Source organism: Tenacibaculum xiamenense, from assembly GCF_964513065.1.
GTDB lineage: Bacteria > Bacteroidota > Bacteroidia > Flavobacteriales > Flavobacteriaceae > Polaribacter > Polaribacter xiamenense.
This window is the reverse complement of record NZ_CAZEQU010000039.1, coordinates 115344-173014: the sequence shown is the minus strand read 5'-3', so window position 1 is coordinate 173014 and position 57671 is coordinate 115344. Positions and strand designations below refer to the sequence as shown.

The 57671-nt window shown below is 32.1% G+C and carries 43 protein-coding genes (2 of these 43 cut by a window edge); 28 read left to right on the top strand and 15 right to left on the bottom strand.

What is annotated here, in order from left to right:
- The 3 genes in view from ACKTTV_RS18490 to ACKTTV_RS18480 are tightly spaced (at most 10 nt apart) and all read left to right on the top strand, a layout consistent with a single transcriptional unit that may run on beyond the window.
- Positions 1-967: the 3' portion of a pyridoxal phosphate-dependent aminotransferase gene (locus ACKTTV_RS18490; RefSeq protein WP_408032362.1), read on the top strand. It extends 176 nt beyond the left edge of the window; the window shows 967 of its 1143 coding nt (coding positions 177-1143); its start codon lies off the left edge, out of view; the stop codon is at positions 965-967.
- Positions 968-1825 (top strand): prephenate dehydrogenase, encoded by an 858-nt coding sequence (locus ACKTTV_RS18485; protein ID WP_408032361.1) that lies wholly within the window; start codon positions 968-970, stop codon positions 1823-1825.
- A gap of 10 nt (positions 1826-1835) precedes the next feature.
- Entirely contained in the window at positions 1836-2918 is a 1083-nt protein-coding gene (locus ACKTTV_RS18480) for a chorismate mutase (protein ID WP_408032360.1), read from the top strand.
- Positions 2919-2957: 39 nt separating this feature from the next.
- Here the strand turns inward: ACKTTV_RS18480 and ACKTTV_RS18475 are convergent, their stop codons facing one another.
- Complete coding sequence (locus ACKTTV_RS18475; protein WP_408032359.1) at positions 2958-3413, bottom strand: hypothetical protein; 456 nt, start codon at positions 3411-3413, stop codon at positions 2958-2960.
- 281 nt (positions 3414-3694) lie between these two features.
- On the opposite strand from ACKTTV_RS18475, the gene ACKTTV_RS18470 reads away from it, so the two are divergent.
- From ACKTTV_RS18470 to ACKTTV_RS18445, 6 genes are all read left to right on the top strand, one after another.
- Entirely contained in the window at positions 3695-4450 is a 756-nt protein-coding gene (locus ACKTTV_RS18470) for a DUF5995 family protein (protein ID WP_408032358.1), read from the top strand.
- A gap of 38 nt (positions 4451-4488) precedes the next feature.
- Positions 4489-5430 carry a ribosome small subunit-dependent GTPase A gene (gene rsgA / locus ACKTTV_RS18465; protein ID WP_408032357.1) on the top strand — a complete coding sequence of 314 codons (942 nt, stop codon included), beginning with the start codon at positions 4489-4491 and terminating at the stop codon, positions 5428-5430.
- Positions 5431-5446: 16 nt separating this feature from the next.
- On the top strand, positions 5447-5899 hold the full coding sequence (gene dtd, locus ACKTTV_RS18460) for a D-aminoacyl-tRNA deacylase (protein WP_408032356.1): 453 nt from the start codon (positions 5447-5449) through the stop codon (positions 5897-5899).
- Position 5900: 1 nt separating this feature from the next.
- Positions 5901-6551, top strand: a complete 651-nt coding sequence (locus ACKTTV_RS18455; protein ID WP_408032355.1) for a TatD family hydrolase — start codon at positions 5901-5903, stop codon at positions 6549-6551.
- On the top strand, positions 6548-7264 hold the full coding sequence (locus ACKTTV_RS18450) for a tRNA threonylcarbamoyladenosine dehydratase (protein WP_408032354.1): 717 nt from the start codon (positions 6548-6550) through the stop codon (positions 7262-7264). Before ACKTTV_RS18455 ends, ACKTTV_RS18450 begins: the two co-directional genes overlap by 4 nt.
- Before the next feature lie 76 nt (positions 7265-7340).
- Complete coding sequence (locus tag ACKTTV_RS18445) at positions 7341-7985, top strand: YceI family protein (protein ID WP_408032353.1); 645 nt, start codon at positions 7341-7343, stop codon at positions 7983-7985.
- Between the two features lie 33 nt (positions 7986-8018).
- On the opposite strand, the gene lipB is transcribed toward ACKTTV_RS18445, so the two are convergent.
- Positions 8019-8732 carry a lipoyl(octanoyl) transferase LipB gene (gene lipB / locus ACKTTV_RS18440; RefSeq protein WP_408032352.1) on the bottom strand — a complete coding sequence of 238 codons (714 nt, stop codon included), beginning with the start codon at positions 8730-8732 and terminating at the stop codon, positions 8019-8021.
- Between the two features lie 67 nt (positions 8733-8799).
- On the opposite strand from lipB, the gene ACKTTV_RS18435 reads away from it, so the two are divergent.
- Positions 8800-11784 carry a zinc-dependent metalloprotease gene (locus tag ACKTTV_RS18435; RefSeq protein ID WP_408032351.1) on the top strand — a complete coding sequence of 995 codons (2985 nt, stop codon included), beginning with the start codon at positions 8800-8802 and terminating at the stop codon, positions 11782-11784.
- Between the two features lie 60 nt (positions 11785-11844).
- Here the strand turns inward: ACKTTV_RS18435 and ACKTTV_RS18430 are convergent, their stop codons facing one another.
- The 4 genes from ACKTTV_RS18430 to ACKTTV_RS18415 all read right to left on the bottom strand — a co-directional run bounded on the left by ACKTTV_RS18430 (position 11845) and on the right by ACKTTV_RS18415 (position 16980).
- The gene (locus ACKTTV_RS18430; RefSeq protein WP_408032350.1) at positions 11845-14595 is read right to left on the bottom strand and encodes a carboxypeptidase regulatory-like domain-containing protein; all 2751 of its coding nucleotides are present in this window, start codon (positions 14593-14595) and stop codon (positions 11845-11847) included.
- Between the two features lie 106 nt (positions 14596-14701).
- Complete coding sequence (locus tag ACKTTV_RS18425) at positions 14702-15583, bottom strand: GLPGLI family protein (protein ID WP_408032349.1); 882 nt, start codon at positions 15581-15583, stop codon at positions 14702-14704.
- Between the two features lie 184 nt (positions 15584-15767).
- On the bottom strand, positions 15768-16604 hold the full coding sequence (locus tag ACKTTV_RS18420; RefSeq protein ID WP_408032348.1) for a GLPGLI family protein: 837 nt from the start codon (positions 16602-16604) through the stop codon (positions 15768-15770).
- Positions 16594-16980: a hypothetical protein gene (locus ACKTTV_RS18415; RefSeq protein WP_408032347.1), complete on the bottom strand. Its 387-nt coding sequence runs from the start codon at positions 16978-16980 to the stop codon at positions 16594-16596. Before ACKTTV_RS18415 ends, ACKTTV_RS18420 begins: the two co-directional genes overlap by 11 nt.
- A 124-nt stretch (positions 16981-17104) precedes the next feature.
- Here ACKTTV_RS18415 and ACKTTV_RS18410 point away from each other — a divergent pair, with 124 nt between their 5' ends.
- The 3 genes from ACKTTV_RS18410 to ACKTTV_RS18400 are packed head-to-tail and all read left to right on the top strand — an operon-like array spanning position 17105 to position 20054.
- Entirely contained in the window at positions 17105-18712 is a 1608-nt protein-coding gene (locus ACKTTV_RS18410; protein WP_408032346.1) for a sensor histidine kinase, read from the top strand.
- Positions 18705-19385 (top strand): response regulator transcription factor, encoded by a 681-nt coding sequence (locus ACKTTV_RS18405; RefSeq protein ID WP_408032345.1) that lies wholly within the window; start codon positions 18705-18707, stop codon positions 19383-19385. The genes ACKTTV_RS18410 and ACKTTV_RS18405 overlap by 8 nt, the downstream gene beginning before the upstream one ends.
- Before the next feature lie 54 nt (positions 19386-19439).
- On the top strand, positions 19440-20054 hold the full coding sequence (locus tag ACKTTV_RS18400; protein WP_408032344.1) for a deoxynucleoside kinase: 615 nt from the start codon (positions 19440-19442) through the stop codon (positions 20052-20054).
- Positions 20055-20086: 32 nt separating this feature from the next.
- Here the strand turns inward: ACKTTV_RS18400 and ACKTTV_RS18395 are convergent, their stop codons facing one another.
- Positions 20087-20815, bottom strand: coding sequence for a TrmH family RNA methyltransferase (locus ACKTTV_RS18395; RefSeq protein ID WP_408032343.1), 729 nt, complete (start codon positions 20813-20815; stop codon positions 20087-20089).
- A gap of 71 nt (positions 20816-20886) precedes the next feature.
- Here ACKTTV_RS18395 and tamL point away from each other — a divergent pair, with 71 nt between their 5' ends.
- From tamL to accD, 3 genes are all read left to right on the top strand, one after another.
- A complete protein-coding gene (tamL, locus tag ACKTTV_RS18390; protein WP_408032342.1) occupies positions 20887-23370 on the top strand; it encodes a translocation and assembly module lipoprotein TamL in 2484 nt (827 codons plus the stop codon).
- Between the two features lie 90 nt (positions 23371-23460).
- A complete protein-coding gene (gene fbaA / locus ACKTTV_RS18385; RefSeq protein WP_408032341.1) occupies positions 23461-24522 on the top strand; it encodes a class II fructose-bisphosphate aldolase in 1062 nt (353 codons plus the stop codon).
- A gap of 98 nt (positions 24523-24620) precedes the next feature.
- A complete protein-coding gene (accD, locus tag ACKTTV_RS18380; protein ID WP_408032340.1) occupies positions 24621-25478 on the top strand; it encodes an acetyl-CoA carboxylase, carboxyltransferase subunit beta in 858 nt (285 codons plus the stop codon).
- Positions 25479-25822: 344 nt separating this feature from the next.
- Here accD and galE read toward each other — a convergent pair whose 3' ends face one another.
- From galE to ACKTTV_RS18345, 7 genes are read right to left on the bottom strand one after another with little or no spacing between them, the layout of a single operon-like run.
- Positions 25823-26851 carry a UDP-glucose 4-epimerase GalE gene (gene galE / locus ACKTTV_RS18375; RefSeq protein WP_408032339.1) on the bottom strand — a complete coding sequence of 343 codons (1029 nt, stop codon included), beginning with the start codon at positions 26849-26851 and terminating at the stop codon, positions 25823-25825.
- A 31-nt stretch (positions 26852-26882) separates the two neighbouring features.
- Positions 26883-27896 (bottom strand): UDP-glucose--hexose-1-phosphate uridylyltransferase, encoded by a 1014-nt coding sequence (locus tag ACKTTV_RS18370; protein WP_408032338.1) that lies wholly within the window; start codon positions 27894-27896, stop codon positions 26883-26885.
- Between the two features lie 2 nt (positions 27897-27898).
- Positions 27899-29050, bottom strand: a complete 1152-nt coding sequence (gene galK, locus ACKTTV_RS18365; protein WP_408032337.1) for a galactokinase — start codon at positions 29048-29050, stop codon at positions 27899-27901.
- A gap of 14 nt (positions 29051-29064) precedes the next feature.
- Positions 29065-30714: a sodium/sugar symporter gene (locus tag ACKTTV_RS18360; RefSeq protein WP_408032336.1), complete on the bottom strand. Its 1650-nt coding sequence runs from the start codon at positions 30712-30714 to the stop codon at positions 29065-29067.
- Complete coding sequence (locus ACKTTV_RS18355; RefSeq protein WP_408032335.1) at positions 30711-31787, bottom strand: aldose epimerase family protein; 1077 nt, start codon at positions 31785-31787, stop codon at positions 30711-30713. The genes ACKTTV_RS18360 and ACKTTV_RS18355 overlap by 4 nt, the downstream gene beginning before the upstream one ends.
- Before the next feature lie 13 nt (positions 31788-31800).
- The gene (locus tag ACKTTV_RS18350) at positions 31801-33333 is read right to left on the bottom strand and encodes a sulfatase family protein (protein ID WP_408032334.1); all 1533 of its coding nucleotides are present in this window, start codon (positions 33331-33333) and stop codon (positions 31801-31803) included.
- A gap of 34 nt (positions 33334-33367) precedes the next feature.
- Entirely contained in the window at positions 33368-37312 is a 3945-nt protein-coding gene (locus ACKTTV_RS18345; RefSeq protein WP_408032333.1) for a hybrid sensor histidine kinase/response regulator transcription factor, read from the bottom strand.
- A 373-nt stretch (positions 37313-37685) separates the two neighbouring features.
- Between ACKTTV_RS18345 and ACKTTV_RS18340 the strand changes: the two genes are divergently transcribed.
- From ACKTTV_RS18340 to ACKTTV_RS18310, 7 genes are all read left to right on the top strand, one after another.
- Positions 37686-39581: an alpha-1,3-galactosidase-related protein gene (locus ACKTTV_RS18340; RefSeq protein ID WP_408032332.1), complete on the top strand. Its 1896-nt coding sequence runs from the start codon at positions 37686-37688 to the stop codon at positions 39579-39581.
- A 94-nt stretch (positions 39582-39675) separates the two neighbouring features.
- Positions 39676-42711: a SusC/RagA family TonB-linked outer membrane protein gene (locus tag ACKTTV_RS18335; protein WP_408032331.1), complete on the top strand. Its 3036-nt coding sequence runs from the start codon at positions 39676-39678 to the stop codon at positions 42709-42711.
- Position 42712: 1 nt separating this feature from the next.
- On the top strand, positions 42713-44344 hold the full coding sequence (locus tag ACKTTV_RS18330; RefSeq protein ID WP_408032330.1) for a RagB/SusD family nutrient uptake outer membrane protein: 1632 nt from the start codon (positions 42713-42715) through the stop codon (positions 44342-44344).
- 22 nt (positions 44345-44366) lie between these two features.
- The gene (locus tag ACKTTV_RS18325; protein WP_408032329.1) at positions 44367-46169 is read left to right on the top strand and encodes a right-handed parallel beta-helix repeat-containing protein; all 1803 of its coding nucleotides are present in this window, start codon (positions 44367-44369) and stop codon (positions 46167-46169) included.
- Between the two features lie 30 nt (positions 46170-46199).
- Entirely contained in the window at positions 46200-47618 is a 1419-nt protein-coding gene (locus ACKTTV_RS18320) for a sulfatase (RefSeq protein WP_408032328.1), read from the top strand.
- Positions 47619-47639: 21 nt separating this feature from the next.
- Complete coding sequence (locus ACKTTV_RS18315) at positions 47640-49202, top strand: sulfatase family protein (RefSeq protein WP_408032327.1); 1563 nt, start codon at positions 47640-47642, stop codon at positions 49200-49202.
- A gap of 221 nt (positions 49203-49423) precedes the next feature.
- The gene (locus ACKTTV_RS18310) at positions 49424-50422 is read left to right on the top strand and encodes a formylglycine-generating enzyme family protein (RefSeq protein WP_408032326.1); all 999 of its coding nucleotides are present in this window, start codon (positions 49424-49426) and stop codon (positions 50420-50422) included.
- A 206-nt stretch (positions 50423-50628) separates the two neighbouring features.
- On the opposite strand, the gene ACKTTV_RS18305 is transcribed toward ACKTTV_RS18310, so the two are convergent.
- Positions 50629-52761: a T9SS type A sorting domain-containing protein gene (locus ACKTTV_RS18305; protein ID WP_408032325.1), complete on the bottom strand. Its 2133-nt coding sequence runs from the start codon at positions 52759-52761 to the stop codon at positions 50629-50631.
- A gap of 379 nt (positions 52762-53140) precedes the next feature.
- Here ACKTTV_RS18305 and ACKTTV_RS18300 point away from each other — a divergent pair, with 379 nt between their 5' ends.
- The 5 genes from ACKTTV_RS18300 to ACKTTV_RS18280 all read left to right on the top strand — a co-directional run.
- Complete coding sequence (locus tag ACKTTV_RS18300; RefSeq protein WP_408032324.1) at positions 53141-54082, top strand: multicopper oxidase domain-containing protein; 942 nt, start codon at positions 53141-53143, stop codon at positions 54080-54082.
- 17 nt (positions 54083-54099) lie between these two features.
- Positions 54100-54531, top strand: coding sequence for a hypothetical protein (locus ACKTTV_RS18295; protein WP_408032323.1), 432 nt, complete (start codon positions 54100-54102; stop codon positions 54529-54531).
- Positions 54532-54617: 86 nt separating this feature from the next.
- A complete protein-coding gene (locus ACKTTV_RS18290) occupies positions 54618-56084 on the top strand; it encodes a tyrosinase family protein (RefSeq protein ID WP_408032322.1) in 1467 nt (488 codons plus the stop codon).
- Positions 56085-56292: 208 nt separating this feature from the next.
- Positions 56293-56562 (top strand): 30S ribosomal protein S15, encoded by a 270-nt coding sequence (rpsO, locus tag ACKTTV_RS18285; protein ID WP_408032321.1) that lies wholly within the window; start codon positions 56293-56295, stop codon positions 56560-56562.
- Positions 56563-56735: 173 nt separating this feature from the next.
- A protein-coding gene (locus ACKTTV_RS18280; RefSeq protein WP_408032320.1) for a polyribonucleotide nucleotidyltransferase crosses the window boundary here: on the top strand, positions 56736-57671 show its 5' end (the start). Its footprint extends 1245 nt past the window's final position; only the first 936 of its 2181 coding nucleotides appear in the window; it begins with the start codon at positions 56736-56738; its stop codon lies off the right edge, out of view.

The window sequence follows — 57671 nt, the reverse complement described above, 5'->3', positions numbered from 1 at the left end:
AACTGGGGCACATAAATATCAGAGTTATCAAGGACTTCCAGAGTTTAGAAATGCCATTGCCAACTTCTATAAAAATAAATATAACGTGGCTGTAAATCCAGATAGTGAAATACTTCCTCTAATGGGAAGTAAAGAAGGTATCATGCATATTTCCTTAGCTTTTTTAAATGAAGGTGATAAAGTACTAATTCCTAATCCAGGATACCCAACATATAGTTCCGTTACTAACTTAATAGGTGCTAGCCCAGTATTTTACAATTTAGATGCTGGCAATGAATGGCAACCGAACTTTGAAGAATTAGAAAAGCTTGATTTATCCAATGTAAAACTAATGTGGATTAATTACCCTCATATGCCCACAGGTGCTAGAGGTCTGGAAGAAACCTATAAGAAGTTGATCGCTTTTGGTAAAAAACATCATATTATTATTGTAAACGACAATCCGTATAGTTTCATTCTAAATGAAAAGCCTCGAAGTATTTTACAAGTAGAAGGAGCAAAAGATATTGCTTTAGAACTAAACTCTTTGAGTAAATCATTTAATATGGCAGGATGGCGTGTTGGAAAACTAATTGGTAATTCTACGTTTTTGAAGGAAGTACTTAAAGTTAAAACTCAAATGGATTCTGGTATGTTTTATGGAATTCAAAAAGGAGCTATTAAAGCTTTAGAACTTGAAAACTCATGGTTTTCGGATCAGGATAAAATATATAGGAAAAGGCAACAACTCATATTTGAACTTGCCGATATTCTTGAATGCAACTACGATAAGAATGCTACTGGAATGTTCGTCTGGGCAAAACTACCTAATGGAAAATCTTCAGAGGGTATGGTTGATGATTTACTATACAATAAAAACATTTTTGTGGCACCAGGAAGTATTTTTGGTAGTCAAGGAGAAGGTTATATACGTTTTTCTTTATGCATTCCAGAAACACAAATAAAAGAAGCAATAACACGATTTTAGATGAAAGTATATGTTATAGGATTGGGGTTAATCGGTGGTAGCTTAGCACTCGATATTCAGGAAGAGTTTAAAGACAGTACTATCTATGGTATTGACATTAATGAAAATCATATTAAAGAAGCTCTAGAGTTAGGAATCATTCACAAAGAAGGAGCTTTAGATTCTTTAAATGAAGCAGATGTCATTATTATTTCGGTACCCGTAGATGTATCATTAGACCTAACTAAGAAAGTTTTGGATACTATTTCAGAGAACACCTTAGTTATTGATGTTGGCTCTACCAAAGTTGATATTTGCAAAAGTATTGAAGATCACCCAAACCGAAGAAATTTTTTAGCTGCCCACCCAATTGCAGGAACCGAATTTTCAGGACCAAAAGCAGCATTAAAAAATCTATATAGAGGTAAAACTAACATCATTTGCGAAGTAGAGAAAACAGCTTTCAAACTTCAAGAGAGAGCTCTTTCAATCTTTTCAAAAATTGGGATGCGCATTCGCTATATGGATCCGAAATCTCATGATAAGCATATTGCCTATGTATCGCATTTATCACATATAAGCTCTTTTATGCTAGGTAAAACAGTTATTGAAAAAGAGAAAAATGAACGAGATATATTCGATATGGCTGGTAGTGGTTTTGCCTCAACCGTTCGTTTAGCTAAAAGTTCACCGGCTATGTGGACACCAATATTTAAACAAAATAAGACCAATGTTATAGAAACACTCGAAGAATACATATTAAACTTACAGCAATTCAAAGAATTAATGCAGCAAGATAATTTCGAGGAGATTTATAAAGAAATGGAAAACACTAATCATATAAAACAAATTTTAAACGGTATTTTATTAGATGCCTAAGTAACAGCAAATGGAAAATTCTAAACAACTGAGAACGTGGTTAGATGATATGAAATTATCTCACCCATTAGTAATTGCCGGGCCTTGTAGCGCGGAAACTGAAGATCAAGTATTAAATATAGCTCATCAACTTAAAGACTCCGATGTGAATTATTTCAGAGCTGGTATCTGGAAACCTAGAACACGTCCAGGTAATTTCGAAGGAGTTGGAGCACTAGGGTTAAACTGGTTACAACGTGTTAAGGAAGAAACAGGGATGAAAACTTGTACCGAAGTAGCAAACACAAACCATGTAAAGTTAGCTCTTGAAAATGATGTAGATTTATTATGGATTGGAGCAAGATCAACCGTAAGTCCTTTTATCATGCAAGAAATTGCTGAGGCTCTTGAAGGAACGGATAAGATTGTCTTGGTAAAAAATCCTGTGAATCCAGATTTAGCTTTATGGCTTGGAGGAATTGAAAGATTATACTCAAAAGGAATCAAAAAACTAGGAGCAATACACAGAGGTTTCTCTACATACGAAAAGTCGAAATATCGTAATATTCCAGAATGGCAAATCGCAATTGAATTCCAAAACAGATTCCCTGATTTACCATTAATTTGTGATCCTTCACATATCACTGGTAACCGAGAAATGGTTTTTGATGTTTCTCAAACAGCTCTAGATTTAAACTTCGATGGGTTAATGGTTGAAACACATAATGATCCTGACAATGCATGGAGTGATGCTGCACAACAAGTTACACCTGATTCACTTAAACAAATGATGGTAGATTTAAGAGTTAGAAAAGAAACTGCTTCTGATAAAAACTATAGAGAAGGGTTAGAGAACTTAAGAGCTCAAATCAATGTAGTCGATAATCAGTTGATCGATATTCTTGGAAAAAGAATGAAAATAGCTGATAAGATTGGAGAGCTGAAAAAAGAGAAGAACGTTGCTGTTTTACAATCTAAACGATGGAACGAAATTCTAGGAAACATGATTCTTGAAGGAGAAAACAGAGGATTAAGTGAAGAGTTTGTTTTAAAAATGTTTAAAGCGATTCACCAAGAAAGTATTAATCATCAAGAAAAGATAATTAAAGGATAAAAAAAAGGCGCCCAATTGGGCGCCTTTTTCAACAATTAACTATTGTTTAAGTCTCTTAAAGATATATCTCGTAATAAAAATACCATTTTTATCACCTTTACCTCCGTAACTCTCAACTCCGCTATTTACAAAAGCTAAGTCCCATCCTTCTTCAACCATAGTGTTGATTTTAGATGTAATTACTGCGTCATTCGCTACAATGTTTTGAAATCTGATACCACCAATATTGAAAAAGTTCAATAATTTAGTTTCTTCAAAATTCTTAACACGAATCTTAGATCTGTCCGATTTGTTTCTTTTATCACCTTCTTCTGAACGTACAGAAGTAAAATCTTTGTAATTTCTTTCGTCGTTTGAAGAGATTAATCTTGATCTTCCTAAACCACTTGGAATAATTGACTCTACACTTGTGATAACTTTGTACTCATACTTTTGAGCAACTGCCGATAACGACACGAACACAAATAAAATTAGTGTTACTACTAGTTTCTTCATAAATTTTTAGATTTTTTTTTCAAGTCCGCAAAGCTATCTCTTTTTTTCAATTTCCTTCCTTTTTTTAACATAATTTGAACTAAATAAAATAAATATATTTAGTAGACACTTTTAGTACGTATTAGCAACTTTTCAACACTGAAATTTATTAAAAAGTCATATTATCATTATTTTCTTATCGTTTCTTCAGTATTCAAACCTGATATTCTATTTTTCCTCCCTCTTATTTTGTTGAAATAACTTTTATTTTAGTAATTTAACTTTACCAAACTTAATAAAACATGCCACCAATTAACACAATTGACGATGTAATTAACACGCTTCAACAAATTGTCGATGATTCCATAAAAAACGAAAGCACTCTAGGTTATTTCGCTGCACTTTATTTAAATGTTACAATCAAAGTAAAAGAAGGTATTGAAAATAACTACTTTGAAGACGGTAAAAGAATGGAAAAACTTGATGTTATTTTTGCTAAGAGATATATTCAAGCCTATTTTAATTTCAAAGAAAATAAACCTACAACTTTAGCTTGGCAAAAAGCTTTTGGGATCACTAATAAATTCTGGTATATCGTACTCCAACATCTACTAATAGGAATGAATGCCCATATAAATTTGGATTTAGGAATCGCTTCTGCTGAAGTAATGAAGGGTAAAGACATTGAAAACCTTAAAAACGATTTCAATAAAATTAACTCTATCCTATCCTCTCTTGTTCATGAAGTTGAAGAAGACCTCTCTGAAATCTGGCCTTTTTTAAAAACTATTTTAAAGTTTACCAGTAAAATTGATAGCTTTTTAATAAACTTTAGTATGAAGCTAGCAAGAGATGGAGCGTGGAAGTTTGCTACGAAATTAGCAAGCACTCCTCAAAATGATATTGACAAAGTGATTGATGAACGAGATATTGATGTAGCAGAAAAAGCCTCAATTATTACTAGACCTGGAATAATTATCCAACTTATTTTTATGTTTATTCGTATTGGTGAAAGAGGTTCAATAGCTGATAAAATAAGAGATTTAAGTGAAAAATAACTTTCACAACATTCAATTTTTATTCTCATCTTTGCTAAATGATTGGAACCGTTTATAAATCAACAGGAAGTTGGTATTGGGTAAAGTCGGAAGAAGTACTTTATAAATGTAGAATTAAAGGAAAATTCAGAATCAAGGGTATAAAAAGTACAAATCCAATAGCCGTTGGAGATATTGTAGAGTTTGAACTTGAAACCAAAACTGATGACGAAACTGGTGTTATTACAAAAATTAAAGATCGAAAAAACTTTATTGTTCGTAAGTCGGTTAATCTTTCAAAACAAACTCATGTAATTGCTGCCAATATTGATCAGGTATTCTTGTTAATTACAATCAATAACCCTCCTACTCTAACAACATTTATCGATCGTTTTTTAGTAACTGCTGAAGCTTATTCTATTGAAGTTATTTTGGTTTTCAACAAAATTGATTCCTACGAAATAGAAGAGAAAGCCGAAATACTATATTTAAAAGACATTTATGAACCTATTGGCTATAAGTGTATTGAAGTTTCTGCTGTTGAAAATAATAATGTCGATGTAGTAAAAGAGTTAATGCTAAACAAAGTGAGTATGTTTGCAGGTCATTCGGGTGTTGGTAAAACCACCTTGGTTAATGCCATAGAACCTACATTAGATTTAAAAACAAAGGAAATTTCTGAACAACACAAACAAGGGCAACATACAACTACCTTTGCTGAAATGTTTGATCTTAGTTTTGATGCTAAAATCATCGATACTCCTGGAATAAAAGGTTTTGGTGTTGTTGATATGGAAAAAGATGAATTAGGTGATTATTTCCCTGAATTCTTTGCATTAAAACAACACTGCAAATTTAATAACTGCATCCATATAAACGAGCCTCATTGCGCTGTTAAAGACGCTCTTGAAGATGAAGAAATTTCTTGGTCTCGTTATAAAAGTTATTTGCAAATTTTAGAAGGAGAAGAGGAAAATTACAGAACGGATATCTGGAAATAATTAAGAAGTATTTTAAATGAAAGTAGTAATCCAAAGAGTTACTAAAGCTAGTGTTACAATAGATGGCAATAAAGTAGCAAATATTAATAACGGTTTGTTAATTTTATTAGGTATTGTTAATGAAGATACTCAAGAAGATATTAATTGGTTATCTAGAAAAATTGTAGGGCTTCGCATTTTCAATGATGAAGCGGGAGTTATGAATACTTCAATTCTTAATACGAAAGGAGATGTTATTGTTGTCAGTCAATTTACATTACACGCTTCCACTAAAAAAGGAAATCGTCCAAGTTATATCAAAGCAGCAAAACCCGATGTTGCAATTCCTTTATACAAAAACTTCATTCAGCAAATTGAACATGATTTGGGTAAAAAAGTACAAACAGGAGAATTTGGTGCTGATATGAAAGTAGAACTTTTGAATGATGGGCCAGTAACCATTATTATAGATTCTAAAAATAAAGAATAATATGATGTTTTTTGACGTTCACACCCATCATTTCGAACCTCAAAAGAACATTGTTTCAATCATTAATCAATATCCAAAAGATAATTCTATTGATTCTTTTTTTTCTGTAGGAATACATCCTTGGTATATTCCTAAGTCAGAATCAGAGTTAAAATTTGAATTTGATCTATTAAGAGAGAAACTTAAACTAAAAAACTGTTTAGCAATAGGAGAATGTGGATTGGATAAATTATCTGAAACTAACTATGAAATCCAAAAAAAGGTTTTCAAAAAACACGTTGAGCTCTCGGAACATGCCAAAAAACCTTTAATTATTCATTGCGTGAAAGCTTACAATGACATTATTGTTTTAAAAAAACAATTAAAACCTCAACAAGCATGGATTTTACATGGTTTTAATAAAAGCCTTCAAACTGCTCAAGATTTGGTGAAAAACAATATTTATATTTCTCTTGGAAATGCTTTAATAAAAAACAGAAAACTTCAAACAGTTGCCAATGAAATTGACTTTTCAAAAATTTTATTAGAAACAGATAATTCAGAAGAGTCTATTAGCAACATTTATAATACATTTGCCTCCATTAAAAATGAGAGTATTGAACTCGTTATAAAACAAATTAATAAAAACTTCAATAAAATATTTATAGTATGAGTTGGTTAGAACGTACTGAATTATTAGTGCAAGAAGAAGGTTTGAATAAAATTAAAAAAGCCAATATTTTAGTTGTTGGATTGGGAGGGGTTGGTTCATTTGCCGCTGAATTTATTGCCAGAGCAGGTGTAAATAAAATGACTATTGTTGATGGAGATGTTTTTGATGAAACCAATAAAAATCGTCAGTTACCTGCTTTAAACAGTACTATAGGAAAATCTAAAGCTCAGGTAATGGCTTCTAGAATAAAAGATATAAACCCTGATATTGAATTAACTGTTGTAGAGGAATTTGTATCTCCAGAGAGAGCATATGAAATTGTAAACCCTAAATTCGACTACGTTCTTGATTGTATCGACAGTATTACTCCAAAAGTAAATCTCATTGTAGCTGCAAGAAGAAAAAAGGTAAAAATAGTAAGTTCAATGGGAGCCGGAGGAAAATTAGATGCTTCAAAGGTTAGAGTCAAAGATATCAGTAAAACAAAAAACTGCAAAATGGCTAAAAACCTAAAGAAACGATTAAAAGAGCGAAAAGTTGATAAAGGGGTTCGTGCCGTATATTCTGAAGAAGTCCAAATACCAGAAAGTTTAAAACTTACCGATGGTACCAATTTTAAGAAATCATATTACGGAACAATTAGTTACATGCCAGCAGCATTTGGTTTACAAGCGGCTTCATATGTTATAAATCAGTTAATAAATAAAAAATAATTTCCACGGAAAATATTTTTTATCTACATTTGTTCTAAATTAGAACAAAAAATTCAATCATTTAAAACTAATATTTATGAAAAAATCAATTTTAGCAATTGCTTTTGTAGCATTAACTGCTGTTTCATGTAAAAACGATAAGAATAAAGTAGAGGCTAAAGAAGAAGTTAAAGACGTAAAAAAGGTTGAAAACGTAATTAACTCATATAAAGCTAATGTTGCTGAATCTACAGTAACTTGGAAAGGTTCAAAACCAACAGGTTCTCACGATGGAGTTGTTTCTTTACAGAATGGTGTTTTCGATATTGAAAATGGGACATTAAAAGCTGGAGAATTCACTATTGATATGAACACAATTTCTTGTACCGATTTAGAAGCTGGAAATGGTAAAGAAAAGTTAGAAGGACACTTAAAAAATGCTGATTTCTTTGATGTTGCAAAGTTCCCTACTGCTAAGTTTGAAATCTCTAGTTCTGAAACAAAAGGTGGAAAATTACACGTTACTGGAAACTTAACAATTAAGGAAGTAACTAAGAGTATTACAATTCCAGTTACCGTTACTGAACAAGATGGTCTTGCTACTTTAAAAAGTGATACATTTAGCGTAGATCGTACTGACTTCGGAGTAACTTATAGCTCTAAAAAGTTCGACGCTGCTTTAAAAGATAAATTTATCAATGACTTAATGGAAATGTCTTTCGAGATTAAAGCGAAAAAATAATTCTATTTAGAATATCATAAAAAAAGAGGTTGATTAATCAACCTCTTTTTTTATATATTTTTCTACCTCAAACAACTCTTTAAAATGCTTTAATATTTTTTCCTTCACCTCTTCTTCATCAACATTTCTACCTAGTTCAACATGCATCGAAGTTACCGCTTTCCCTCGTATTCCGCATGGAATAATATTATCAAAATACCCCAAATCGGCATTAACATTTAGGGCAAAACCATGCATTGTTACCCATCTACTAGCTCTAATTCCCATAGCACAAATTTTACGAGCGAATGGAGTACCAACATCTAACCAAACTCCAGTTTCTCCAGCGCTCCTTTCTCCTTTTATACCATACTCTGCCAAGGTTAAAATAATTGTTTCTTCTAGAAGTCTTAAATACTTATGAATATCTGTAAAAAAGTTTTCTAAATCCAAAATTGGATATCCTACAATTTGTCCTGGACCATGATAAGTAATGTCACCTCCTCTATTAATTTTATAAAAAGTAGCTCCTTTTTCCTTTAACTGATCTTCATTTAATAATAGGTTACTAAGATCACCAGATTTACCCAAAGTGTACACATGAGGGTGCTCAACAAATAAAAAATAGTTCGGAGTATTAATTTCTTTACCTGTGTTCCTTCTTTCTTTCTTCAAAGCCACTATAGAATCTAACAAACTGGTTTGCAGACCCCAAACTTCTTTAAAATCTTTTTTTAATAAATCTTTTATATAAATATTTTTATTCATAAATTTAACATTAAACCCCCTTTCTGATTGAAAATCTACTTTTAAATCAGATTTTAAACATTTTTAAATGAGGAAAAAATACGTAACACTGTTATTTGTATTAACTTCCATGAGTATGGTTAATGCGCAAAATTACTGGAAAAAATTAGAACAAAAGAAACAATCCCCTAAATCTGAAAAGTACATCCGAAAAGAACCTCCAAAAGAGTTCCAATTATTTTCTCTTGATTTAGATCGTTTTAGGGCTGAGTTGACCACTGTTTCCAGTCGATCCCTTGGAAAAAATATCAGATTACCCAATGCCCAAGGAAAACTAGAATTATATAATTTAAAAGAAACCCCAGTTTTTCAAGAGCAACTGGCTCAAAGGTTTCCTTATATCAAATCTTATACTGCTTCAGGTATTGATAACAAAGGTTCTACTGCTAAAATAACAATGGGTACAGATGGTATACATATCTTGATATCGTATATTGATAAAGAATCATTTTACATTGACCCCTACACAAAAGATAATAAAACCTATATTGGGTATAAAAAAAGTGATATAACACATTCGGAGGATAACTTCGAATGCTTGGTGCATAACAAATACGATGAAACTAAGAATTCAAGAAGCTTCGGTCAATTAAGAAATGCTAATGATGGAAAACTTAGAACTTACAAGATTGCTATTGCTGCCACAGGCGAATATTCGCAATTTCATTTAACAAATCAAAATGTTCCAAATACTGCAACAGATGCTGTAAAAAAAGCCGCAGTCCTTTCCGCGATGAACACAACCATGGCAAGAGTTAATCAAATTTATGAAAGAGATCTTTCTGTAACCATGGTTATTGTTAATAATAATGATCAAATTATTTTCTTAGATCAAGACACTGACAACTTGAACAATGGAAACGCAAGTGATTTAATAGAACAAAGTCAGACTGTATGTGACAATATTATTGGTTCGGCTAACTATGATATTGGTCATGCATTTAGTACAGGTGCGGGGGGATTAGCCTATTTAGGAGTTGTTTGTAACAATTTTAGTAAAGGTAAAGGAGTTACTGGAAGGCCTCAGCCTATAAATGATCCTTATGATATTGACTATGTTGCGCATGAAATTGGGCACCAATTTGGTGCTACTCATACTTTTAATAACTCTTGTCAAGGAAATAGAACTGGTTCTACAGCGGTTGAGCCAGGGAGTGGATCAACAATTATGGCCTATGCTGGGATTTGTACTCCTAACGTGCAAAGTAATAGCGATGCTCATTTTCATTCAGTAAGTATTGCTCAAATGTGGAATGTTGTACTTTCTACAGCAACCTGTGCTGTGCAAACAAATACAAGTAATGCTGCTCCTACTGCCCAGGCGGGAAGTGATGTTTCCATACCTAGATCAACTCCTTTTGTATTGAGAGGAACGGCTACGGATGCCAATGGAGTTTCTGGTCTAACATATAATTGGGAGCAAATTGATAACGAGATAGCAACAATGCCACCTCAAGCAACCAATACTGGAGGTCCTTTATTTAGATCTCTTCCCTCAAAAACATCTCCTAATAGGTATTTTCCCGATATGGCTACAGTAACAGCAGGAAATTCCTCAACCGTATGGGAGGTATTGCCTTCGGTAGCTCGTGAAATGAATTTTTCATTCACTGTAAGGGACAATAACTCTGGTGGAGGCTCAACGGCAAGAGATGATATTAAAGTTTCTGTTGTTAATACAACTCCATTTACTGTAAATAATCAAGCAACTTGGGCTCAAAACACAAGCAGAACAATTTCTTGGACCGTAGGTGAAAGTAATACAGATCCTATAAATTGTCAAAAAGTAAATATTAAACTATCTACAAACGGTGGAGATTCTTTCGATATTGACTTAGCCACTAATACTGATAATGACGGTAATGAAGTTATAACACTTCCAGCTTCAGTACCTGATACGAATGATGCTATTTTGATGATCGAAGCTGCTGATAATATATTTTATAACATAACATCTAAGTTTATCATTAATTCACAACCAGATTTTATTATTTCCAATACATCTGGTGATGCTTCAATTTGTAACTCATCAACATCGCAACATACTTTCGAGTTAAATTATGCAACATCAAATGGTTTTTCGGAAAATGTTAGTTTATCTATAACCCAAAGCCCAACTGGTTCTCAAACGCAGATAACTCCAACTACAATTTCAACAAATGGAGCTTTCCAAGTAGTTGTTTCAAACTTAAATGCCGTTGCAGATGGTAGTCACACTTTTATTCTCAATGCAAAATCGGATTCATTAGAAAAAAATATTAATTTAAAACTTGATGTTACTAGTGACATTTGTGATTCAAACGGGAATTTAACCTATAATACAAGTACAAGGCTCGTACAATTTAACACTATTGATAATGTAACGGCAGGAAAAGATGCCAATGGATATAGTAATTTTAAATCGATTTCAACTGATGTTGACCAAGGATCGACTCATCAATTAACCGTTAATACCAATACAGATGGTGATTGGACCACGGAAACTTTTGCTTGGATTGATTGGAATCAAAATTGTTTATTAGAATCTAATGAAAAATATGATCTAGGAAGAGTTACCAACAGTTCTAACGGAGCAACCAGCAATAGTCCTTTGGCTATTACCATTCCAGCTAACGCTGTTCCAGGCTCAACTACAATGAGAGTATCGACTAAGTTTCTTGGAGATGGAAGTCCGCAGGCTTGTGAAACAAATTTTGATGGTGAAGTAGAAGATTATACTGTTGTTGTAAATGAATCGACTGCTTCTATAAATGACCAAACCTTTAACAAATTCAATTTATTTCCTAACCCTTCAAATGGAAATTTCAGGCTTACATTTGAGTTGAAAAATGAAACAGATGTTTCTCTAGAATTATATGACATTAGAGGTCGACTTATAGAAAAAAAGAATTTTAATGAAACCTCTAGTTTGTTTTCGAAGGACATTACTTTTAATTCTGTAAATACTGGTTTATATATATTACAAATTCAAAATGGAAGTTATAGAACAACTAAGAAACTACTAATAAAATAAATAGAAAATAACATTCAAAAAAAACGGTGAGCAATGCTCACCGTTTTCAATTCAAATAATCTACAAATTATACTTAACACTTAAAACAGCTATTCTTGGCTGAATAAAATAAGTGCTATTACTTACTAAAATATCATTACTACTATTCTGATTAAGTCCTGAAGAATCGAGAATATTGGTTACTCCAAGTTTATATTCCCAGTTACTATCTTTCTTTTGATAAGTTAAATCCGCATCTAAAAAACCATATCTATCAATGGTAGTTCCTTGATTGATCACCTGATTGTAAGTATACTTCGAGGTGAAAGCAAATTCTTTTAAAAAGAAGGCATCAAAATTAAAATATGGACTATGAGTTGTAAAACTGTTTTCAATTCCTCCAATGTTTGAATTATTAATTGCAACATTATAACCTATATCAAAATTTGGGGCTTCTCTAAAATTGGTGCTAAATCTAGATTGATAACTCTGAGAAAAAGTTTTTGCCAAACGATTCCCTACTTCATTTGTAAACCTATTTGTTATTAAACTATTTGACTCACTATAAGTTACATTTCCTCCAAGAGAATACTTAAATTTTCTATGACTCTTCTCAAAACGGAATCTTGCAGTTATTGATTCATCTGGAAATTGCGTATTGATTGAAGTTCTTACTTGATTAACATCAATAAACTGAGTATTTGATTTAATAGCATCAATGCGTTTTGTGTAATTTAAAACTCCAAAAATATTAGTGTAATTAAACATATTGAAACTGAAATAACTCAAGTTTACATTATGCAACAAAGCATTTTCTAACTCTCTATTTCCAGAATATAAACTGTTATAATTATTAAAAACATACCCCTCTGCTAATTGATTTACATCAGTAAAACTAGTTTGCATACTATAATTTAATCGAAGTGTTTCTGATTTTTTTAAACTTACTTTAATTGATGCATCAGGCAAAAATCGTGTAAAACTACTTCGTTCGACTGAGCCCAATTGAATATTCTTGGTTGTATAATTGTGAACAGTGAATCCTTGATTAAATGTAAAAATTCCTGTTATGAACTTATAATGAAATCCAGCGTATAAATCATCAAAAGTAAAATTTACATCATTGATACTATTCACATTGGAAATAGCATTTATATTACCATCTAATATTTCAAAAATATTTGAGTTAAACTGTTGATCACTTAAAGTAGCTCCTGCCGTAAGATTGATGTTGTTCTTTGCGTTTAAAACATAATAATAATCTAATTTCCCGTCGAATTTATTAGTCTTAATTCGTTTTGTCTGATCAACATTGAATGGGTTAGCCGATAAATTTAACCCTATCAAGTTAGCAAAAGACAATCTCTCTAGCTCTGCATTGTAAAAAGGATCTTCGTCTTGCCAAAGGTGCTGACCTTCAAAAGCAAAAATATTCCTTTCATCTAAAGTATAGTAATAATTTAAATTTTGGTTTACCGAAAATGGATTTTGTTGTGTCAATTGATTGATAGGAACAACTTCATCATCAGCATTTAAATACGTTCTGGTTGACAATGTAGTTTGTGTTTGCTTTTGCCCAGATACTTTTGCAAAAACATCATAATCAAATTGATTATCAGAATTTGGTTTATAACTTGAACTTATTTTAAACAACCCTAAATCACTCGTTTGAACTGTATTATCCTCTGTTGTTTCTGTAGCTATAATTTCTTGAGATAACGGAGGCAAATTACCAATATCAATTCCCGCATTAGAATAAATACTATTCGTTATTTCCTCCATTTTTGTTGTGTTACCAGAATAAATGGCAAACCCGCTAATATCCCATGTTTTTTTAGGAGAGTAACTAAAATTGACCGCCCCAAATTGCGCTTCAATATTTTTAGCTCTATTATTTCTAAGTGTTAAAAAAGAAATATCATTAGAAGCTACATTGAAGTTCGTCCCATTACTTTCACCAAAACTTCTAAATCCTCCAGTAAACTTGAAATAATCTCGCATCGTAAAAGCCACTTCTCCGATATTATTTACATCGGTAATAATATTTAAACTATACTTCGGACTGTAATAAAACAGTTTAGGGTGAGCTAAATATCTCTCATCTTCAGTGGCAACGCCTAAACCTGCCGTTACCTCACCGAACCAGAAATTCTTTTTACCTTCCTTTAGTTTTAAGTTAATAACAATATTATCTTCATTATCAGTTACACTACTTAGCTGTCGAACTTCACTATGATTTTTTAACACCTCAACCTTGTCAATGGCATTAGCAGGTATATTTTTTGTAGCAAGTTTACTATCTCCATCAAAAAAATCTTTCCCTTCCACCATAACTTTCTTCACCGTTTTTCCTTCTACTTCTATCTCTCCATCATCATTAACCTCTACGCCTGGTAATTTTTCGAGAACATCTCCTAGCTTTTTCTCAGTACCGCTTTTAAAACTATCGGCATCATACACTATTGTATCTCCTTTAACAGTTACTGGCATTTTATAAGTGATGTTAACCTCATCTAAGGCATCGTCTGCCAATAATTCAATATCTCTTGTAATATTTACTTCTTTTGTCGTTACTTCAATCTGACTTGTTTTTTTCCCTATATAACTCACCTTAACAGAATACGAAGCATTCTTTTTTAAGTTCAATTTATAATTTCCTTGAGCATCTGTAAAACCATAGGAATCTAACTTTTTAGTCAGCTTATTAATTGCAATGACATTGGCCATTTCAAGAGGGGCACCTATGCTATCTTTTACAACTCCTCTCATTGTAATTTGAGCCATAGAAGTCCATGTAGTCATGATAATGACTAGTATTAGTAGTTTCTTCATTATGTTTATTTGTAATTTTACTAGCAGAAGATTATTAGCTTAACTAATATCCCTTACTCAGCTTGTTTCCAATATTTAAAATAGTTTTTTTGAATATAAAGAACGTTTAAAAACGACCACCTCTACCACGGCCTCTTCCTCCCTGACCTCTTCGCCTTTGAAACATTTCTCTCATTTCTTCCATTTTCTTCTTCATAATAGAATTGTATTCTTCTCTAGTTACTTTATCTCCTTTTGTTGGAACATCAATCACTATTTTTTCTTTAGGGTTTAATACTATTTCGGAACATAAAATAGTAGTTCTTCCTTCGTTAATCTCTAAAATCAAACCAGGCAATCCAAAATATCCTCCAGGACCATTACTTACTGGAATTTGAGGAGTATACCAAGCTATAACTTCAACAGTTTTTGGAATTTCAATTTCCTCAGTTACCTTATTTGCTTCTGCTCCCTCCTTTTCTTTTTTATTACCTTTATCTCTACCTTTTCGCCCTCTCCTTCTTCTCATATTTCTCCAATCAAAGGCATCTACTTTTTTGGTCATTATGGCCTTAAAACAAGTATATTTACCTATTTGTTTCGTTTCTGCTCCTAACTCCCATTCCGGTTTTTTAACTGCATCTTCAATTAAAAATCGCTTTCCAAAAAACTCCGTCGACTCCAACATAGTGCTATCTGATAGGTTTTTATATTTTACCCCACCACCAGCGAAGCCTCCAAATCGAAAACCTCTTGTTCCTGGTGCTTCCAATTTTGCATTTTCTTTGTATTGAGATTCATTTGATGTAAACTCTAGCGTGTACGTTTTTTCTAGAAAGTTTTTCATACGTTCTTTGATTTGTTTCTTTCTTTCTTCAGACATATCGCCTCCCCAAGAACTCATATCAACCGTCGTTTTCGATTGATAAATGGCTTTACCTTGTAAGTCTTTTTGAGCCCAAATTGAAGTTGTTAAAAAAACAAATAAGTAGATATAGATATTTTTCATTCCCTTTATGTTATTAATCCCTATTTTAATTCCCAACATATTAGACTCTAAATTTTTACAAACGTTACCCATCCATTTGAAAATAGATTCTTTTTAGCAACACTTAAGCTATCTATTACATTGTTAAAATATTAGACATTGAATAACTGAAAAGGTTTAATCAAAGAACAATAATTAGAACTTACTATCCTTGAATTTCAATACTTATAGATTGACCATCTTTACTACTTCTTCTATTCTTAAAGCGCTCCATCATATCTTTTGTATGCTCTTCAATAATTTTATCATATTTGGCTTGAGTAACTTTTTTCCCTTTTTTAGGTTCTTTAATTTCAATCTTCTTTTCTGGATTTAGAACAATTTCCGTACAGGCTATTGTTAATTTACCATCTTGAACTTCTAAAATTAAACCAGGCAATCCCCAAAACATTTCTGGTCCATTACTAACTGGTATTTCTGTAGTATACCAAGCTACAGTTTCAATAGTTACCTTTTCTTTCTTTTCTTCTTTTTCACCATCTGTCATACTAAATGACGATCTCGTTTCCTCTCTAGTTCTGGTTGCTTTATAACAAGTATATTTACCTATACTCTTTGTTTCTCCTGAAAGTTTCCAACCATAATCTTCTAGTTTATCCTGAATTAGAAAACGTTTACCACTTATTTCCGTTTTATTAGCATAACGCTTATCTTTTGTATTTTTATATAGAACATCGGTTCCTCCACCGCTTCCTAAGATTTGAATCTGCATACCACCTGTATTTACCTGAGGTGATGATAATTGTTCATCTTGTTTGTATGTAGACTCCGATTTATTAAAATTTAAAATGAAGGTTTTTTGAAATTGTTTCATTAGTTGAGCTTGCAATTGTTTTTGCATAGCAGAATTTGGAGCACCTTTACCATTATCTAATTTTAAGTCAAATTTTCTATGAGTTTTATAAACTGCTTTACCTTGAAATTTTTGTCCGTACATTGTTATTGTGCACAACAATAACACCTTTAAAATTTTAGTTTTCATTAATTTGTTTTTTTATGTTATTTGTTATTCTTGAAATTCTTTTTATACCTTTTTTTGACTTCTGAATTATCTTTTCCATATTTTTAGTAGTGTCTTTTACCTTAAAGCTTAGGTTTCCTTTCTTAATATTTTTCCCCTTAGGTAAATTAATTTCAAACTCTAATTCGACAACATCTTCTTCCTTGTTGTTTTGAACAATTTCTTTTAAATCGTTCCAATTAATTGTTTCAAAATCATCTGGAGAAGTCACCGTAAACTTTAAGTAGTTAACTTTACTATTATCAAAATGGATTTCAGCATCATGTTTATTTCCTTCTTGAGCAGCTATTAGCTTTGTTGCTAGGAAAAAGCAAATAATTAAAATAATTCGTAACATTTTCTATTGATTTTATGTATTGACATCACAAAGATGATTTAAGTTTATATTGATTTGAGTTAAGCAATGTTAACTAGTGTTAACCGACTGTGTTTTATAGTTTTTTAGTCAGTATATTTGAAGTATGAATGGCAAAAAATACAATTGGATACTCTATTTAATTTCACTTACTATTGTAACCACAATAGCAGTACAACTGTATTGGAATTATAAAAACTACAAACAAAACAAACAGTATGTTATCAACGAAATTCAAGAAAGTTTCGATAGCTCTATCGAAGAGTATTTTGCTAAATTAACTAAGGAGAGTTTATATACCATTGTTCAACCTCAAAGGAAAAAGAAAAACTACATATCAAATAGTTTTAATCTTGATTCAATTTTAAAATCTGTAATTCCTGAATCTAAACATAAAAATGATAGTTTAACTTTTGAAGTCTCATCATTAAAATTTTCTACGGATAGCTCAAGTGAATTCAAAAAAATGGATTCTGTTTTTTTTGGTTCATTATTAGATGATATTCATTCCAATTCTGAAAAAAAAGAGCGTTTTATAAACTTATCAAAACATCCCAAGAAAAAACATGCAACCTTTAAAGAAGAATCCACTGAAGTGTATTTTGCAGATTCACCTGGAGCCCAAAAAGTTCAAGTATTTTCTGGTAAAAAAGCCAATGATAGTCTAAACTTAATTAAGGGCTTACAAACTATTTTTATTTCTGTAAAAAATGACACGTTAAATCATGCTAAAGTCGATTCTATTTTATCAAAGTCTTTATTAAAGAAAGGTATTAGTTCTTCATTCTATTTACATCATAGTAAAAACGATTCATTGATTTTCGAATCGCAAAAAAAAGAACAGCCTAAATATGAGCTTTACACTGACGCCAAATCAACATACCTTCAACTTGATGAAAGATTGACCTTATTCTATAGCAATCCAACAATAGAAATATTAAAAAGAAGTTCAATAGGAATTGTATTATCTTTTATTCTATCATTGGCTGTCATCGCAAGTTTATTTTACATGTTAAGAGTCATTAATAAACAGAAGGAGCTTGCTGAAATTAAAAACGACCTTATCAGCAATATAACCCACGAATTTAAAACACCAATTACAACCGTTTCTACAGCAATTGAAGCTATTGATAATTTTAACATAATTGACGATAAGGAAAAAACAAAAAAGTATTTATCTATTTCGTCTTTACAGTTGAAAAAATTACATCAAATGGTAGAGAAGCTTTTAGAAACGGCGACTTTAGATAGTGAAAAGCTCTTGTTAAAAAAGGAGAAAATTGATATTGTAGAACTTATTGAGAAAAATGCGAACAAGCACAAGCTTATATCTAGTAACAAAACCATTAAATTTTCTTCAAATACAGATTCTTGTGTTATGACTGTTGATTTATTTCATTTTGAAAATGCCATTTCTAATTTAATCGATAATGCTATAAAATATGGTGGTGATATTATTGAAATTAGCATTAATAAGGTACTTGATTCAGTTGAAATAGCGATTGCTGATAATGGTAAGGGAATTGAAAAAAATCAACAAGAGAAAATTTTCGATAAATTCTACAGAGTTCCAAAAGGAAACACTCACGATGTAAAAGGTTTTGGTATTGGTTTGTATTATACCAAAAAAATTATTGAAAAACATCAAGGTAATATAGAATTATCGTCGAATACCAAACATACCATCTTTAAAATAAACATACCAAATGACTAAAAAAATTAAATTGCTTTTAGCAGAAGATGAACCCAGCTTAGGCTTAATTGTAAAAGAAACTTTAGAAACCAGAAATTTTGAAGTTTGCTACGCTAACGATGGTAATGAAGCTCTTGAATTTTATAAAACTGAAAAGCCTGATATTTTGGTCCTTGATGTAATGATGCCTAAAAAGGATGGCTTTACTCTGGCTCAAGAAATCCGAGAGGATGATAAATCAATACCTATTATTTTTTTAACAGCTAAATCGCAAACGAAAGACGTTCTGGAAGGGTTTAGTTCTGGAGGAAATGATTATTTGAAAAAACCTTTTTCAATGGAAGAACTTATTGTAAGAATTAACGCCTTACTAGATAGAGTTTCTTTAAAAACTAATCATGAACAAATTCATATAGGTAGTTATATATTTAATTACACAAAACAATCGCTTAATTTAAACGAGTCTTCTGTTTTATTAACACATCGAGAAGCCGAGTTATTATTTCATCTTTATCAAAAAAAGAATGAAGTGCTTGACAGAACCTATATTCTGAATAAGCTATGGGGAAATGACGATTTTTTCAATGCAAGAAGTATGGATGTATTTATTTCTAAATTAAGGAAAAAGTTACAAGAAGATGTTAATGTACAGATTGTCAATATTAGAGGTTTTGGATATAAATTGATTTGTTAAACATTTTTATAAATTATTTTTTTACGTAATTTTACGTAACGAAATTTGTAAATTATGCATGTAGCTATTGCCGGTAATATTGGCGCCGGAAAAACAACATTAACAAAATTACTAGCGAAACACTACAATTGGGAACCTCATTTTGAATCTGTTGATGAAAATCCGTATTTAGATGATTTTTATGCTGAAATGGAACGCTGGTCTTTTAATTTACAAGTTTACTTTTTAAACAGTCGTTTCCGACAAATCTTAGAGCTTAGAAAAACTGGCAAAAAGGTTATTCAAGATAGAACCATTTATGAAGATGCTCATATTTTTGCACCAAACTTACATGCTATGGGCTTGATGACAAATAGAGATTATAGTAACTATAGTTCTTTATTTGAGTTAATGGAAAACCTAGTTACGCCACCAGATTTGTTAATCTACCTGCGCGCTGATATTTCTACTTTAGTTGGACAAATCCATAAACGTGGTAGAGAATATGAAAATTCAATTAGTATCGATTATTTAAGTAGATTAAATGAAAGATATGAAGCTTGGATTTCAACCTACAACAAAGGAAAACTATTAATCATTGACGTAGACGATTTAGATTTCGTAGAAAATAGAGAAGATCTTGGTGCTATTATTGACAGGATCGATGCTCAAATAAATGGGTTGTTTTAAAGCTTGTTTTTTAATATCCTAAATTAACTTATTTACCTTCTTTTAAACTCGCTTAACAAAATTGCTGTTGCTGTAGCAACATTTAAGCTTTCGGTTGCTTGTATATTTCCAAATCGAGGAATCGTCAATTGATTTTTAATAATTGAATCTATTTCTTTTGAAATACCGTTTGCCTCATTTCCCATTACCAAAATAGCCTTTTGAGGCAAATCAGAACTGTATACGTTTTCGCCACTCATATCGGCAGTATATTTTGGTAACTTCGAGTTTTCTAAAAATTCCGGCAAATCCGTATAACAAATACTTACCCTTGTTAACGACCCCATTGTTGCTTGTACCACTTTAGAATTATAGCAATCTACTGTATTTTTTGAACAAACTAAATGCTGAACTCCGAACCAGTCGCATAATCGAATAATGGTTCCTAGATTCCCAGGGTCATTAATTCCATCTAAAGCAACTGTAAAATCATTAGTTACCTTCAAATCACTTTCAGGAATTTCAAAAAGAGCAAGTACTTTATTCGGTGTTTTTAAACTGCTTATTTTTTTGAGCTCATTTTCTGAAATTTGAGTTACTGCACCAGCTTCTTCAAATATTAAAGAATCATCTGTGCAAAACACTTGATTTACTATTAAATTAGAAGCTAATAACTCTTTTACCACTTTTATTCCTTCAGCAACAAATAATTTATACTTTTGTCTATACTTTTTTTGTTGTAAACTAGTTATCAGTTTAATATTGTTTTTCGATAAACTCATTAAATAATATTTAACACTTTAACCCTCAAAAAAATAGTATTTTTGATTATTAAATTCTGGACGCAAAGTTAATGAAAAAACTCTCTTTTTATTTATTACTGATTATTACATTAGGAGGTTGCAGTACTATAAAATACGTAAAAGAGAACCAACAACTTTTAGTTAAAAACACTATTTATGTTGATAGTGTAAAAACTTCGAAAGAAGAGTTAAGTGAGTTATTAATTCAACGCCCAAACCAGACAACATTTGGACTTCCTTTGGCTTTATATTTTTATAACTTAGGAAATCCAGAAGGTCCAAAAACACCAGCTACTTGGGGAGTAAAGCATCCTAAAACTTATAATTTTTTTAAAAATGTTTTTTCAGAAAAACAGAGCATTGCTGTGGCCAAATCGGCTATCGGGTTAAATAACTGGTTTTTAAATAGCGGACAAGCTCCTGTGGTAATTAATGATAAGAAAACGAATATTAGCCTTAGAAATTTAAAGACTCATTATCAAAATGAAGGTTATTTTAAAGCAAAAATTAAGGCTACAAAAGATTCAATTTCATTGAAAAAAGGAGGTCTAACCTATTATATTGAAAAAGGACAACCACTCTTTCTTGATACCATTACTAAAGATATTAAATCGCCAGTTTTAGATTCTATATATAAACTAAGTAAAGAAAAAAGCTTCCTTAAATCAAACCAACAATATAAAGATGTGGCTTTTATTAATGAGGCCAATAGACTTACAAAATTGTTTAGAAATAACGGTATTTACCATTTTGACAAAAACGAGAGCATCGATTTTTATGTTGAAGATACTACTTCATATAAAACCAATGTTGAATTGGTTATTGCAGATAGAGTTGTTGAATCTAGTGGAAAGTATATTTCCAAGCCATACAAAGTTCAAACAATAAAAAACATTAATGTCTTTACCGATTACACATACAGCAAAAAGGACAATGCTATAAAAGATACCTCCTCTTATAAAGGAGTTAAGTTTTATGCTTTTGATAAACTGAAATATAATCCTAAGTATTTATCGCAATCATTATTTATTAGACCAAATACTATTTATAGCGACACTCTTCGAACTTTAACTAGAACTCATTTAAGAGGACTTAAAAACTTTAAGTCTACGTCAATTAGGTTTAGAGAATTGAATGATCATGAATTAGAAGCCAATATTTTTCTAACTCCAACAGAGAAATATACTCTTGGTTTCGATACGGAACTATCTAGATCAAACATTCGTAATTTCGATATTTCTGGTAGGTTTTCACTTACAAACAGAAACACATTTAAGGGTGCAGAAATTTTCAAAGTTTCAGCCCATGGAGCCTACTTTAATTCTAATAACGGACCTGGTTGGGAATTAGGTGGAGATATATCTCTAGAAATTCCTCGATTTGTTGCTCCATTCGGCTTGCATAAATTTGTTCCTAAAAGAATGTTTCCTAAAACAAAATTTTATGGAGGTATTAATATTCAAAAGAACATTGGGCTTGATAGACAAAATCTTAATGTTGGAGTTGATTATAAATGGAAATTTGATGCTACAAAAACAATTCAATTGGAGTTGTTGAATGCACAATACATTCGAAATTTAAATGTAAATAACTACTTCACCATTTATAGATCAGAATATTCGAAATTAAAAGAAATTTATACAGAATTTCCTAGTACGGATAATTTACCTGACAATAATGCAAGTAATTATAGCGCAATAAGAGGTAAATTAGAAAATATTATTAATAGTAGTTCATTCGCTGAATCTAATCCTCTTGATTATGTGGTTGCATTGAATATTAGAGAACGTTTAAACATTGTTACTTCCGATTTCTTGATTCCTGAAATAGCTTATAGCTTCACTTACAACAACCAAAAGAATGTTAAAGACCAAGATTTTTCATTTTTTAGAATTCGTGTTGCCAATTCAGGAAATGTTATGGGATTACTTTCGAGTACAACAAATGACAATAATCAAAAAACCTTGTTCAAAATTCCAATTGCTCAATATTTTAAAACAGATATTGAGTATAAAAAATACTGGAGTTTAGGAGGGAATTCTGTTTTAGCTCATAGAACTTTCTTAGGGGCTATTTTTACCTACAATAATTCCGACATTCCATTTTCAAGAAGTTATTTCGCAGGAGGTTCTAATGATATCAGAGCTTGGAGAACTTATGCACTCGGACCAGGAACAAGACCACCAGCTTTAGAGTACAATATTGGAAGCTTAAAATTTATTAGCAGTTTAGAATATCGTTTTGATCTAATTGGATCGCTCAAAGGGGCTCTTTTCGTAGATAGCGGGAATATATGGGACATTACGGGATCAGAATTCATTGATACTGATGCCAAATTTGATAGCTTAAAATCAATTACAGATATTGCCGTAGGTGGTGGTTTCGGTATTAGATATGACTTTAAGTTTCTTATTGCCAGATTAGACTTAGGCTTTAAAATGCATGAACCATATCAATCTCGTGCTGATCGCTGGTTTAGCAATTTCAACTTTAAAAGTTCCGTATTAAACATCGGTATAAACTATCCGTTCTAACAAAAACGTTGTAGTAAAAAAACCACTTTACTTTCTGAAAAAAGTGTAGATTTGTCTATTAATAATTGACATAAACTAAAACACAATACAATGATTAAAGCTGGAGTTGCCACTGGTAAAGAAGTTCAAGAAATTTTCAAATTAGCTAAAGAAAAAAGCTTTGCGTTACCTGCAGTAAACGTTGTAGGTTCAAATACTATAAACGCAGTTTTGGAAACTGCTAAAGAATTAAACTCACCGGTGATTATTCAGTTTTCAAACGGAGGAGCTCAATTTAATGCAGGGAAAGGTCTTTCTAATGAAGATCAAAAATCAGCTATCGCAGGTGCTGTTGCAGGAGCAAAGCACATTCACTTATTAGCTGAAGCTTATGGTGTACCAGTAATATTACACACCGATCATGCTGCTAAAAAATTACTTCCTTGGATTGACGGTTTATTAGAAGCTAGTGAAAAGCATTTTGCTGAAACTGGTAAATCTTTATATAGCTCTCACATGATTGATTTAAGTGAAGAGCCATTAGAAGAAAATATTGAAATTTGTAAAGAATACCTAGCTCGTATGAGTAAAATGGGAATGACTTTGGAAATTGAATTAGGAATCACAGGAGGTGAAGAAGACGGTGTTGATAACAGTGATGTTGATGTTTCAAAACTATACACTCAACCAGAAGAAGTTGCTTACGCTTACGAAGAGTTAATGAAAGTTAGTGATCAATTTACAATTGCTGCTGCATTTGGAAATGTTCACGGCGTATATAAGCCTGGAAACGTTAAATTAACTCCAAAAATCTTAAAAAATTCTCAAGAATATATTTCTGAAAAATACAACGTTCCAAGTAATACAATCGACTTTGTATTCCACGGAGGATCTGGTTCAACATTAGAAGAAATTCGTGAATCTATTGGTTATGGTGTAATTAAAATGAACATCGATACCGATTTACAATATGCTTTTACTGAGGGAATTCGCGATTATATGGCTGAAAAAACTGATTACCTACAGTCGCAAATCGGAAACCCTGATGGAGAGGATGTGCCTAACAAAAAATACTACGATCCAAGAAAGTGGGTACGTGAAGGAGAACTTACTTTTAAAGCTCGATTAAAGAAAGCTTTTGAGGATTTAAACAACGTAAATACTTTATCATAATATTTTTTTTAGATATTTGCATCAGAAAAGTGCGTGACAAACTTAACTTTTGTTAAACTTGTCAAATACTATTAACAAATAACTAAAGACTAATTATTATGGCTTGGTTTAAACGTAAAGACAAAGGAATACATACTCCAACTGAAGAAAAAAAAGACACTCCTAAAGGGTTATGGTATAAAACCCCTAGTGGAAAAATAATAGATACTGACGAACTAAAGAAAAACTTATATGTAAGCCCAGAAGATGGTTACCATGTACGTATAGGTAGTAAAGAGTACTTTGAGTTGTTTTTTGACGACAATAAGTTTACTGAATTAGACGCTAAGTTATCAGCTAAAGACCCTTTAAAGTTTGAGGATACGGTTAAGTACCCAGATAGATTAAAGGCTGCTCAGAAGAAAACAGGATTAAAAGATGCTGTTAGAACTGCTGTAGGTAAATCTTTAGGAAGAGATTTAGTAGTTGCTGCAATGGATTTCTCTTTTATTGGAGGATCTATGGGAAGTGTTGTTGGAGAAAAAATTGCAAGAGCAATTGATTATTCAATCAAACATAACATTCCTTTCCTAATGATTTCAAAATCTGGTGGAGCCAGAATGATGGAAGCTTCTTTATCATTAATGCAGTTAGTAAAGACCTCAGCTAAACTTGCTCAGTTAGCAGATGCAAAAGTACCTTATATTTCATTATGTACTGATCCGACTACGGGTGGAACAACAGCATCATTCGCCATGTTAGGTGATATCAACATTGCTGAACCAAATGCATTAATTGGTTTTGCTGGACCTCGTGTAGTAAAAGACACTACAGGGAAAGATCTTCCTGAAGGGTTCCAACGTTCTGAGTTTTTATTAGAACACGGTTTTTTAGATGCTATCTACGAAAGAAAGAATTTAAAGAAACAAATTAACCTCTACATTGATTTAATTCAAAATCAACCAGTAAGAGCATAAAACAAAAGCCAGCTTTCGCTGGCTTTCTTTTTTCCCCTAAAAAATTAAATCGTTACCCGTATCTTCACAAAGTAACGGCGAAAAGTTAGTGATTTTTTCTTAATCTTACTAAAATTAGCCCATTTTTAATTATTCTTTAATGTTTTGCTTTTCAAAACTTTAGCAAGTCTAGCATTCCTAATTCTCATTATTTAGCGCAAAATATTATGTTTTATTTAGTTAGCGTTTTATTTATTTTTCAATAATTCACTAAAGAGCTAAATATTTTTTAAATAATTAAAAGTGAAATCACTCTCATAATTTTTTCAAAACAATATGGTTAATTCTTAACAATTAACTTTTTTCTAAATACATCGGTAAGATTTCTCCCAATTCCAAGAAGTCTCAATCATGTCTTTTAAACTTAGTTGAGCCTCCCAATCTAGATTATTTTTTGCTTTTTCTGAAGAAGCATACAAAGCTTGCACATCTCCTTTCCGCCTATGAGTAATTTTATAATTTATTTTTTTATTCGTAACCATTTCAAAAGTATTTATTACATCCATCACCGTAACCCCCTTTCCTGTTCCTAAATTATATACCTCATAGTTATCCTCCATATTATCTAATATCATTCTTTCAAGAGCTTTCACATGGGCTTTTGCCAAATCAACTACATGAATATAATCTCTAATAGGTGTTCCATCTTTTGTATTATAATCATCTCCAAAAACCTGTAATTCTTTTAAAACTCCTGCCGCACATTGTGTTACATAAGGAAGTAAGTTATTGGGCACTCCGTTGGGTAATTCACCTATAAGTCCAGATTCGTGAGCCCCTATTGGATTAAAATATCTTAAGGAAATAGTTTTAAAATTTGAAAACGCTTTGTTAAAATCCTCTAAGATTTCCTCTGCTATTTTTTTGCCATTCCCATATGGTGAAAAGGCTCTTTTTGTTTGAAATTTCTCAGTTATAGGCAGTATATCTGGGTTTCCGTATACAGTAGCCGAAGAAGAAAATATAAAGTTTTTTATTTCATATTTTTTTTGTGCTTCTATAGAGTTAATAAGAGTATATAAATTGTTTTTGTAATACATTATTGGTTTCTCTACGGATTCTCCTACCGCCTTAAATGCCGCAAAATTAATAATTGAATGAGCATCAGAATGCTTCTTATAAACCATATCAGCTTCAATCGGATTAGATAAGTCCACCTTTTCAAAAATGGGTTTTACTCCTGTTATTTGATAAATCCTATCAATAATAAACTCTTTAGAATTAGACAAATCATCAAAAATAACCACCTCGAATTCATTATTAATCAATTCAACAGTTGTATGAGATCCAATATATCCGCATCCTCCTGTAACAATAACTTTGCCTCTACTCATAAATATCTCTTTTTTTACTTTTTTCGTTTATTCAAATTAAAGCTTTTAATCTATCAACCGCCTGCTCTGGCGTAATATCTCTTTGTGGACTTCCAAACATTTCATATCCTACCATAAATTTTTTTACCGAAGCACTTCTCAATAAAGGCGGATAAAAACTCATATGAAAATGCCAATGTGTATAATCTTCTCTATTTGTTGGTGCCTGATGTATTCCAGCTGAATAAGGAAATGAAGTTTCAAATACGTTATCATAAGCACGAGTAATCTTAGAAATAGCATCAGCAAACAAAAATTCTTGTCCTCGATTCAACAAATCAATACTTTGAAAGTGCTCTTTAGGAGCAATCATAGTTTCATAAGGCCATATAGCCCAAAACGGAACAAATACTAAAAATGCATCATTCTCATATACTATTCTTTCTCCAATACGGACCTCTTGGTTCATATAATCAAGTAATAAAGATCTCTTCATAGATTGAAAATATTCTTTCTGTGATGCATCTTTTTTCAGTACTTCATTTGGTAGCGTAGATTGACTCCATATTTGACCATGTGGGTGTGGATTACTACATCCCATCACCGCTCCCTTATTTTCAAAGATTTGAACATAGTTAATAAACTCTTTTGCCCCTAGCTCTTGGTATTCTTTCTTCCAAGCCTTAACTACATATGAAATTTCATCTGGGCTCATTTCAGCCAAACTCTTAGAATGATCGGGACTAAAACAAATTACCTTGCAAATTCCCTTTTCCGTTTCGGCTCTCAACAAACCATCGTTCAAAGTAGCATCTTCAACATTCTCTTGTAAAGCCGCGAAATCATTATTAAAAATAAAAACTTGCTCATACTTCGGGTTTACTTCCCCATTAGCTCTTGTATTACCAGCACACAAATAGCAATTCGGATCATGTTTAGATCTTTTCTCTTTTACAACCTCCTCTTCTTGCCCCTGCCAAGGTCTTTTTGATCTATGAGGAGACACTAAAACCCACTCTCTCGTGAGTATATTATATCTCTTATGTGAATATTCTTGAAAATTCATAGTTAATTATTAATAACGTGAGTTCCTTCCGAAAGCTCTACCGAAATAGGAGTACATTCGAACCCAAATTTTTCCTGAAAAGAACTAGATGTTAGTTCTATAAACTGCTGTACAAACTCTTTTTCAACCAAATTAATGGTACAACCTCCAAATCCACCTCCCATCATTCTGGACCCTACAACTCTTTTTGAATTTCTCGCAAAATCAACTAAAAAATCTAGCTCTTCACAACTCACTTTATATTGTTTCGATAACCCATTATGAGTTTCGTATAGAAGAAGCCCTAGCTTTTTAATGTCCTTCTCTTCTAGAGCTTTGGCTGCTAAAGTGGTTCTTTCAATTTCTTCAATAACATAAAGAACCATTTTGTACTCTTCCTGTGAAAACTCTTCTCGTCGCTGCCATAATTCTTTTTTAGTAAGATCTCTTAAACTTTCTATTTGAAACATCTTCGCCGTTTCTTCACACAGAGCTCGACGTTTGTTATAGGTACTTTCAGAAAGGTTATGCTGAACATTAGAATTAATAAGAACCAATTCATAATCTTCAAGCTCTATAGAATAGGTCTCATATTCTAGCGTCCGACAATCTAATAACAAGAAATGATTCTTTTCGCCATACATACTTGCAAACTGATCCATAATTCCACATTTAACCCCAACATAATCATGCTCTGCCTTTTGCGATATTAAAATCATTTCCTTTTTAGTTAATTGTAAGCCAAACAACTCGTTTAACCCAAAAACTATAGCATTTTCTAAAGCCGCCGAAGAAGACAGCCCCGCCCCCGCTGGAACATTTCCACTAAAGGCTACATTAATATTATCTAATCTTTTCCCTTTCTTTTGTAATTCTTTAATTACTCCTATTAAATAATTACGCCATCCACCTCCATCAATTACATGAATTTTATCAATTTCAAATTGAAATGACTCTTCAAAATCACTAGCTATTACAGTGGATTTATTTCCATTTGCTTTTTGAATTGCAAGCGCTATCCCCTTATCTATTGCTGCAGGAAATACAAAACCATCATTATAATCGACATGCTCTCCTATTAAGTTTATTCTTCCTGAAGAAAACACCATTAAAGGCTCTTGAGAAAACTCAGATACAAAATTGTTTTTTATTTTATTGATTAAAGCTTGTTCCATTTTTATCGATTTAATTACCAGAATAAAGCATATAGTGCGGTTAATATTAACATGATGGCAAAGGCTCCAATATTGAAAATTGGGGAGGTTTTAAATAGTTCCTTTGTTATTTCTATTCCTTTTTTATCATTCTTTCCTTTATGTTGTATATAACTTACGAAAACAATAACTAGCATTGTTAACAAAAGCGTGTAACCCATTTGATCCATAAATGGAATATCAATAAAAACTTTCGAATTTGACCATCCTTTTGGAGCAACTTTAAAATACATTGCAATTGGAATTGAAGCAATAACCCCAATAATTGCCGATTTATTCGTTGCTTTTTTCCAAAATAGTCCAAGTAAAAAGACAGCCAAAATTCCTGGGCTTACCACTCCAGTATATTCTTGAATAAATTGAAATGCCTGATCTAAACTACCTAACAAGGGCGCCATTATACAGGCAATAACTAGAGCTACAGCCGCAGAAATTCGTCCTGTATTTACAGTTTGCTTATCAGTTGCATTTTTGTTAATATACTCCTTGTAGATATCCATCGTAAATATTGTAGATGTAGAATTTAGCATTGAAGCCAAAGAACTTACAATTGCGGCTGTAAGCGCGGCAAAAGCTACCCCTTTTAAACCAACAGGCAAAAACTGTAACAACCAAGGATAAGTTTTATCAGCTGATTGTAATGAAGGAATATTTTGATGTGCAAAATCTCCTAGGTTTTTCATAATCTCTGGATCATTAATCATTACAAATGCAGCTATTCCAGGAATCACTACAATTAACGGAATTAGTAACTTCAAAAAAGCTGCAAACAAAATACCCTTTTGCGCTTCTTTAAGAGATTTAGCCGCTAAAGTTCTTTGAATAATGTATTGATTAAAACCCCAATAATATAAATTGGCTACCCACATACCTCCAACAAGGACCGCGATACCTGGTAGGTTATTATATTCTGGGTTCGATTTATCCAAAATCATTTCAAACCTTTCGGGTACTGCATTATAAACTGCTTTTAATCCTGAAAGAAATCCATCTCCTGCCGAAACATAGTCTAAAGCTAAATAGGTAGTTACTAAACCTCCAAACACCAAAAACACAACTTGAATCACATCTGTCCAAGCTACCGCAGACAAGCCTCCATACAAAGAATAAGCAGCTGCAAAGACAGAAAGCCCTATCACTCCATAAATAAGAGGCACTCCCATAATTGTTTCTAAAGCCAAAGCCCCCAAATAAAGTACTGAGGCCAGATTTACAAAAACATATAAAGCTATCCAAAAAACAGCTAAGATTGTTTTTAGGTTTGAAGAAAATCGTTTTTCCACAAACTCTGGGATTGTATAAATATTCTTTTCAATAAATATAGGTAAGAAGTATTTTCCTACAATGATTAAAGTAAGTGCCGCCATCCATTCATAAGATGCTATCGCTAAACCTGAGGCAAAGCCTGAACCTGACATACCTATAAATTGTTCGGCCGAAATATTTGCAGCAATAAGTGAAGCCCCAATAGCCCACCAAGGAAGTGATTTACTAGCTAAAAAGTAATCTTCTGCATTTTTTTGCTCTCCTTTTTTATCTCTAGATACCCAGAGTCCAATACCCAAAATTATGATAGCGTAAGCGATAAAAATAACATAATCTAAAAATTGAAAACCTGTATTCATTTTTTTAATGGTTTTAATTGATTATTAACTAAAAATTGATAGACTGTTGTAGAAGTGTACTTTTTATTTGCTTTTAACACTGGGCTTGGAAATTCCTTTTCATTTGGTGCGTTCGGAAACTGCTGTGTTTCTAAACACAAACCTGCATATTTATGATAGGGTTTATTAGATTTTCCAAATAAGGTGCCATCCAAAAAATTCCCAGTATACAGTTGAACTCCTGGTTCGGTTGTATAAACTTTCATTATTCTTCCACTAGCTGTATCTTCAACCTTTGCGGCATAATTAAGTTCGTCATTAAGTGTTTTTTTTAAAACATAACAATGATCAATTCCGTTAGCCAAAGAAATTTGTGAAAATTTAGATACTAAAGAATCATTTAATTCTCTTGAGTTCCTCAAATCCAATGGTAAATTCTCTACTCGTTGAATTTTATTTGGAATATAATGTTCATCAATAGAGAGGTAATAATTGGCATTTATTGTCACCAAATGATCTTCGATTGTTCCATTTCCTTCTCCTTTTAAATTGAAATAAGAATGATTGGTTAAACTTATAATCGTATCTTCAGTAGCTATTGCCTCATAGGTAATAATAAACTCGTTATTTTCTGTTAGTTCATACAATACCTCAACAGTGGTGTTTCCAGGATAACCTGTTTTACTTTCTTCAAATATGTATTGAAACTTCAACTTACTATCAGATACAACCTTCGCTTCCCAGACGACATTATGATATCCATGAAGACCACCATGCAAATGATTTTCTTTTTCATTTTGATCCAATTGAATTAACTTTCCATTTAGATTAAACCTTCCATTTTTAATTCTGTTCGCGTATTGTCCAATAATGCACCCAAAATATTGTCCCGATTCTGTTAAATAATCTTCCATTCCGTTAAATCCAAGCACAACATTATCAAAATCCCCGTTTCTATCTGGCACACTTAAAGCTAGTATGCGCAAGCCATAATTTGTGATCTTTACAGAAACATTGTTTTTATTTTTTAATGCAAAAAACGCTATTCCTTCTAGTTCTTCACAAACAGCCCCCTTGCTTGTCATATTATTCATCCCCTATATATTGCTAGTTAATATTTACTATACTATCTATCTTTTTCTCTAATTTTTCTACTAATATGATATTCGCTTCTGCAATGTTTTCTCTCTCTTCAATATCTGATGATAAATCATACAACTGAACTTCTTCAACCAGTCCTGTTTCAACGTTTTTATTCTGAAGCCATTTAGGTAATTTTTTAGCCGTAATAGGCTTTATATATTTGTAATTATCTTCTCGAATTGATAAAGTAAAAGACTCTTCTAAAAGTATTTTTCTAGCTTTTTCTTTTGCATTCATTAACGAGCTCATAACATCATAGCTGTCAATTGCCTCGTCCTTATCTAAGGTTACATTTAAATAGTTAGCGAAAGAAGCATAAAAATCTATTTGAGAGATTAAAGCCTTACTTTCTCCTGGTTTTACCTTAGAAGGCCAATAAACAACCATTGGAACTCTAGTACCCGCTTCATAAGCACTATACTTTGCTCCTCTGAACGGACCCGCAGGCTTATGACTCCCTAATTTCTCCTCTGCCAAATCTTCATAGCCATCATCTAAAATAGGACCATTATCACTCGTAAAAATTACAAGAGTATTCTTATCAATTCCTAACTGTTCCAATTCATTAATAATAGCACCCGTCATCCAGTCCATTTGAACAATGGCATCGCCTCTAAGTCCCATAGTCGACATTCCCGAAAATCTACTATTTGGTAATCTTGGAACATGGATGTCATGAAATGAAAAGAATAAGAAAAAAGGATTTTCTTTATTTTTTCTGATATAGTCGATTGCCTTTCCAGTAAAAACATCAGGAAATTCCTCATCAACCCACATAGCATTTTTACCACCTTTTTGATACCCAATGCGACTTATTCCGTTTGTTATGGCTTGACTATGTTGTTTATCTGCTTTTTGCCTTAACATTTCAGGATTATTAATACCAGTTGGCTCTCCTTCAAAAGCCTCTTTATAGTTAACTAACAATGGGTCCGAATTATCCAACCCGGCAACTTCATGATTTTCCAAATATACCGTTGGAGTTCTATCACCTGTAGCTGGTAATAAAAAGCTATAATCAAAACCTATTTCTAAAGGTCCTGGCTTTACTTCAGTATTCCAATCAACAACTCCATTTCCTAATCCTAAATGCCACTTTCCGACAACAGCTGTATTATATCCCGCTTTCTTAAGCATTTTAGGCAATGTTGGAGTTGAAGGATTTATAATTAAAGGTGCATCACCAGGTAAGATTGCAGCCTTATTTCTAAAGGCATAATTCCCCGTTAAAAGTGAATATCTTGAAGGTGTACAAGTTGCTGCTGAGCTATGTGCATCAGTATATTTTATTCCTCCTTTTACTAATTTATCTACGTTTGGAGTTTCAACACCAACTGCTCCATAAGAACTTAAATCTCCATACCCAAGATCGTCAACATAGAAAACAATTATGTTTGGTTTTTCTCTATGTTTTACTGTATCTACCTTTGGTTTATTTTTCGTTGAATTGCACGAAAAAGCCACTAATATGATTAGTGTTATGAAATATTTTCTCATTTTTAAATGTTTTTGATTGAATGTTTTTGAATTCCTACCGCTTCATTTGTTTTACCTGTTCTATGTACTTACTTGGGGTAACATTCTTTTCTTTTTTGAATAAAGTATTAAAATGTGCATAGCTATTAATTCCAATAGCATCCATTGCTTCTTGAACACGGTCACATCCACCATCAAACATGACAATCGCTTTTTCCATCCGTATGGAATTCATAAAAGCGGTAGTATTCAAGCCTGTTAAAGACTTTAATTTTCTATGCAATTGCATTCTACTTAGTCCTAATTCTTCTGACAATTCTTTTACAGAAAAACTAGGTTCAGGCATTTTTTCTTTGATTATTTTTATTGCGTTTGTCACAAACTTTTGATCAAAAGAAACATAATGATCTTTAATTATACTGGTTGTTCCTTTTGCTAAATGCTTTCTAAAACTATTTCTAGTTTCAATAATATTATCTATTTTCTTTCGTAATTGAGAACTATTAAATGGTTTAGCAATATAATCCCATGCACCAGCCTCCAAACCTTCATTATAAAATTCTGTACCTGTTTTAGCTGTTAGCATTAATACTGGAATATGAGATATTAAATTGTTTTTCTTAATCTCCCTACACATTTCAATACCATCTAGTTCTGGCATCATAACATCCGTTATAATAATATCTGGAATTTCATTTAAAGCAATTTTTAAGCCTTCATTACCATTAACCGCCTCAAATACAATATAATCCTGAATTAGTACATTATGTAAGTATTTTCTTAAATCATAATCATCTTCAACTAATAATACCTTTTCTTTCCCTGAATCATCTTCTTCTTCTCTAATATGCGGGATTTCTCCAGGAGAATAATCATAAGTTAAATTATCAGGAATATCTTCTTTTGTTAAAAACTCTTCTTCAGAAAAAACTTTGGACGATACTGGCAAAGAAATCATAAATTCTGTTCCTCCAATAGAGCTATCAAAAACGTTTATTGTTCCTTTATGAGCTTCAATTAATGTTGCCACTAAATGAAGTCCTATTCCAGAAGAAAATCGATCTTTTCCATGAAAATGTCTTTCAAAAATTTTCTTTTTATCTAATTGAGAAATCCCTTTTCCACTATCTTTAATTAAAATAACCAAATACTCAAGTTCCTGTTTCCAAGTGAGTTTAACTTCTATTTCTACAATACCTCTATTTGGTGTATACTTAAAAGCATTTGACAACAAATTATATAATGCTTTCTCAACAATATCTTTATCAAAATGGCAGAAATAACTATCTGGGGCTATCACATTAAATCGAATTCCTGAATTCTTAGCCTGCCAAGCAAATGACTTCGAAACTTCTCTTACAAAAGAACTGATATCGTTTCTTGATACTTTTAAAATATTAACCCCTGAATTTACTTTTCTAAAATCAAGAAGCTGGTTTACCAAATTCATCATTCGGTTTGTGTTTCTTGATACAATATTGAAGCAAAACTCTTTATGCTCTTCGGTAACCTTCCCTTCTATAAGGTCATTTAACGGACCAATAACCAAAGATAATGGTGTTTTAAACTCATGAGCAACATCGGTAAAGAAGGTTAACTTCATTTCATTTATCTCCTTTTCTTGCTCACTTTTAAACTGAGAAAGTTGCATTTGATTTCTAAGTTTTTGTTTATTCATCCAGAAATAGATAAACGTAGTTAAGAGTCCTGAAAATGCTAAAAAGTATAACAAATAAGCCCACCAAGTTCTCCAAGGTGCTGGTTCAACATTAATATTTAATGTTCTTATCTCATTTGACCATTGACCATCAGGATTGGTTGCCTCAACAAGTAATTGATAATTTCCACTTTCCAAATTCGAGTAACTGGCATACCTCTTATCATTGTTTACAATCTGCCAATTATTATCATAATTATCTAATTTATATCGGTATTTATTAACGTTTACATTAGCATAATTGGTGCTTGTAAACTCAATTGAAAAATCATTTTGTTTGTAATTAAAAGTAAGATCGCTAACTCTGTTTAATCTTTTATTCAATAGTTCAGAGCCTTCAAAATTTTGGTTTACCCCTATTTTTGCGTTGTTAACTATTAAATTAGTAAAAGCTATTTTCGATGGAAAAGGATTGTACTCCATTTCATCTGGTTTAATAGAATTTATTCCTTCAATACTTCCAAAAAACAATTCTCCATTTTCATTTTTAGAAACTGCTTCGGTAAAAGTATTTGTTAAGAGTCCATCAAAATGGTTGAACTTTTGGGTTTCTCCATTAATAAGAGAATACTTAATAATTCCTTGAGAATTGGTTAACCATAAATTCGAGGAATCATCTTTAATAATTCCCATAATCTTTTTATTCTGAATTTCTTGAGCATCGACAAGTTTAAATTGATTTTCATCTAATTTTTTATGTATTAATCCTGTACCAGTTCCAATATATAATGCCCCGTCTTTTTCTTGATAAAAGGACCATATTGAATTGTTCGGAATATGATAAGAACCAGATATTTTCTCGCTATAATGTTCAGCGGAAATAATATTCCCTGTATCATCAAAATTTATTTTGAAAAGACCACTTGCAATGGTTCCCACCCAAAGACATTTTTTAAAGTAATCAGCCTTTAGGGAAAATACACGTACATTTCGAAGTGTTCTTAAATTCTGGAATTGTTCATGTACCCAATTCGTATAACTTTTATTTTTAATAATCAACCCTCTAAAACTTCCAAAGAACTGATTTCCAAAAGCATCTTTACAAAAACTCGTAATTAAAAGGTTATTGTCTGCTGCTCCGTTAAAAATCGGGACTAAATCAAACTCATCGCTATCCTCACTTCGTTTTCTATACAATCCTTTTGTGGTTGCTAAATGGATTTTACCGTATAATGTATCAACACGAAGTGGCTTTGCATCTCTTCTAATTTCTATAGGCTCATTAATTTTCCTTTTAAAAGAATATGTATAAAATCGATCAGTTCTCAATCCATAATATACTTTTTCTTTTGTAGCTAAAAGAGTTCTTACAAGTCCTTTTCTATGAATTGAAAGTGTTCTAAAGTTTTTACTATTTAAGTTTGAATATAGGAGTCCATTTCTTCCTGCAACCCATAAAGTATTCGACTTATCTAAAAAAACATGTTTTGAAAAATCATTTTCCAATTCTTCTTTTAAGGCTTTGCCTTCTTTTAAATCAAGATGAAAAAGACCTTTATCAAAAGTTGAAATCCATAAGTCGTTATTAATCCCCTTTACAATCGAACGTATTCTGCCTCTCAATTTATCACGTTGCGAAATCAGTTTATCATTTACCAATTGAAAAAGACCAACACCTCCACCTAGCCAAACATCTCCTTTAGAAGTTTCAACTATTGCAAAAAAGTTTATCGAATTAGAACGTTCAATCAATTCGTATTTATCATTTCTACTTACCCAAATACCTTTATCGGTTATATAAACTTCGTCGCCATTTTTTAGAATTTCAAAACACCTAACTTTAAAACCAGTTAAAGCAGACTGCAATACTTCTACTGAAAAAGCGTCCCCTTTCTTTACAACCTTTAGTAAACCATGATTTGTTGCTACAATAATATCACCTTTCTTATTCTTTTTGATATCATTGATAATTTTATAATTGTTTGGGGTTGTTACTCTTGTAATACGACCAGTTTCTAGGTCGTAATAATTCAAACCATATCCATCAGTTCCAATCCAAATTCGTTTTTTATCTTCTTCAAGTAAACACTTTATTCTATTACTTGATAAACTAGCTTCAATTTTATTGTCATGAAAAAAACTTTGGATATCATATCCATCAAAACGATTTAACCCATCATAAGTTCCAATCCAAATAAATCCCTCTGAGTCGTGCATAACACAACTCACATCGTTCTGAGATAAACCATCATTAACAGTTAATGAATTGAATTGTAATTGCTGCCCTAAAAGATTTATGGTTAGCATTACAAATACCCCAAAAAAAGTTAATGATCTATTCAAAATATATCGTGTTTAAATTCAAATCCAGAACTAATGTAACTAAATAAAAAGAATTAAAACAGCAAAAAACAGACATAAATCACTCATTGTTACATGGTTAAAGAATATTGTTACATCACAAAATATGGTAGGGAATTGTTTTCTATAATTTTGACCATGACTAAAATATAGCACATGACATATCACAAATGCATTATCAAGATATCATGTGATTTTTATTAGAAATAAAGGATAGTTATTAAAACCCAAACCTTACTCTTAGTTTACTACAAATCGAAAATAACCATTCACAAAAACAACTTTCTAATAAAAAACGATTGCTGCTATCAATTCTAGTTTCAATGTTAATCTCAAATAGTAAAATAGTAGATTTATGCGATACTTATTAAGAACTTTATTAATATCATTTTTCTGGATCATCGGATTTAACAGTTATAGTCAAAAAACGTTAAACCTAAAAGAGCTTGATATTCAAAAGTATAAAGATGTTACTCCTATTGTAGTAAAGGCTTTAAAGAAATGCAAGGAAGAAGGAGTTAGTAAATTAATATTTCCAAAAGGTACTTATCATTTCTACCCAACTTTTGCTCCAGAGAAATACTGTGAAATTACAAATAATGATAATGGGCTAAAAAGAACAGCTTTTCCTATAATTGATTTCAATGACTTTATTATTGACGGAAATGGATCGGACTTTATTTTTCATGGAAAAATGATCCCTTTTATAATTGAAGAATCGAAAAATGTAACCATTACAAATTTAAGTATCGATTGGAAAGTTCCTTTTGTTATTGAAGGCTTGGTAGTTGCAAGCGATGCAAAAAGTAAAACTTTCGATATAAAAGTAGAAACACCATATGCAGTTAAATACAATCGTTTATATCTTTCTTTAGAAAGAGAAGATTCACCATATGAACAACGTTATGGTAAACGTTTTGCCACGTGGGAACATTACAATCTTGAAGTAGGTCAAAATATTTTTTGGGACCCTAAAACAATGGCTCCATTATACAATACAAAACAGTATAGTATGCCAGAGATTGGAATTAAAGCTAAAGAATTAGAGAAAGGATTAATTAGAATTTCGACTAAGATGAAAAAGCTCCCTCCCATTGGTTCTGTGATGGTATCGAAAGGAGAATATTTACAGAATAGAACCAGTCCTGCATTTAGAGTATTTAAATCAAAAGATCTTGAATTCAAAAATGTCAATGTACATCATGCTGGGGCTATGGGGCTTATTGCTGAAAGGTCAGAAAACATAACGTTAGACAGCTTTAATGTTGTTCTTAAAAAAGGTTCTAAACGTATGATTACCACCACAGCAGATGCAACTCATTTTTGTAATGTAAAAGGAACGGTTACAATAAAAAATTGTATTTTCGAGAATATGCTCGACGATGCCACGAATATTCATGGTACTTATGTCAGAGTAAATAAAATAATTGACGACTACACATTAGCGATAGAAACATATCACCCACATCAAAATGGTTATTTGTTTGGTGAAGAAGGCGATATGGTTCAGGTTATCGATCAAAAAAACTTACTACCTACAACACAACCGATGATTCTAAAAAAAGTGGAAAGGGTTAACGAAAAAATATCCTATATCACTTTTAACAAACCTATTACGAACAAAGTAAATATATATGACGGAGTTGAGAATATTTCATGGCATGCTGCAGCAGTATTGGAAAATAATATTGTAAGAAATAATAGAGCTCGTAGTTTTCTGATATCTACCCCAAGAAAAGTAGTGGTCAGAAAAAACCATTTGTCGTCTCAAATGGCTGCATTCAGAATTACAGGAGATTTAGGCCTATGGAATGAATCTGGACCTTGTGATGATTTACTTATTGAAGACAATTTAATTGAGGATTCAGTTTATGGAGGAAATAGACCACAATCAATTTTTTTAATAGACCCTCAATATAGAGATAAAGATGATTTTGAAGGAAAGTATAGCAGAAAAATAACTATCAGAAACAACACCATTAAAACATTTGATAGTTCAATTTTACTTGCTATGTCTGTTGATGAATTGGTATTTGAAAATAATAAAATAATTCAAACCAATACCTACAAACCAATCTTTCCTCATATTGAAAACGTTCGGATTATTAACTGTAACAACGCTATAATTCAAGGTAATACATACCAAAGATTAGATGGAAGAAAAGGAAGTATTTTAATTGATAAGAAAACAACTAACATAAAAGTTTCAAAACGAAGTGCTTTTGAAGACGTGTCTTCTAAAGATAGGTAATCATGAACTGGAGAGTCGAAGTATTCTTAAACAATACTTCGGAAAATGCCGAAAGAATTACTCATCGTTTTAACCTTTTTTAAACATTAATCACATGCTCAAAACTAATTTTATTTTCATCATACTAACTATTTTCTCACTGCAAAACCTGAGTGCTCAAAAAAGTATAAAGGGGAAAGTTAAAGACACAGAAGGTAACGGATTGCCTGGTGTTACTGTACTTATAAAAAACACCAGCATTGGTACCAGTACAGATTTTGACGGAAACTATAATTTTAAAGTATCTAACAATCTTGATAAAGCCACCGTTGTTTTCAGTTATGTTGGAATGAAGACTCGGGAAGTCAAATACACTGGTCAAAAAGTAATTAATATCACTCTTAAAGAAAATGCTAATCGACTTAATGAGATTGTTGTAGTTGGCTATGGTACCGTTAAAAAAGGCGATGTTACTGGCTCAGTCAGTTCTGTTAAAGATGTTTTAATCAAAAAATCGAAAACCCCCAATTTATTTGATGCCATTCAAGGAAGAATTGCTGGGGTTAATATTACCTCTCAATCAGGAGAACCAGGAGCTCAAGTAAGTTTTAATATTAGAGGCTCTAATTCTATTTATGGTTCAGGCTCACCTCTATTCGTTATCGATGGTGTTCAAATTGATATCGAACCAAATGAAGTGGCTAGTTCAGGTGTTGGAGCTGTTGCTAATTTTGATCCGTTGGCAACAATTAACCCTCAAGATATTGAATCTATTGAAGTTTTAAAGGATGCTTCTGCTACAGCAATCTACGGTTCAAGAGGCGCAAATGGGGTTATTTTGATTACAACTAAAGGTGGACAAAAAGGAAAACTAACCTTTGATTATACAAGTTCTGTAGGTTTTGCAACACCAACAAAAAAGATCGATGTAATCACTCCCGAAGAGTACCTTATTTACAGAGAACTAAGAAACCCTGGAAATAGCTTTACGAATTTAGAGGACGGTACTCCAAGAGATTTCACCAATATTCCTAGTCATAATTGGCAAGATGAGGCCCTTAGAACAGGTTTAATTAACAACCATTTTATATCGGCTACCGGAGGTACGGGAAAAACCAGTTATTCTACAACCGTAGGATTTTTAGAACAAGAAGGGGTTATTATTGAAAACAACTATAGCAAATATAATATTAGTCTTAAAGCTACTCATAGACAAAGCAAAAATTTAAAATTTGGGTTTAATCTTAGTACGGCCTTTACAGAATCTAATGGTGTTGCCAATAGCGGCGGTGGTGGCGATGAATTCAATGGTGTTGTTCAGTATTTAGTAATCGCAAATCCATGGGAACTTCAAGATTTATCGGAAAATGAATTAGCCAGTAATGATTTTTTGTCTCCATTGGCACTAATTCATCAAGGAGAAAAGAAACTTCGTTTTAATAGAACTATTGGGTCATTATATGGAGAATATAAAATAACTAAAGGGCTACAACTTAGATCAACTCTTGGAACAAGCGTATCTGGGTCGAAACTTCAAGAATTTCATACCTCAGCTAGTAGGTTTGGTAATCGATGGAATGGACGTGCTCTTTTAAGACAAATTGACACTTACTCCTATAACTTTTCAAACACTCTTACCTATAACAAGAAATTTAACAATCATCACAGTTTAAATTTACTTGGGGGACTTGAGTTCTTTAAATACAACAGAGAAGGTTTTTTCAACGATATCACCAATTTTGAGAATCAAGAATTAGGTGTAAATGATATCAGTATTGGTCAGGTTTTTAAAGATTATGGATCAGACCGAATCATCTCTAAGAGAATGTCATATTTCTCTCGTTTGAATTATAGGCTTAATGAAAAATACTTATTCACATTTAATTTCAGAGCTGATGGTTCTGATAAATTTGGAGAAAATAATAGATGGGGATATTTCTCAGGAGGTGCCTTTGCTTGGAGAGCACACAGAGAAAATTTCTTAAAGGACATCAAAGAAATTAATGAATTGAAACTACGTTTGAGCTACGGACAAACGGGTAATGAGAGAATACCGCCTTTTACTTTTGCATCGAGACTCGACAACACCTTCTATGCAAGTAATGACGGATTAGATTTCGGTTTATCTCCTGTATCTGCTGGAAATCCTGATTTAAAATGGGAAACCACCACTCAATTTGATGCTGGTTTGGATTTAGCTTTATTTAATGATCGCGTAAGAGTTACTTTCGATTATTACAAAAAATTAACCGAAGACCTTTTAATTGATGCACCTGTACCTGCTCAGTCTGGTTTTAACTCACAATGGCGCAACCTCGGTTCAGTTGAAAATGAAGGTTATGAACTTAGTTTGAGTACTGTTAATATTAAAACACCAAACTTTACATGGAGAACTGACTTTAATATAAGCACCAATAGAAACACCGTAAAAGATTTAGGAAATACTGAATTCATACCAACTATCGTTTCTGGTGGTTGGATTACAAACCCAGGTAGAGTTATTGTTGGACAACCGATAGGTATAATGTACGGTTTCGTTTTCGACGGAATTCATCAAGAAGGAAATACTGAAGGAGGTACTCCAGGAACCATTAGATATAAAGATTTAAACGGAGACGGAGTTATTGATGAAGCGAATGATAGGACTATTATTGGTAATTCTAACCCTAAGCATGTTGGGGGTATTAACAATAGTTTATCGTTTAAAAACTTCGATTTATCATTCTTCTTTCAATGGAGCTATGGTAATGATGTTTTCAACGCTGCTAAATTACGTACCAATGGTCTTCAGCCTTATATGAATATTACAAGAGACTTTTATGAAAATGCATGGACACCAGAGAATGCCTCAAATATTGCTCCAGCATTTGGAAATGTAGCTGCCGTACCTTCAAGTTACTTTGTAGAAGATGCTTCTTTTTTAAGACTAAAGACAGTTAATCTTTCATACAACTTTCCCGAAAAGTTCTTTGAAGATGTGCAAATCCAAGGAGTAAGACTATTTGTTTCTGCCAATAATTTACTCACTTTCACTAACTACTCAGGATTCGATCCAGAGGTAAGTTCAAATAACCCATTGATTAGAGGATTTGAAAGATTTTCTTATCCAAGAAGTAGAACAGTTACTATGGGTGTAAACATAAAATTTTAAGATGATGAGACACTTTATTAAAAACATATCGATTTTATTTCTTTTGGTTTTCACTTCATGTAGTGATGATTTTTTAGACAACGAGCCTTTATCATTTGTATCAACAGATACATTTTATAAAACACCTGATCAAGCAGAAATAGCGCTTACTGGTGTATACAATATCCTTTCTGCTAATAATATTAATGGGTTTGGGAATAATGCAACCTACTCACGAAATCTAATGATTATGCTTAATGGGGCCACCGATGAAGCGTTGTTAAGATCACCCAATGTTAATCCTAATTACGCAGTATGGGGAGATGGAACCTTTACCTCGCAAAGTGATTTTGTAAATCAATCGTGGGTTTTCTTTTATGCAGGTATCAATAGAGCAAATGTACTTATTGAAAGAATAGAAGATATCGATGGGTTTTCTGGAAACCGAAAAAATGAAATTATTGCCGAAGCGAAACTTTTAAGAGGATTCTATCATATGATTTTATCCATGATGCATGGAGGAATTCCTGTATACGATTCTGAAAATCTAGATGATAATTTACCTAGAGATACTATTGAAAACGTATACAAACTTGTTATTTCCGATTATGAGTTTGCTTATAATAACCTTGGGCATAGAAGTGAAATTCTTGGACGTGTAAATAAATGGACAGCCGCGGGGTTATTGGCAAAAGCTCATACATATTTGGCAAGCGCTAAAAACTCAGGACTACAAGGTTTTCTTGATATAAACAGTTTCGATTGGGTGAATAGTAATGAACACTATACAGCGGCATTGGGGTATACACAAGATGTTATATCAAATAGTGGGTATCAACTGACTGACAATTACGATTATCTATTTAGAGAATCAACGAAAGAACAACAGTATGAAGAATTTATGTTTGCTTCTGAAGCCAGCAGCGATGCTTCTATTAATGTGGTTAATATTGTTGTTAACGCTTTTATTCCGCAAGGTAATGTAAATACGAGAGGTGGAGGTTCAGGATGGTATCGTCCAGCAAGTGAACTATATGACAAATATGATAGTGGCGATTTTAGAAGAGATCACAATGTTACAGGGAACATGAACTCTTCAACTAGATTTGAATTTATAAATGGTGTTAAATACTTTGTTCCAAGACCTATTCCGCATCCTAATGTTGGCTTTATGTCAATTGGAAAATATAGAATGGTTGATCCAGCATTAAAAATACTTCCTAATTGGGCTTCAAATATTAATCTGCCTATTTTAAGGTATGCAGATATATTACTCTTACATGCAGAATCGCAATTCTTCACTGGAGATGAAGCTGGAGCAAGAACTACCTTATCTCAAGTACGAGCACGTGCTGTAAATGATGGTGTAGATGTTTCTGATTTAGATACCGCTTATCACAGAGCTAACTTTGTAGATGAACTAATCGAAGAGCGTTCACGCGAATTATGTTATGAAAGTTGGAGACGCTTTGATTTGGCTAGGTTTAACAGATTCACTCAAACCATAACAGGCCTTTCAACAACAAGAGGTTTTTTTAACAGACGAACTGCCCCTATAATACAATCAAACTGGAAAGAAGAGCGTGTATGGTTTCCTATTCCTTTAAATCAAATAGATCTTAACGGTAATCTAATTCAAAATCAAGGATATTAATAAAATATAATAAGTAAGTCTTATGATCTGGGGAAACAACATACTATCATTAAAAACATATAAAAATAATTCGAGATACTACATTTTAATTATTTGGTTTCTTTGTACACCCGCAATATTTGGACAATATCAATTTGAAGTTCCTACGAATTTCATAACTAAGAGAAACCTTCCATTAACTAAGTTGGAAACGCAAATAAATGTTCAAGTTTCTGATTTTGGAGCCATAGCAAATGATGGTATCGATGATACACCAGGAATACAAAAAGCTTTAAATTTTTGCAAAAAAACAGCCAATAAAACAAAAGCTGTTAAACTAATTTTTAATAAAGGTGTATATGATTTACACACCAATGCAAACAAAACTCACTTATTAAACCTTAAAAAAGCGAATAATATACTTATTGATGGAAACGGAGCTGAAATTGTTATTCACGATCCGCTCAAAGGCTTCTTTTCTTTATTTAATAGTAACAATATTATCGTTAAAAACTTATACATCGATTATGATCCACTTCCTTTCACACAGGGAAGAATTGTGGGTGTACATATAAAAAATAAAACATTCGATTTAAAAATTGACCATGATTTCCCTAGTCTAAAGCATGAAATGTTTCAGAAAGCTTCCAGAGTGTGGGGTATGCTCATGGATGAAATGAACCCCGGCAAGTTAAAAGACGGAGCTCCCAACCTCTATCAATCAAAGCAATTTGAAGAGTTGTCCGGGGGGATTTTCAGAATTACGGTAAGGTCTCAAAAATTATTAAAACATATGAAAATAAATGACTCATATGTTCATATTGCAAGAACAAATGGTAGAACCATTTTTAAAACCGATCGAAGTAAAGATATTACCTATTTAAACATAACAAGTTATAGCAGTCCTGCGGGAACGTATAACGCGGGTGAAATGAAAGATTGGAGTATAATTGGATGTAAGGTAAAACTTAAAAAAGGAAGAATTCACAGTGCCAATGCCGATTGCTTACATATCAAAGGAGGCACTATTGGACCTTGGGTTGAAAACTGTCTATTCGAAGGCTATAGCGATGATGCTGTCAATTTAAAATCTTCAAAAAGGCATATTTTAAATCAAGTTTCACCTACAGAAATTGTATTAAATAAAAAAGTAAAAAAGGGAAGCATTCTAAGAATTTACAACCCAAGAGCGGGAGAATTAATTGGTAAATTCAAAGTGATTGGTACTAAGAAATTAGATAACTCAAAAGTCAAGGTTACTTTAAACGAAGAGTTAAAAACGACCTTAAATGTTGGAACAACAAAAAAACATGATATAGCCTATTTAGATTCGGAATCTAATGAGTCATTTGTTATACGAAACAATGTTTTTAAAAATGCTCGTAGATATGGAATTCTCTTGCAAAGTTCAAATGGGGTTATTGAAAACAATGTCTTTGAAAACCTCAGTCAATCAGCTATAACCATAAACAATGGTGTAGATTGGGGAGAAGGCTTTGTGGCTCAAAACATTGTAGTTCATAAAAACACCTTTTCTAATTGTGGATACGATTATGTTTATCTTAATAATCCCAGTGCAGCTACTATCACTTTACGTGTTTTAAAATTAAAAAATCCTGAAGCGAAGGGGAAATGGTGCGGTGTTACGCCAACAAATTGGAAAGGTTTAAATAACATATCAATTACAAACAACTCCTTTTCATATAACAAACATGCGCTTTCTATAGAATGCTCAGTTAACACGGTTATTAAATCAAATACATTTAATAGAAACCCAAATGATCTGTCACTCGAAAGCAGTGTCATCTATAAAAACAATAATTCAAATTTAGTGTTCGAAAATTAATAAATCCTAATTAAAAACTACAGTCTTACAATGAGAACAAAAAAAATAATGAAAATCATCACGGTATGTTATGTTTTTTTTCTATTGTCTTTAATGTTTACTCTTGAAAGTTGCGGGCAAACGAAAAATAGAACACATCAATTAAAACAAAATACTCAACCTAATATTGTCCTCTTTTTTGTGGATGATTTGGGCTGGTCTGATCTCGGTTTAAGGAACTCAATTTTTGAGTCTCCAAACATTGATAAACTAGCTAAATCTGGAATAAGTTTTGAACAAGCTTACATCGCAAGTCCAACATGCAGTCCTAGCAGAGCAACATTAGTAACTGGTCAACATCCAGCCAGATTAAAGTTAGTTCGCCATATTCCAGGAGGGAAAAAACATGGTTTTAACCGATTTGGACAAACAACTGAAGAATTTCATACTTTAAAAAGAGATCCAGCACAATTTCCATCAAGAAACTGGCTTCCTCTCGAAAACACTACTTATGCGGAAGCACTTTCGAAACTAGGTTATTATAATTTATTTGTTGGTAAATGGCATTTGGGTCATGAAAAGTTCCATCCCAACAAACAAGGCTTTAATCAACAAATTGGAACGTCAAATTTTGGACACCCAAAATCGTATTATCCACCTTACTTTAATCAGGACACAATTTTTCCGGATTCAAAAGGTAGATACCTAACGGATAAGCTAACTGACGAAACAGTAAATTTTATTTCAAAATATGATAAACAACAACCTTTTATGGTATCGTTCTTTTATTATTCCGTTCACTCACCTCATCAAGGACGTAAAGATTTAGTTGATCATTTTGAATCAAAAGGTTTAAAGGGAAAGTACGCTCATTATGCAGCTATGGTAAAAGCAACAGATGAATCAGTTGGTAGAATCATAAAAGCCATAGAACAAAAAGGAATAGAAAAAGAGACGATTCTAATTTTTCTTTCGGACCAAGGTGGATACTTTGAGAATCTTCCTTTTCGAGGAGGAAAAATGTCTGAGGCTTTATTTGAAGGAGGTTCAAGAGTTCCTTTTTTCCTATACTGGCCTGGAATTACCTCTCCAAACAGTATAAATAACTCTTTGGTTCAATCAACAGACCTATTCCCTACTCTGGTAGAAATTGCAGGTGGAAATACCTCCAACTATAAAAACATTGATGGTATCTCTTTACTTCATACAATTAAAAACAACGATTATTTAAAACGTGATCCAATATATGCATATAGAGCTTATGAAGATCTCTATGTTTCTGTTCGAGAAAAAGACTGGAAGCTTTTAGCATATAGAAGTGGAAAAGTAAAGCTTTTTAACATTACCAAAGATATTAAAGAGCAAAATGATCTTTCTAAAGAAAAACCAAAAGTTGTAGAGAAACTCATTAATAAATTAATTCAATGGGAATCCAAAATGGGAGTTACCTCATATTCTGGAGTTGAATAACATGATAAAAAATATAATTTTATGAAACCTTTCTTTCTATTAGTTGGCCTGTTTTTTCTAAGTTCTTGTGGTTTTACACAAGTTACAAAAACAGCTAAAAAGCCAAATATTCTATTTTGTATTGCAGACGATGCCACATGGAAGCATATGAGTGCTTATGGAAATACTTGGTGCAGCACACCTGCATTTGATGAAATTGCTAAAAAAGGCTTGTTATTTGAAAATGCTTATACTCCAAATGCAAAATGTGGTCCTTCAAGATCTATTGTTCTTACAGGTAGAAATACTTGGCAACTTGAAGCCGCCGCCAATCATTTAGCTTATTTTCCGACTAAATTTAAAACATATCCTGAAGCACTTTCAGAAAAAGAATATTTCGTTGGTTATACAGGCAAAGGATGGGCTCCAGGATCTTCATTGAATAAAGACGGTAGTAAACGAGAACTTATTGTAAAACAGTATAATAAAATTAAGAAAAAAGCCCCAACAACTGGAATTTCTAAAGTTGATTACGCAGCAAACTTTAAGAAGTTCTTAGAGCAAAAAAAGGAAGGTACACCTTTTTGTTTTTGGTACGGAGGAAAGGAACCTCATAGAGATTACGAGTACGGCTCTGGAGTAAAGGTTGGAAAGAAAAAACTCTCAGAATTAGAGAAGGTTTTCCCTTATTGGCCACAATCCGAAGTTGTTAAAAATGATATTTTAGACTACGCCTTTGAATTGGAATATTTTGACAAACAATTAGGGCAGTTTTTAAAGGTATTAAAAGAAACGGGGGAACTTGAAAACACAATTATTGTTGTGACATCCGATAACGGAATGCCTTTCCCTAGAGTGAAAGGTTTGAGCTACGAACATTCAAATCATTTGCCTCTGGCCGTTATGTGGCCTAATGGAATCAAAAATCCAGGTAGAGTTATAAAAGACTATGTTAGTTTTATTGACTTCGCAGCTACATTCATTGATTTAGCTGGTTATAACGCTCAAGATTTAGGAATGCAGCCTATTGAAGGTAAAAGCTTAAAACGTTTTTTTAATTCAAATAAAAGTGATGTTGTTCCTGCAAAAGATGATTATGTAATACTTGGTCAGGAAAGACATGACGTCGGAAGACCAAATGATACAGGTTACCCTGTTAGAGGAATTGTAAAAAATGGATTTATGTATTTGATGAACTATGAAAATGATCGATGGCCCGCTGGAAATCCTGAAACTGGATATACAAATACCGATGGAAGCCCTACAAAAACGGAAATTTTAAACCTAAATAGAAGCGGTAAAAACCAAGAATATTGGAAACAAAATTTTGGAAAACACCCTAAAGAAGAACTATTTAAATTGGGCGATGATGAAAGTTGTTTAAATAATCTTGCCTCATTAGAACAATATCAAAAAGTTAAAACAGAATTAAGGAGTTTACTGGAATCTGAATTGAAAAAACAAAACGACCCAAGGATCTATGGAAAAGGAGAAGTTTTTGATAATTATGTTCCGGATAGAAATGCGCATTTCTATGAGCGCTATATGCGCGGAGAAAAAGTTAAATCAGGCTGGATAAACGACTCAGACTTTGAAAAACAATAACTTTGAAATGCGCATTTAAACTGTTTAGAGCTAAAACTTTATTGAGCTCCTTAATTTTTTAAATTTGATTAGTACAAATTATAATTCTTATGACTCGTAATAGATCTACCAAAAATTATCGCAAGAGTATTTATTCTAAAAGGAAAAATATTCTCTTATCTCTTGCAGTTTTTATTTCATTAATAGGTTGCAAATCTGATAGATCATCACAAGCAAAAAATATGGAAAGTACTAATTATGAAAACATAAAAACCCCGAAAGGAATGGTTTGGGTACCATCTAAATCGTTTTTAATGGGGGCCAAAGATGGAGATAATTATGCTATGAATAGAGAAAAACCTGCTCATCGAGTTATTGTTGATGGTTTTTTTATTGATGAAACGGAAGTAACAAACAAAGAATTTGAAAAATTTGTGAATGCAACAAAATACATTACCGTTGCTGAGAGATCTATTGATTGGGAAGAAATGAAAAAAACGCTTCCACCTGGAACACCTAAACCTCACGATTCAATCTTACAACCCGGAAGCTTAGTTTTTAATAAAAATGTCAATCTGGTAGCCAACATGGGAAATTATGCACAATGGTGGACATGGAAAATTGGTGCTAATTGGAAACACCCTCAAGGTCCAGAAAGTTCTATTGAAAACAAAGGCAATTATCCCGTAGTTCATATTGCCTATGAAGATGCTGTTGCTTATTGTAAATGGGCTAACAGGAGATTACCAACTGAGGCAGAATGGGAATCAGCTGCTCAAGGAAGTTCGACCAATTCTATATTTACTTGGGGTAATGATTTTGAACAATTAAATAGTAATGCTAATACTTGGCAAGGACAATTTCCTATTAAAAACGAGGCAAAAGACGGCTTTGGGTTTATTTCACCCATTAAATCATTCCCTCCTAATAGCATTGGCATCTACGATATGTTAGGTAATGTATGGGAAATTACAAGCGATTTTTTCAATGTAACCTATTACAATGAAATTGGCACTTCTGAAATTATATCCAATCCAAAAGGAGCGGAAAAACCATTTAATCCTAATAATCCATATGAAAAAGAACACATTATAAAAGGTGGATCTTTTTTATGTCATGCTTCATATTGTGCAAGCTTCAGGATTTCGGCGAGAATGGGATCCAGTTTTGATTCAGCTTCTGATCATAAAGGATTTAGAACAGTGGCTACACCCGAGATGTTGTCGGATAGTAACGAATAAAAATATATACGAAAAAAGCTCTTCATTAGACTTTTGTTTTCAAATGAAAACCCCGAAAAAGATCTGTTAAATATCTTTATCGGGGTTTTCTGTTTTTTCGCTTTCAATCTAATTACAAAGAAGTTGTTTTCTCCGTAGGCATCAAAAAAAGGAGTCAATATTATCAAATGATATATTAACTCCTAAACTTGTTTCTGCTAACTGATCTATTTATTGATAATAATCTTTCTTGTAATTGGTTCGTTTTTTTCCGAAGCGGTGAATCTTATTACATACATTCCTTGAGGTGCATCAGTAATGGTGTAACTTTTATTATCTGTAACATTAAAACTGGATATCAAACGTCCTTGAATTGTATATAGTTGTACAAAACCTGATTCACTGAATTGAATTAAACCATTACTCGGGTTAGGATAAATTAATGAATCTATTTTATCTGTTTTTTTAATATCTGAAATCGATTTTGCTCTCTTGGAACAATTAGACATTGCTCCTGAAGTAACACAGTTATTATTGATGGTAACTTTTTTCGTATCTGAAGTTGTAGAAACCAAATCTCGGTCGTCTTCTGAATCTCTAAATGAAATATTGCCTGACACCTCACCTTTCCATATCGCGTCTAACTCAATTACCGATTCATTTACTCCTAACTTTAACCTTCTTTCAAAAATGTTATTTTTAATAACCAAGTTCCTTGTACTAGTAGCTAGTATCGCTTTTCTATTCCAATTCTTAAATTGATTATTTAGAATATTAATTTTATTTATTCTAGTTTTTTTTGTTGGAGTTCCTTGTCCTCTAACAAAAATACTTATATCAGCATTGTATACAGGTTCATCCAGTGAAAGATATCTTGAATTAAATGCATTTCTTTGAAAAATGTTATCTGAAATAGTAACATTGTTGCTCAGAAAGCCTTCTTTAAAATTTCCCGTTGTTCCGTTTTCAATATTCAGAGAAACCGCACTTCCAGAATTTAAACGTACTAAGTTATTGGTTATACTCACATCTCCATATCGAACCAAAATTCCATGCCTTCTACTTTTCATAAAGGTATTATTTGAAATGGTAACATTTTTAAAACCATAGTTTTGAACCCAAAACCTTTCGTCAGAATCTTTAGTATAGTTTGAAGGAATTGGTTTAGAAAATGTAAAGGTTCTTTTTCCTCCTACAGTATCAATGGCAGTAATATTTGCTCTTTCTTCAATATTAGCACTAATAGCATCATAAAAAGCAATGTTATCACCTACTTTATATGTAAAATAGGCATGCAAAGGAAGAGTAGCCACATTCCCTGAAATAGATTCTATTCTAGATTTAGAAGATTGAGAGATGTTAATAACATCATCACCAATACTTTCAACGTGAGAGTTCGTAATACGAATTTTTCTGTTATTCTTTAAATGAAAACCATCTGCATTGGTGGCATAAATCCGACCATTTTTAGGTCTGATATTAATATTATTAAAACTTAAATCATTGCTCTCACTAACGTTAAAGGTTCCTGTTGAAGAAGCATAAATAGTAATATTGTCGAAAACCACATGATTAGCTCTGTCCAATCTAAAGGTAGTAGATCCGTTGGTTCTTGCCTTTAACAAAAATAAATCTCCTTCTGAAATTCCTTCTATATGATCAGCTCGGGCAAAATCTATTTTATACGAATTTCCAGATAACCTTGTTATCTCTCTTGTAGGAACGGTTATCAAAGAATTGTCTACAATTTTTCCTTTTAGATGAGCATGTTTATCTCCAGAATTTAAAAAGAAACCAAAGTCAGAAGATAAAGTACCGCTTGAAAAAATAGAATGATCTGGTTTTATAGTATTTGAATTTGATAACCAATCAACAATTATTGAATTATTAGAAGTGTCAATACTTGTAATTTTTGATATTGAATGAGGCATTTCAATAAAATCAAACGTTAGATCAGTAAAATAAACGAAATTGAACTTACTCATCCGAAAAAAACCTTTGTTTAGTTGATGCGACATAAGCGTAGCTCCATTCCCATTAATTTTAATATTAATTGTTGAATTGGAACCGTTAAACTGGAACATCATTAAACTTGTTGAATTCGAGTTAAAACGATATAAACCATTTTCTTCGAAATTAATCACAGCAGTTTTGTTTTCTCCCAAATTTGCTATCGCATAATTAATAGCATCAACGACTGCAGAATCGTCGAAACCGTTATCGTTAGCAACCGCACCAAAATCATTCACATTAACCTGCAATGTATTCGGGTTGTCAAAAATTGAAATGTCAGTTTGATTTTGAGAATGTAAAGTGAAAATAGAACAAATGAATAGCAAATTAACTATAAAATTTTTCATGTGTTAAGTTTTTAGTTATTAATTCGCCGAAGTCTCCCACCTCAAAATACATATAAATATTTAATTATCAAAACACTAAACCACACACCCGTATATTTTTTTAAAATACTCATCCACATTTTCTATTGATTTTAAATATTTTACAGATTCAATTCTTAAAAAGACCTCCTTTTACTCCAAGTTTCTATACATCAAAAATTCTATTTAACCTGACTTCTTTCTAAGAAGAGCACTAAAAATAGATCTGTTACAATATGGACTTATACCCTTATATGATCACTTTGTGATCAAATACATAACATTTAAGGACTTATTTAATATTGAATGAAATAACTCTCCATATTTACTTTTAAATAAGTGCTTTTTTAACATTTTTTGTATGAAACATTTTTTAAAACCAGTAAGTTTTGCTACAATATTTCTTCTATTATACGGTAGTCATACATTCTCTCAGCAAGAATTATTATTGATAGGAAGAACAACAGGCAAACTTTCAATTACAAAAAACAAACAAATTAGAGTTTTTGGATTTAGTAAAGCGCTTTCCAAAGAAGTTACTTTACCTGGTCCTATTATTAAAGCTGAAAATGGAGATAAGGTAAAAATTGATTTTTGGAATATATCACAAGGAAACCCAGTTTCAATATATTGCAAAAATATTCCTTTTGAACAACAGAATAAGAATGGGGTTTCTATCAAATCAACTCCAATAGATCACATGGAACATGGTTATTATTCTTTCACTGCTAATAAAGAAGGCACCTATTTATATTACAGTCCAGAAAACTATCCCTTCAACCTTCAGGCAGGTATGTTTGGTGTAATCATCGTAAAATCAAAAAAGTCTATATCTCAAATTAAAGAGAACATAACTGAGAAATTATTCTGTAGTTACGAAATAGATAAAAAATGGCATACAAATAAACTTATGGATATAGAACATAGCGAACTCAACAATCCAATCATAACACCTTTATATAACCCTAAAACATTCCTAATAAATGGAAAAAGAATAAAGTCAATAAAAGGATTACAAAGCTATGAAAACAAGAAAACTCCCGTTTTTCTCAGGTTAATAAACGCTGGTTTGTACAAACATGAAGTTCTGTTTCCCAATATTGTAAATATTAAAGTCATTTCTGGTACGAGAAAGGCATACAGTAAAGAAGGAAGTACTAGTAAAATAATACTATGCACAGGAGATAGTATCGATCTTTTAATTTCTTTAGAAGAGGTCTCTAAACATGAAAAAATAACATATCATTTTATAAAAAACTCAAAAAAAACGATTTATAAAGCTCATATACCAATTTTCTATTAACCTTAAAAAGCTATTATATGAATAAAACAATTTTATTACTTCTATTTTCTTTAGGGCTTGTGGCAATAGTATCAGGTCAAAACAATCCTACCTTCAAAATAGTAGGAAATGACCTAAATAAAGAATCATTATCCAAAGAAGAAAGACTTGAAATTTCCAAAATTAATGTAGAAAACATTTCAGATGAACCAATTTTTTTGAAATGGGAAACCATTTATAACTCTTTTCCTAAAGAATGGGATAGTTCTATGTGTCAGCATGGAGCCTGCCAAATTGGGATTCCCAAAGGTTCCAGTTTCAAAAAATTGAATCCAGACCAACAAGGTTTCATTGCAATTCATGTGATGTCTCCGAAAAAAAAAGGCAAAGGAGTTGTTAAGTTTAAAATCTACGATACTTCAAATCCAAGCTACTTTGAAATTTTAACTTTTGAAGTTGCATTCCTCTAAAACCAATAATTAACAGTTTAGTTTAAACTAAAAACTAGCCATTATATCAATAATAAAAATACAGTTTACAAATAACAATCAACCAAATGAAAAAAACTACCCTTTTATTTTTAACTATTTTGACCATCGGTTTAAGTTATGGTCAAAACCAACACGTAGTCAAGTACGTCCGTAAAAACGCCTCTTCACCAGAAGCTCAAGCCGATTTAAAAGCCATGAAAATTGCTCTTGAAAAAATGAGAGAAATGAAATGCGAAAATGGGTTGTCCTGGTATTATCAAGGAGCTATTCACAACATACCCAATGAAATCAATGGCAAAAACAAATTATGTCCAGAATATCAAACGAGCAAGGATAAATTATTTGCTTGGGGAAATTGCACCCATATTAATACAGAAGCTGCTCAGCTACACTTTTTACTTTGGCACAGAATGTATATTTGGTACTTTGAGCAAATAGTAAGAGAGCTATCCGGTAAACAAGACTTCGCTCTCCCCTATTGGAACTATGGCCAAGACAATATTATGCCTGAAAAAATCAGGCAAAAAGGATCATCTCTATTTGAAAGTGCCAGGTATACTATCTTAAATCAAGGGCAGAGCATACCTAAAGATAAAGCAGCTACAATAAGGTTAAGTATTCAAGAATTAAAAAACAACCCAATTTTTGTGAGTGATGCTGGATTTAGCAAAATGATGGAAATTAACCCTCATGGGTTTATGCATGATCTAATTGGAGGAACATATGCGGAACCTAAACCTGAATTATTCTTTAACCAAATCTACCAAAAAGAAGAGTCTGGTTTAATGGCCTTGGTTCCTTCAGCTGGTTTTGACCCTGTATTTTGGTTACACCATAGCATGGTTGACCGTATTTGGGAATCATGGGATCGCCTCCCTGGTAAACCTCGCCCTACGTTAAAAGAGTTAGAAGCCTATCCTTGGGAATATAACTTTATTAAACCAAATGGAGAACAAATTACCTATACTGTAAAAGAAATGTATGATATTATTTTCAACTTAGGATATACATACGACTCCTTTTTATATACTTCAGATACTCCTCCTCTATTTGCATCCAATAACTTATCTAAAGAACAAAAAATTCCTATTCAAGACTCTAAAGGAGAAATAGTATGGGAGCAGAAAGTTGGAAAAATTATTAAAGGAGTAGCTTTTTCCCATAAGGTAAATAACAAATTTACTAGAAGAACCAATAGAATATTAAAAAGTGATTCTACCAAACCCCATCTTATTTTAAACTTGAGTGTAGTGACCTATAAAGAACCAGATGATTATTATAATGTTTTTCTTCGTTACCCAGATAAAGAAGATGAATATGTTGGTTCAATGACTTTTTTCGGAGTGGCTCATGATCATGGCACTGGAGAAAACCACACTATTGGAGAATCAGGAGTTAATTTAAATTTTTCCTATTTTATTACTGATGACTTAATACATTCAGCTAAAAATTTCGAAGTAATTATAAAAAAGAATGGAGCTGGAAATGCTAAAATAACATTGGAAAAAATAAGTATTTCAAAATTAAATTAACTTACTTTTTCTTTAGAAGTCTACAGGTGCTAATTGTTAATGAATCATTTATCCATATATACTATTAATAATAACTACAGTTGTTACTATATTTTATGGCTTACAAATGTGATAATAATCTTATAAGATATATTTAAAAAATAATTGTACATTTGCAGCTTCAATGAAAAATCATTGAGTACATAATAATCATTTAAACAATATTGGCATGTATTTAACTAAAGAAGTAAAACAAGAAATTTTTGCTAAGCACGGTAAAGGAAATAATGATACTGGTACGGCAGAAGGACAAATCGCTTTGTTCACATTTAGAATTAACCACTTAACAGAGCACTTAAAAAGAAATCGTAAAGATTTTAACACTGAGCGTTCATTAGTAAAGATGGTTGGTAAGCGTAGAAGTTTATTAGACTACTTGAAGAAAAAAGATATCAACAGATATCGTGCGATTATCAAAGAATTAGGTATTAGAAAATAATCCTTTAAGAGGCAGGAAATTCCTGCCTCTTTTTTATTGCAAGTATTTCAAATATTTTACCTACCTTTAAATCGAATTCTTTCTTAAAAAAGATTTCACACTTCCATTGAAACAACAACATACACAACAACACAACAACACAAACAACAAATTAAAATTTTAGAAAAACATTTATGATTCCAAAAGTATTTAGCCAAGTCATAGAACTTGGAGATGGAAGAACCATTACGTTAGAAACTGGAAAATTAGCAAAGCAAGCAGACGGTTCTGTTGTTGTTAGAATGGGAGACACAATGTTACTTGCTACAATAGTATCAGCAAGAACAGCAAATCCTGGTATTGATTTTTTACCTTTAACGGTTGATTATAGAGAAAAATTTGCGGCCTCTGGAAGATATCCAGGTGGTTTTATGAAACGTGAAGCTAGACCAAGCAACGAAGAAATTTTAACCATGCGTTTGGTTGATAGAGTTTTACGTCCTCTTTTCCCAAAAGATTATCACGCTGAAACTCAGGTGATGATTCAATTAATGTCTCATGACGAAAATGTGATGCCAGATGCTTTAGCTGGATTAGCTGCATCTGCTGCAATACAGTTATCTGATATTCCATTTGAAGCTCCTATTTCGGAGGTTCGCGTTGCAAGAATTAATGGTGAGTTTATCATTAACCCAAGTTATGATCAATTAAAAGAAGCCGATATGGACTTAATGGTTGGTGCTTCTCAAGATTTCGTAGCCATGGTTGAAGGTGAAATGGATGAAGTTTCAGAAGAAGAAATGGCAGACGCTATACGTTTCGCTCATGATGCTATTAAGATTCAGTGTGAAGCTCAGGTTGCTTTAGCTGAAGCTGTAGGTAAAAAAGAAACTCGTGAGTACGAAGCTGAAGAAACTGATGAAGAATTAGAAGCTACTATTAGAGAAGCTGCATATCAGAAATGTTATGACATTGCTAAAAAGGGTACTTCTAAACAAGAAAGAGGTTTAGCTTTTTCTGAAGTAAAAGAAGAAATATTAGCTGGTTATTCTGAGGAAGAATTGGAAGAAAAAGGAGAATTAATTTCTAAGTATTTCAGTAAAGCTCATAAAGAAGCAGTTAGAGACTTA

Bases quoted from the DNA above. Each gene is read 5' to 3' on its own strand.
- ACKTTV_RS18485 (WP_408032361.1), top strand. From the start codon at position 968: ATGAAAGTATATGTTATAGGATTGGGGTTAATCGGTGGTAGCTTAGCA.
- ACKTTV_RS18480 (WP_408032360.1), top strand. From the start codon at position 1,836: ATGGAAAATTCTAAACAACTGAGAACGTGGTTAGATGATATGAAATTA.
- ACKTTV_RS18475 (WP_408032359.1), bottom strand. From the start codon at position 3,413: ATGAAGAAACTAGTAGTAACACTAATTTTATTTGTGTTCGTGTCGTTA.
- ACKTTV_RS18470 (WP_408032358.1), top strand. From the start codon at position 3,695: ATGCCACCAATTAACACAATTGACGATGTAATTAACACGCTTCAACAA.
- rsgA (WP_408032357.1), top strand. From the start codon at position 4,489: ATGATTGGAACCGTTTATAAATCAACAGGAAGTTGGTATTGGGTAAAG.
- dtd (WP_408032356.1), top strand. From the start codon at position 5,447: ATGAAAGTAGTAATCCAAAGAGTTACTAAAGCTAGTGTTACAATAGAT.
- ACKTTV_RS18455 (WP_408032355.1), top strand. From the start codon at position 5,901: ATGATGTTTTTTGACGTTCACACCCATCATTTCGAACCTCAAAAGAAC.
- ACKTTV_RS18450 (WP_408032354.1), top strand. From the start codon at position 6,548: ATGAGTTGGTTAGAACGTACTGAATTATTAGTGCAAGAAGAAGGTTTG.
- ACKTTV_RS18445 (WP_408032353.1), top strand. From the start codon at position 7,341: ATGAAAAAATCAATTTTAGCAATTGCTTTTGTAGCATTAACTGCTGTT.
- lipB (WP_408032352.1), bottom strand. From the start codon at position 8,732: ATGAATAAAAATATTTATATAAAAGATTTATTAAAAAAAGATTTTAAA.
- ACKTTV_RS18435 (WP_408032351.1), top strand. From the start codon at position 8,800: ATGAGGAAAAAATACGTAACACTGTTATTTGTATTAACTTCCATGAGT.
- ACKTTV_RS18430 (WP_408032350.1), bottom strand. From the start codon at position 14,595: ATGAAGAAACTACTAATACTAGTCATTATCATGACTACATGGACTTCT.
- ACKTTV_RS18425 (WP_408032349.1), bottom strand. From the start codon at position 15,583: ATGAAAAATATCTATATCTACTTATTTGTTTTTTTAACAACTTCAATT.
- ACKTTV_RS18420 (WP_408032348.1), bottom strand. From the start codon at position 16,604: ATGAAAACTAAAATTTTAAAGGTGTTATTGTTGTGCACAATAACAATG.
- ACKTTV_RS18415 (WP_408032347.1), bottom strand. From the start codon at position 16,980: ATGTTACGAATTATTTTAATTATTTGCTTTTTCCTAGCAACAAAGCTA.
- ACKTTV_RS18410 (WP_408032346.1), top strand. From the start codon at position 17,105: ATGAATGGCAAAAAATACAATTGGATACTCTATTTAATTTCACTTACT.
- ACKTTV_RS18405 (WP_408032345.1), top strand. From the start codon at position 18,705: ATGACTAAAAAAATTAAATTGCTTTTAGCAGAAGATGAACCCAGCTTA.
- ACKTTV_RS18400 (WP_408032344.1), top strand. From the start codon at position 19,440: ATGCATGTAGCTATTGCCGGTAATATTGGCGCCGGAAAAACAACATTA.
- ACKTTV_RS18395 (WP_408032343.1), bottom strand. From the start codon at position 20,815: ATGAGTTTATCGAAAAACAATATTAAACTGATAACTAGTTTACAACAA.
- tamL (WP_408032342.1), top strand. From the start codon at position 20,887: ATGAAAAAACTCTCTTTTTATTTATTACTGATTATTACATTAGGAGGT.
- fbaA (WP_408032341.1), top strand. From the start codon at position 23,461: ATGATTAAAGCTGGAGTTGCCACTGGTAAAGAAGTTCAAGAAATTTTC.
- accD (WP_408032340.1), top strand. From the start codon at position 24,621: ATGGCTTGGTTTAAACGTAAAGACAAAGGAATACATACTCCAACTGAA.
- galE (WP_408032339.1), bottom strand. From the start codon at position 26,851: ATGAGTAGAGGCAAAGTTATTGTTACAGGAGGATGCGGATATATTGGA.
- ACKTTV_RS18370 (WP_408032338.1), bottom strand. From the start codon at position 27,896: ATGAATTTTCAAGAATATTCACATAAGAGATATAATATACTCACGAGA.
- galK (WP_408032337.1), bottom strand. From the start codon at position 29,050: ATGGAACAAGCTTTAATCAATAAAATAAAAAACAATTTTGTATCTGAG.
- ACKTTV_RS18360 (WP_408032336.1), bottom strand. From the start codon at position 30,714: ATGAATACAGGTTTTCAATTTTTAGATTATGTTATTTTTATCGCTTAC.
- ACKTTV_RS18355 (WP_408032335.1), bottom strand. From the start codon at position 31,787: ATGAATAATATGACAAGCAAGGGGGCTGTTTGTGAAGAACTAGAAGGA.
- ACKTTV_RS18350 (WP_408032334.1), bottom strand. From the start codon at position 33,333: ATGAGAAAATATTTCATAACACTAATCATATTAGTGGCTTTTTCGTGC.
- ACKTTV_RS18340 (WP_408032332.1), top strand. From the start codon at position 37,686: ATGCGATACTTATTAAGAACTTTATTAATATCATTTTTCTGGATCATC.
- ACKTTV_RS18335 (WP_408032331.1), top strand. From the start codon at position 39,676: ATGCTCAAAACTAATTTTATTTTCATCATACTAACTATTTTCTCACTG.
- ACKTTV_RS18330 (WP_408032330.1), top strand. From the start codon at position 42,713: ATGATGAGACACTTTATTAAAAACATATCGATTTTATTTCTTTTGGTT.
- ACKTTV_RS18325 (WP_408032329.1), top strand. From the start codon at position 44,367: ATGATCTGGGGAAACAACATACTATCATTAAAAACATATAAAAATAAT.
- ACKTTV_RS18320 (WP_408032328.1), top strand. From the start codon at position 46,200: ATGAGAACAAAAAAAATAATGAAAATCATCACGGTATGTTATGTTTTT.
- ACKTTV_RS18315 (WP_408032327.1), top strand. From the start codon at position 47,640: ATGAAACCTTTCTTTCTATTAGTTGGCCTGTTTTTTCTAAGTTCTTGT.
- ACKTTV_RS18310 (WP_408032326.1), top strand. From the start codon at position 49,424: ATGGAAAGTACTAATTATGAAAACATAAAAACCCCGAAAGGAATGGTT.
- ACKTTV_RS18305 (WP_408032325.1), bottom strand. From the start codon at position 52,761: ATGAAAAATTTTATAGTTAATTTGCTATTCATTTGTTCTATTTTCACT.
- ACKTTV_RS18300 (WP_408032324.1), top strand. From the start codon at position 53,141: ATGAAACATTTTTTAAAACCAGTAAGTTTTGCTACAATATTTCTTCTA.
- ACKTTV_RS18295 (WP_408032323.1), top strand. From the start codon at position 54,100: ATGAATAAAACAATTTTATTACTTCTATTTTCTTTAGGGCTTGTGGCA.
- ACKTTV_RS18290 (WP_408032322.1), top strand. From the start codon at position 54,618: ATGAAAAAAACTACCCTTTTATTTTTAACTATTTTGACCATCGGTTTA.
- rpsO (WP_408032321.1), top strand. From the start codon at position 56,293: ATGTATTTAACTAAAGAAGTAAAACAAGAAATTTTTGCTAAGCACGGT.